At 56.0% G+C, this 57671-nt stretch carries 43 protein-coding genes (2 of these 43 running past the window's edge); 30 read left to right on the top strand and 13 right to left on the bottom strand.

From position 1 onward, the window contains the following. On the top strand, positions 1–677 hold the 3' portion of the coding sequence (locus GZH47_RS13940) for an NAD(P)/FAD-dependent oxidoreductase (RefSeq protein WP_162640635.1). 502 nt of this gene lie to the left of the window's left edge; only the last 677 of its 1179 coding nucleotides appear in the window; its start codon lies beyond the left edge, outside the window; the stop codon is at positions 675–677. Positions 678–1026: 349 nt separating this feature from the next. On the opposite strand, the gene GZH47_RS13935 is transcribed toward GZH47_RS13940, so the two are convergent. Continuing rightward, complete coding sequence (locus GZH47_RS13935; protein ID WP_162640634.1) at positions 1027–4782, bottom strand: DUF7507 domain-containing protein; 3756 nt, start codon at positions 4780–4782, stop codon at positions 1027–1029. A gap of 97 nt (positions 4783–4879) precedes the next feature. Next, a complete protein-coding gene (locus GZH47_RS13930; protein ID WP_162640633.1) occupies positions 4880–5332 on the bottom strand; it encodes a DUF4395 domain-containing protein in 453 nt (150 codons plus the stop codon). Between the two features lie 255 nt (positions 5333–5587). Between GZH47_RS13930 and GZH47_RS13925 the strand changes: the two genes are divergently transcribed. After that, positions 5588–6442: a patatin-like phospholipase family protein gene (locus GZH47_RS13925; protein WP_162640632.1), complete on the top strand. Its 855-nt coding sequence runs from the start codon at positions 5588–5590 to the stop codon at positions 6440–6442. Positions 6443–6583: 141 nt separating this feature from the next. On the opposite strand, the gene GZH47_RS13920 is transcribed toward GZH47_RS13925, so the two are convergent. Beyond that, complete coding sequence (locus GZH47_RS13920) at positions 6584–7444, bottom strand: chemotaxis protein (RefSeq protein ID WP_162640631.1); 861 nt, start codon at positions 7442–7444, stop codon at positions 6584–6586. A gap of 475 nt (positions 7445–7919) precedes the next feature. Beyond that, positions 7920–9533, bottom strand: coding sequence for an alpha-amylase family protein (locus GZH47_RS13915; protein ID WP_162640630.1), 1614 nt, complete (start codon positions 9531–9533; stop codon positions 7920–7922). 138 nt (positions 9534–9671) lie between these two features. Here GZH47_RS13915 and GZH47_RS13910 point away from each other — a divergent pair, with 138 nt between their 5' ends. The 10 genes from GZH47_RS13910 (at position 9672) to GZH47_RS13865 (ending at position 24684) form a co-directional block, all read left to right on the top strand. Next, entirely contained in the window at positions 9672–10562 is an 891-nt protein-coding gene (locus GZH47_RS13910; protein WP_162640629.1) for a helix-turn-helix transcriptional regulator, read from the top strand. Positions 10563–10724: 162 nt separating this feature from the next. Beyond that, complete coding sequence (locus tag GZH47_RS13905; RefSeq protein WP_162640628.1) at positions 10725–14360, top strand: Npt1/Npt2 family nucleotide transporter; 3636 nt, start codon at positions 10725–10727, stop codon at positions 14358–14360. Positions 14361–14404: 44 nt separating this feature from the next. Then, positions 14405–15250: a sugar phosphate isomerase/epimerase family protein gene (locus GZH47_RS13900; RefSeq protein ID WP_162640627.1), complete on the top strand. Its 846-nt coding sequence runs from the start codon at positions 14405–14407 to the stop codon at positions 15248–15250. 171 nt (positions 15251–15421) lie between these two features. Then, a complete protein-coding gene (locus GZH47_RS13895; protein WP_162640626.1) occupies positions 15422–16156 on the top strand; it encodes an HAD family hydrolase in 735 nt (244 codons plus the stop codon). Between the two features lie 305 nt (positions 16157–16461). Further along, positions 16462–17904: a polysaccharide deacetylase family protein gene (locus tag GZH47_RS13890; RefSeq protein ID WP_225446485.1), complete on the top strand. Its 1443-nt coding sequence runs from the start codon at positions 16462–16464 to the stop codon at positions 17902–17904. Positions 17905–17955: 51 nt separating this feature from the next. Further along, complete coding sequence (locus GZH47_RS13885) at positions 17956–19302, top strand: nucleotide sugar dehydrogenase (RefSeq protein WP_404823787.1); 1347 nt, start codon at positions 17956–17958, stop codon at positions 19300–19302. A 65-nt stretch (positions 19303–19367) separates the two neighbouring features. Beyond that, positions 19368–21233, top strand: a complete 1866-nt coding sequence (locus GZH47_RS13880) for a glycosyltransferase family 2 protein (protein ID WP_162645245.1) — start codon at positions 19368–19370, stop codon at positions 21231–21233. A gap of 41 nt (positions 21234–21274) precedes the next feature. Next, positions 21275–23035, top strand: a complete 1761-nt coding sequence (locus GZH47_RS13875) for a polysaccharide deacetylase family protein (RefSeq protein WP_162640625.1) — start codon at positions 21275–21277, stop codon at positions 23033–23035. A gap of 27 nt (positions 23036–23062) precedes the next feature. Beyond that, the gene (locus tag GZH47_RS13870; RefSeq protein ID WP_162640624.1) at positions 23063–24172 is read left to right on the top strand and encodes a glycoside hydrolase family 18 protein; all 1110 of its coding nucleotides are present in this window, start codon (positions 23063–23065) and stop codon (positions 24170–24172) included. A 155-nt stretch (positions 24173–24327) separates the two neighbouring features. Next, entirely contained in the window at positions 24328–24684 is a 357-nt protein-coding gene (locus tag GZH47_RS13865; protein WP_162640623.1) for a GNAT family N-acetyltransferase, read from the top strand. Between the two features lie 669 nt (positions 24685–25353). Here GZH47_RS13865 and GZH47_RS13860 read toward each other — a convergent pair. Continuing rightward, complete coding sequence (locus tag GZH47_RS13860) at positions 25354–25764, bottom strand: GNAT family N-acetyltransferase (RefSeq protein ID WP_162640622.1); 411 nt, start codon at positions 25762–25764, stop codon at positions 25354–25356. Positions 25765–26638: 874 nt separating this feature from the next. Between GZH47_RS13860 and GZH47_RS13855 the strand changes: the two genes are divergently transcribed. Then, complete coding sequence (locus tag GZH47_RS13855) at positions 26639–27178, top strand: DUF4362 domain-containing protein (protein ID WP_162640621.1); 540 nt, start codon at positions 26639–26641, stop codon at positions 27176–27178. Positions 27179–27462: 284 nt separating this feature from the next. Here the strand turns inward: GZH47_RS13855 and udk are convergent, their stop codons facing one another. Further along, positions 27463–28080: a uridine kinase gene (udk, locus tag GZH47_RS13850; RefSeq protein ID WP_162640620.1), complete on the bottom strand. Its 618-nt coding sequence runs from the start codon at positions 28078–28080 to the stop codon at positions 27463–27465. A 262-nt stretch (positions 28081–28342) separates the two neighbouring features. On the opposite strand from udk, the gene htpG reads away from it, so the two are divergent. Further along, the gene (gene htpG, locus GZH47_RS13845; protein WP_162640619.1) at positions 28343–30235 is read left to right on the top strand and encodes a molecular chaperone HtpG; all 1893 of its coding nucleotides are present in this window, start codon (positions 28343–28345) and stop codon (positions 30233–30235) included. A 135-nt stretch (positions 30236–30370) separates the two neighbouring features. Here the strand turns inward: htpG and GZH47_RS13840 are convergent, their stop codons facing one another. The 4 genes from GZH47_RS13840 to GZH47_RS13825 all read right to left on the bottom strand — a co-directional run bounded on the left by GZH47_RS13840 (position 30371) and on the right by GZH47_RS13825 (position 33153). Further along, a complete protein-coding gene (locus GZH47_RS13840) occupies positions 30371–31153 on the bottom strand; it encodes a hypothetical protein (protein WP_162640618.1) in 783 nt (260 codons plus the stop codon). Then, the gene (locus GZH47_RS13835; RefSeq protein ID WP_225446484.1) at positions 31140–31685 is read right to left on the bottom strand and encodes an RNA polymerase sigma factor; all 546 of its coding nucleotides are present in this window, start codon (positions 31683–31685) and stop codon (positions 31140–31142) included. Before GZH47_RS13835 ends, GZH47_RS13840 begins: the two co-directional genes overlap by 14 nt. Positions 31686–31763: 78 nt before the next feature. Then, a complete protein-coding gene (locus tag GZH47_RS13830) occupies positions 31764–32180 on the bottom strand; it encodes an HIT family protein (RefSeq protein WP_162640617.1) in 417 nt (138 codons plus the stop codon). A 91-nt stretch (positions 32181–32271) separates the two neighbouring features. After that, entirely contained in the window at positions 32272–33153 is an 882-nt protein-coding gene (locus GZH47_RS13825; protein ID WP_162640616.1) for a helix-turn-helix domain-containing protein, read from the bottom strand. Positions 33154–33283: 130 nt separating this feature from the next. On the opposite strand from GZH47_RS13825, the gene GZH47_RS13820 reads away from it, so the two are divergent. The 3 genes from GZH47_RS13820 (at position 33284) to GZH47_RS13810 (ending at position 36233) form a co-directional block, all read left to right on the top strand. Beyond that, positions 33284–34093, top strand: coding sequence for a phytanoyl-CoA dioxygenase family protein (locus GZH47_RS13820; protein ID WP_162640615.1), 810 nt, complete (start codon positions 33284–33286; stop codon positions 34091–34093). Positions 34094–34264: 171 nt separating this feature from the next. After that, complete coding sequence (locus GZH47_RS13815) at positions 34265–34945, top strand: MgtC/SapB family protein (protein ID WP_162640614.1); 681 nt, start codon at positions 34265–34267, stop codon at positions 34943–34945. A 163-nt stretch (positions 34946–35108) separates the two neighbouring features. Further along, positions 35109–36233 (top strand): phosphodiester glycosidase family protein, encoded by a 1125-nt coding sequence (locus tag GZH47_RS13810; RefSeq protein WP_162640613.1) that lies wholly within the window; start codon positions 35109–35111, stop codon positions 36231–36233. Between the two features lie 123 nt (positions 36234–36356). Here GZH47_RS13810 and GZH47_RS13805 read toward each other — a convergent pair whose 3' ends face one another. Next, positions 36357–37241 (bottom strand): helix-turn-helix transcriptional regulator, encoded by an 885-nt coding sequence (locus GZH47_RS13805; protein WP_162640612.1) that lies wholly within the window; start codon positions 37239–37241, stop codon positions 36357–36359. A gap of 124 nt (positions 37242–37365) precedes the next feature. On the opposite strand from GZH47_RS13805, the gene GZH47_RS13800 reads away from it, so the two are divergent. The 8 genes from GZH47_RS13800 to GZH47_RS13765 all read left to right on the top strand — a co-directional run bounded on the left by GZH47_RS13800 (position 37366) and on the right by GZH47_RS13765 (position 47351). Continuing rightward, a complete protein-coding gene (locus GZH47_RS13800) occupies positions 37366–38862 on the top strand; it encodes an MGH1-like glycoside hydrolase domain-containing protein (RefSeq protein WP_162640611.1) in 1497 nt (498 codons plus the stop codon). Positions 38863–39155: 293 nt separating this feature from the next. Next, positions 39156–39776, top strand: a complete 621-nt coding sequence (locus GZH47_RS13795; protein ID WP_225446483.1) for a glycoside hydrolase family protein — start codon at positions 39156–39158, stop codon at positions 39774–39776. A gap of 132 nt (positions 39777–39908) precedes the next feature. Continuing rightward, positions 39909–40655, top strand: a complete 747-nt coding sequence (locus tag GZH47_RS13790; RefSeq protein WP_162640610.1) for a polysaccharide deacetylase family protein — start codon at positions 39909–39911, stop codon at positions 40653–40655. A 44-nt stretch (positions 40656–40699) separates the two neighbouring features. After that, positions 40700–41212: an acyl-CoA thioesterase gene (locus tag GZH47_RS13785; RefSeq protein WP_162640609.1), complete on the top strand. Its 513-nt coding sequence runs from the start codon at positions 40700–40702 to the stop codon at positions 41210–41212. 231 nt (positions 41213–41443) lie between these two features. Beyond that, entirely contained in the window at positions 41444–43135 is a 1692-nt protein-coding gene (locus tag GZH47_RS13780; protein ID WP_162640608.1) for a copper amine oxidase N-terminal domain-containing protein, read from the top strand. Positions 43136–43365: 230 nt separating this feature from the next. Further along, positions 43366–45186 (top strand): glycosyltransferase 87 family protein, encoded by a 1821-nt coding sequence (locus tag GZH47_RS13775; protein ID WP_162640607.1) that lies wholly within the window; start codon positions 43366–43368, stop codon positions 45184–45186. A 288-nt stretch (positions 45187–45474) separates the two neighbouring features. After that, positions 45475–45741, top strand: a complete 267-nt coding sequence (locus GZH47_RS13770) for a CD3324 family protein (protein WP_162640606.1) — start codon at positions 45475–45477, stop codon at positions 45739–45741. 161 nt (positions 45742–45902) lie between these two features. After that, on the top strand, positions 45903–47351 hold the full coding sequence (locus GZH47_RS13765; protein WP_162640605.1) for a serine hydrolase domain-containing protein: 1449 nt from the start codon (positions 45903–45905) through the stop codon (positions 47349–47351). Positions 47352–47751: 400 nt separating this feature from the next. On the opposite strand, the gene GZH47_RS13760 is transcribed toward GZH47_RS13765, so the two are convergent. Both GZH47_RS13760 and GZH47_RS13755 read right to left on the bottom strand, forming a co-directional pair. Continuing rightward, a complete protein-coding gene (locus GZH47_RS13760; RefSeq protein ID WP_162640604.1) occupies positions 47752–48660 on the bottom strand; it encodes a hypothetical protein in 909 nt (302 codons plus the stop codon). A 43-nt stretch (positions 48661–48703) separates the two neighbouring features. Beyond that, entirely contained in the window at positions 48704–49249 is a 546-nt protein-coding gene (locus GZH47_RS13755) for a hypothetical protein (protein ID WP_162640603.1), read from the bottom strand. A 303-nt stretch (positions 49250–49552) separates the two neighbouring features. Here GZH47_RS13755 and GZH47_RS13750 point away from each other — a divergent pair, with 303 nt between their 5' ends. The 5 genes from GZH47_RS13750 to GZH47_RS13730 form a co-directional block, all read left to right on the top strand. Further along, complete coding sequence (locus GZH47_RS13750) at positions 49553–49870, top strand: winged helix-turn-helix domain-containing protein (protein WP_162640602.1); 318 nt, start codon at positions 49553–49555, stop codon at positions 49868–49870. 821 nt (positions 49871–50691) lie between these two features. Next, on the top strand, positions 50692–52362 hold the full coding sequence (locus tag GZH47_RS13745) for a type 2 periplasmic-binding domain-containing protein (protein WP_225446482.1): 1671 nt from the start codon (positions 50692–50694) through the stop codon (positions 52360–52362). Between the two features lie 75 nt (positions 52363–52437). Continuing rightward, positions 52438–53400, top strand: coding sequence for an ABC transporter permease (locus GZH47_RS13740; protein WP_318653423.1), 963 nt, complete (start codon positions 52438–52440; stop codon positions 53398–53400). A gap of 9 nt (positions 53401–53409) precedes the next feature. Beyond that, complete coding sequence (locus GZH47_RS13735; RefSeq protein WP_162640601.1) at positions 53410–54288, top strand: carbohydrate ABC transporter permease; 879 nt, start codon at positions 53410–53412, stop codon at positions 54286–54288. A gap of 151 nt (positions 54289–54439) precedes the next feature. Further along, on the top strand, positions 54440–57671 hold the 5' portion of the coding sequence (locus GZH47_RS13730) for an S-layer homology domain-containing protein (RefSeq protein ID WP_162640600.1). The gene runs 2675 nt beyond the window's last position; the window shows 3232 of its 5907 coding nt (coding positions 1–3232); it begins with the start codon at positions 54440–54442; its stop codon lies off the right edge, out of view.

Below are 57671 nucleotides of genomic sequence, written 5' to 3'. Positions count from 1 at the left end.
AGCTGGTCGGCGAGCTTGCTGACGAGCTTCCGGGCATCTGCCGTCAATACGGCGTGGATTTCGCGGACGTTTCGATCTCGCTGGTTGAAGCTATGCCGACAATCCTGCCGATCTTCTCGCCTGAACTGATCGGACGCGCGGTAACGAGCCTCGAAGCTCGCGGCGTGGAATTCCTGACAGGCCTTGCGATCACGGAAGTAAACGGCAACGTCGTTACGCTGAAAGACGGCAGAACGATCGAAACGAATACGCTTGTTTGGACAGGCGGCGTTCAAGGCAGCTCCCTCGTGGGCAACTGCGGCATCGAAGTTAACCGCGGCCGCGCAACGGTTAACGAGCACCTGCAATCCACTTCGCACCCTGAAGTATTCCTGGCTGGCGACTGTGCAGTCGTATTCGCACCGGAAGGCCGTCCATACCCGCCGACAGCACAGCTGGCATGGCAAATGGGCGAACTGGCAGGCGCGAACATCGGCGCATTGATCAAAGGCGCTAAAATGGACACGTTCAGCCCGGTATTCTCCGGTACGCTTGCAAGCCTGGGCCGCAAAGACGGCATCGGCGCCGTTGGCGGATCCGGCATCGAGCTGAAAGGCACGCCTGCTTCCTTGATGAAGAAAGCAAGTAACGCGCGCTACCTGTCGCACATCAACGGCTTGTTCTCCCTGGCTTACTAATAGTCCCAGGCCAGTTAGCCGTACGAATATCCACAATCCATAACGCAAACAACCCCAGCTCGCGATGAGCCGGGGTTGTTTGCGTTGCGAAGGCGTTGGAATCCGTTAAGAACGAGCGGAGAGGCTGTTGATAAGCGTTGGCGAGCTGTTAAGAAAGAAACGCAGCTGTTGAGAAGCATGCGATATGGTCCGGAAATTCGGTGAAGATTCGGTGAAGAACGGCCGATTCATCCACTTATCAACAGGGTTATGCACAATGCTAACAGGTGCGAAACCGCTGCTGTGCGTAATTTTTTGAAACCATGCTAACATATCCACAGGTTAAACTATTCACAAGTGGACAGCCGGCTCACTCTTCTTCCTCGTTAATTAATACCGTTACAGGATTGGATTGAACGACGCCCGGTACCCGCTGTCCGTTCGGCGCGACGTATTCGAAGGTCATGTTCGCCGTGTTGACGGCAATCAAATTATGCGGCTCGCGGATGGCCTTCGCTTCGAACGCAACGGTTACGGAGCTGTTCGCTCCAATAAACCCGATTGGAATCCCTGACGCCGGATTGGCGCCGGGAACGGGCCTGCCTGCGACCGTGACGCTGTTATCCACAAAGGATAGTCCCTCCGGCAAGCTGTCGTGGAGAACGGCTTTGTCGAACGGCGTATTGCCCGGGTTGGTGACGTTCACCGCGAAGGTCACTGTTCCGCCGACGAGGACTTCGGTGACGCTGGCGGATTTGACGATTGTTGGAGGCGCGAGCACTGGAACGGTTACGACGTTGGTGAATATCCGTTCCGTGAAGGTCCTTCCGTCCGGCAGAAGGAACACGAGCAGCATATTGCCTTGGTTAACCAGCACGCCGGAAGGCGGATAGAACTCGACCCGCAGCTGGAAGGTGATGACGTTCGTGATTTGCGGCAAAATCGTGCCGAGCAGCGTACCGGTAAACCGGTTAGCCCCCGGTATGGAGAATCCGTTCAAGGTCACGCTGTTCTCCACGAACGACGTGCCTTCCGGAAGGTTATCGAACCAGGTTGCGTCCGCATTGTAGTGACCGTTATTCGTCACTGTCGACACGTATTGAATGACGTCTCCGACGAACGCGAATGGAGGGAGCGCCCGCTTGGTGGCCACGACGGTCGGCTCCGTGACGATCACTTCGACGATATTGGATACCGCCGTCTGTGTAATGCCGCCGCTGGTGAACGAAACGGTCGCGTAATCATCGATGAAGCCCAGCGGCGGAGGATCCAAGTTGATCGAGACGTCGAACGTCACGACGACCGTTGCTCCGGCGGGCACGGTCCCGATATTCAGTCCGGCGAGGACATCGCCGTTAACTGGAACGCCGCCGACCTTTGTGCTGCCCGGTACGATAGCGCCTCCTGGGGTCGGCGTGTCGGTGACGACCGTGTTCAGGGAGTCAGCCGTTCCGATATTAGTGATTGAAATCGTGTAGGTGATGGTGTCGCCGATCATGACGGACGTATGGGATACGCTCTTGACGGCTTCGAGCATGAACAGCGGATCCCGCACGTTGACGATATTGGACGTTGTCGTGCTGGTCACCGGAGACTGGCCTGGCGGCGTGTAAGTGAAGGTAGCGTTCGCCTGGTCGGTATAGAACTGGCTCGGCGACGCAGCGATGATAAGCACGTTGTAAGAGACGACCACGGCATCGCTTGGCGGAATCGGGCCAACGGCGATGCCGGCAAGCGGACTTGCCGCCGGAGAGAGCGTGCCGTCGATTCGGACGGAGCCGGGAACGAACGAGCTGTACGCATTGAGCGGATCGAATACGACCGCGCCGAGCGCAATGTTGCCGGTATTGCTGACGGTGACGGAATAATTGACGACATCGCCGACGCTCGCCGTGTCGACGCCTGCGCGCTTCACGAGCGAGATGCCCGGCTGCACGACCGGGATCGTAACCGTATTGGAATGCGACGAAGTCGTTAAGGACCCGGAGGTGAACGTCACCATTGCCTGATCCGTGAGTTCGGCGGGGTCCGGCAAGGCGTTGACGACGATCTGAAACGTGACAATGACGGTTGCGCCCGCGGGGAGCGTGCCGATCGGAATGCCGGTGATCGGGCTGGCGCCAGGCACGGGAACGCCGCCGACCGTCGCGCTGTCCGGCACGAAGGAGGAGCCGGCCGGCACGTTGTCCGTCAAGCTGACCGCCGTCAGTGCGGCTGCATTGTTATTCGTCACGTTAATCGAATACGTGACGACATCGCCTACGACAGCGCTCGGCAGATTGGCTGATTTGACCGGTGTCAGCATCGGTGAGGAAACCGGAATGTCGACCGGGTTGGAGACGATGAAGCCCGGGATGCGGCGGTGATCGGGCAGGATGACTTCGAACGCGGTCCCGAACGCATTATGGACGATGTTGTTGGGCGGTATGGAGGTGACCAGCAGCTGGTATTGAATCGTGGTGGATTGGAAGAGATTCAAGACGCCGATATCGATGCCGACATTAGGGTTGTCTCCCGGCTGGCTGACGCCGTTCACGGAAACGGTGCCCGCCACGAAGGCGGTGCCGGCCGGCAGCGGATCGGTTACGATCCCCGTCGTGTCTATGTTGCCGATGTTCGTGATCGTGAGCGTATACGTAATCATATCGCCGATCATGGCATTCGTCAGGTCGGCTGCCTTATGCACCTTGATTAACGGCAAGAATACGGGGATTTCCACGATGTTGGAAGGGACGACGGTCGAGATGGGCGGAGCTCCCGGCGTCGGCACGAAGGTGAAGGCCGCGGTAGCCTGGTTCCGCAGCTCGGGCGGCGCGGGCAAGGAGACGACGACTTCATCGAACATGACGATAACCGATGTATTCGGGGCGATGCTCCCGATCGGCACGCCCATCGTCGGGTCGGCGTTTGGCAATTGCACGCCGTTGACCCTGACCGTGCCCGGAACGAAGTTCGCGCCGTCGATTTCGTTGTCGAAGAATTCGACGGCGGTCGCGCTGATGATGCTGGTATTATCGATCGTCACGGTATACGTAACGATATCGCCGATGACCGTTGCCGCTTGGTTCGCCGATTTCGTCAGATGAAGGAGCGGCTCGACGATGTCGATCTCGATGCCGATGGCGTCCACGAGATAGCCGTCTCCGTTCGTCGTCAGCCGGAATACGGCGGAAGTCTCGTTGTTGATCAAGGTATTGGAAATCGAAACATCCGTAATATCCCAGCCTTGCCGGCCGCCGATGATATTGGAGCCGGGCGATCCGTTAATTTGGTTCCGGCTGCCGAATGTACCCGACGTGTCAAGTGTGCCGTCGCTTTTGTTGATCTGGGAGGCGAAGAAGTTGTTGACGAAATTGTTCGGCCCGAATAATGCGATCAACGTGCCCGGCGTCGATCCGAACAGGAACCGATCGCCGGTCTTATTGGCATCGCCTTCTTGCGCGCTGATCTGGGCGCGTCCGTCGAGCGGGCCGGTGAATGGCGTGGCAAAGCCCGTAATGACGGTATCCACCGGGCCGGAGGTCGCTTGGATGACCGTTGCGCCGACCCTCAGCGACAGATTGCGGAGCGGCGCCGCCGGGTCATGATAGAAGACGGCGAGCGTCCACCCGGCATGGTTGGACGACGGTTCGGGAATGACGATCGTGCCGACGACGCTGTTGGTCGCGTAGGTGCCCGCCCCGGCTGCCGCGACGATGCTCGTCACTTCGGCCGATCGGACATAGGCTTGCGTGCCTTGACTGAGCACGACCGTTTGAGCGGTGGCGGAGGCTGGCGTCACGCTGAACGTCCCCGCAGGCGTTTGAAAGCCGACCGCATTGTCGATCGCCGCGCTGAGGTTGACGCCTCCGTTGATATACGTGCCGCCCCAAATGAGCTCCGCATAGATAACCGTCGCGACGGGGGGGAGCACGAGCACGGCCGAAGAGCTGTTCAGCAAGTAATTGCCCGTCGTCCCCGCGGGATACGTGCCGAAAGTCAGGGCCGTGTTCGTCGTTGTGAATGCCCCGATCGCATCCACGGTACCGGGCACGCCGACGGTATCCGACCGGCTGAGCCCAAGCGTATTGCCTGTGAAAATCGCACCGCCATTCTCATTTAGGAAGAAACGGTTCACGAAAGGCATTGTCGGTATCCTCCTTTTAACGCAAATACTGATATCTATGTGCGCCGCGAGGAAATAGAATAGCCTTCTCCGGAGAGAAGGCTATCGTGCGTCAATTCTAATTTCTTCTTAATCCGCGGCGCGCATGGAACTGCTTCCATTGAAAGTACATGAAGCAGCCGAGGCAGAAGCCGCTGAGCGCGAGCACGACGGCAGCCGTCAGCATGCCGAGACTGATATACGCGAGCACCTGGGCGCCAAGAGCGGACGCAATCAGCGCAACGGCCAGGAACAAGATGGCCAGCAGGCTGTTGAATCGAAGCAGCTCGCGGCTTTCCGTCCTGGTGCTGGACGGCAGGAGGGGAGAGAGCGCGCGGATGAATACGTTATATCGGATGCCGTACGTTCGGCTGATCAGCTGTACGAGGAGCGGAAGGGCGAGACTCCAGAACTGTTGGGTAATCACCGTTGCGACGATGCTTAGGAAAATGCCTAATTGGTTGCCCCGCACGCGGTGAAGCGGAACCTCGTCGATGCATGCATAAGAATCAAGCGTAATGGATCGTGCCATGAGCGATGCCTCCGTCCCGATTGAAGTATGTTTCTATTATACATTAAATCCGAGTATTCGGGTGGGTATTTATTTCATGGACATCGAGGCGTCGTTTACGAACGAAATAGCCGATCCGATCAATCGCTGCCGAGATACGCATGCCACTCCGTATTCCGCGATCTTCCAGATGAATTGACTCGCCTAATTTGCATAGGTAAAATAACTAATAGCTAACATGTCGGGATTGACGGGTAAAGGGGCAGGAGCAAAGCGATGGAATCGATCGGATTGGTGTTGGAAGGCGGGGGAATGCGAGCCGTCTACACGGCAGGTGTGTTGGAGTATTTTCTGGAACAAGGCGTGTATTTCCCCTATATGATCGGCGTATCGGCGGGCGCTTGCGTGGCGACGAGCTATCTTGCTCGCCAGAAGGGGCGGAATAAGATCGTCAACGTCGATATGATCACGGATAAACGGTACATTTCGTGGAGCAATTATTTTCGGAAGGGTCAAATGTTCGGCATGGATTTTATATTCGATGAAATCCCGAACAAGCTGGTGCCGTTCGACTTCAAGGCTTTTGCGGCCAGCCGCGAGGAATTCGTTGCGGCGACGACGGACGTGGTGACCGGCGAGACGATCTTCTATCGCAAAAGCGATCCGGACTTCGATGTGCTCACGGTGCTCCGGGCGTCCAGCTCGCTACCTTTCATCGCGCCGATCGTGAATTACGACGGCAGGCAGCTGCTCGACGGCGGCATCTCGGACCCTATTCCGCTCCAGCAGGCGGAGAAAGACGGCTTCGCGCGCAACGTCGTCGTCTTGACGCGGGACGTCGGATACAGGAAATCGCCGAATCGCTTTGCCTGGTTCGTACGGCGCATCTACGCCAAATTTCCCGCATTCGTCAAAATCATGCTCCGCCGGCATCAGGTCTACAATGATCAAGCTGCCTACATCCGCAAGCAGGAAGAACGCGGGAACGCCTTCGTGATCCGTCCTCAGCAGCCGCTGGAAGTCGGACGGATGGAGAAGAACTCCGCGAAGCTCGACGCCTTGTATCTGCAGGGCTACGAGGATGCGAAACGGCTGATGCCATCGCTGAAGGCTTGGTCGGAGAAGCATTAGCGAGCGCAAAACAAGACAATGCTCGGCAAACACAAGGACGCATGCGCGAGGGACGCAACCTAGCCGCCCCTGCAATCGCATCGCAATAAACGATCGACGGCGATTCCTAATCAGTCAACTGATGCGGATCGCCGTTTCTGTTTAGTCTGGAAGCCCGCCGGGAATGGTTCGGCTCATGCGGTCCAGCGATTGTGCAATACGCCGGATAAGCGGACGCGAGCGGAAATAGCCGCCATGCGAGACGGGCGTCCAGCCGAGCGGCCCGGGACAGCGAACTTCGATGTCCGCGGTAACGGCAGCGGCGTAGTCCGCATTTAGCCCTTGGAGCGGATAGGCGATGACGTCGTCGCGGTCGTAGAAGTTAATCCATTCCCCGATGCCGAGCGGTTTGAGCGCGGGAGCAGGCACGGAGATAGGCGTTCCGAAATGCTCGAAGCGCATGTTCCACAACGCGATGGGGCTGCCCAGCGTGTAGAAATGGGTGAGCGTTTCGCCTCCGACCAGCTTGGAGCGGCTCGAGCGGATGAACTCGGCGGCTTTCGGCCGCATTCTTCGATACTGCAGATCGTAGAAGTAGTTGCTGGATATAATGGTGCCGAGGCTATGCGCGATAATGCATAGCGGCGCGTCATCGCCTGCCCGGTTGGCCAGCCGCTGCAGCTGCTGGGCGTAACGCGCATGAATATCATCGTAAATGTAATCGCGCGGACACGGGTCGTTGTCCTTCGGGATGGCCTGGTACGCGATGGCGTCTCCGATATAGTTGACGATGAAGGATCGCAGCTTCAGCGTTTCGTTCCAGCGAAGCCTGTCTGCGTTCGTTCGCTGCCAAAGCTTCTTCTCCAGCGAATCCGTAATGTCGCCCCAATAGATGCCTTCGACGATTAGCCTGACCCTTGGATTCAACGCCGCCATGGCCTCCTGCAGCTTCGCCGTCAATTCCGAATGGAAATCATCGTGCTGCTGGCCGATGCCGTGCACGATGCCTACTGCAATCCGCATGCTGCCGCCTCCCCGCCTCTTGCTGCCTCCAGCTGTTACTTTATAGGTATTCCGGCGGAAGACGGCATTAGAAGCCGTAGGGCTTTTACAGGAAAAACATAGAAAAAGGCCGAATGGTAGCGGCTTTGGGCTCCATAGGACTTCAGAACTTTCGACCTCCTACCGATATTGCATAGTAGTGAATATTAATGCATGAGGTGGATAAATTGCTGTTCTTCATGAAATGTTTCTTTGCCGCGCTGACTGTCGTGGGCGGATTCTCATTCCTGATGATTTATATTTACAAATCGTTGAAGCACGGCGTATAAGCCCGATCGGGCCCTAATAAGACGGCAAAAGCGCGTATCCGAAGGTCGGATGCGCGCTTTGTTCTGAATATGCCGGTTATTGCATAGCGTGACTTCGGCGCCGGAGTGAAGCGGCTGCATAGCCTAAGCGCCTCATCGCCGCGTACGCAGTATATGCAGAGCGGCGGTTACAGCCACCAGCCGTTGTCCTTCTCCTCCAGCAGCTCGGCGTTCACGTCGTTCCATTCGAACGAGGTTTCTTCGCCGTTCATCAGCCAGCGGCTCGGACAGGTGTTGTCCAGCCAATCGAGCGGTTCGGCGACCGGCATCGGCTCGGCAGCCAGCTCGAACGCGCGGCGGATGGCCCGTTCCTGCTCCTTCGTCACGATGGATGGATCGGCCGAGACGAAGAGCGGCGTGCCGCTGCCTGCCAGCAGGTTCAGCCACTGTTCGTTCAGCGCCCAAGGCACGTCCGCCGTCAGTCCGAGGCAGTCCGCGTCGTGGCTGTAGAAAGTGCCGTGCTGCGGCATCCGGAACGCCAGCGTGTTCACGCCCATGTACCGCGTGCGCTCCCACCACTTGCCGCTCGTGTCGTCGCCGGTCCGCTGGATCTCGAACAGGCCCGCCGACAAATGGCTGAACGTGTTGCAGCCGATGACGGCCGCTTGTCCCGACGCTTCCGCGATCGTGCGGTAGAGCGCCAGCGTGATTTCCGCCGTCGTGCGGGAACGGTCGCGGAACGATTGCCGGAGGGCATGGGGCCGGGATTTCATCGTGAAGCCCCACTGGCCGAGCAGGTCGAACGTCGTGAAATCATGCTTCAGCAGGTCGATTCCCCATCCGGCCATCAGCTCCACCGATTCCCGGACATGCTGCAGTACGTCCGGCAAGCTCGGATCGAGCACTTGCCCGCCGCTTGCGGCATAACGAACCCACTCGGCCGGCACGTCTTCCGCCGTTAGCAGCGGCCGGCACCAGATGCCGGGTTTCACGCCGGTTTCTTTCATCTCGCCGATCAGGCGCTCCATGTCCGGGAACTTGGCATTGCCGACCCACGGTCCGCCGTTGCAGGCGCCGCCGCCGCTGACCAGCTGCCAGCCGTCGTCGATGACCATGTACGGCCGGTTCTCCTTGTTCGACGACAGCGAGGACATAAACCGCGAATCCGCCAAAATCTCCGCATGCGAGCTGTTGCCATAGGCGTAGTACCAGTTGTTGCCGCCGTAAACCGGCTGCTTCGGCATGACGGGATTCTCGCACATCATGCGGCAGAAGCGCTGCGCCGCTTGGAACGGCGAATCGCTCTCTTGGCCCGCATCATGCAGCAGCTCTGCGACGAGCAGCTTGCGCGCGCCAAGCAGGACGCCTTGGCTGCCGCTCGTGACATCCGCGGTGAACGTCACGCCGTCGGCGTCGAGCTGCCAATAGCAGAACGCATTCGGGCCTGTTTTGACCCCGAAACCTGCCGTGCGGCTGCCGTCGTAGCGGAGAAAATACCACGGCAATACGCGCTCGGGCACGATGCCCCGCCATTCGAGATCGCCGTAGCCGCGCTCCCAATGATCGCCGAGGATGAGCGGACGTCCCTGCTGCTTCATTTTCCAGCGCAGCTTGATGAGGCGGACGGCGTCGTTCGGCGCCTCCAGCTCCAGCGCGCAGCCTTGTCCGGAAATCGCGGATAGCGAGACCGACAGACCCTGCGCCGTCCAGTTGCCCGAAGTGCCTTCCGTTAATTGGTGCCAGCCTGCCTCCGTCCGAATCATGATGCCTGCCGGTTCGCCCAAGTGAAACGTAGCTTCCATTCCTCTTCCTCCTCTATAATAGAACAATGAATAAAGTATAGACGCGGGCAGGCGGGCAATGAATAACTAACCGGGCCTTGCACGGCATAAATAGTTAACCAACTGAGACATCATGGAACGAAGGAAGCGTGCGAGGCGATGGAGAGGACGACAGGCATAACCGAACCGATGCGGCACTTCCCGAATCGGAAATCCGAAGCGTATTTCTACGGGGCGCAGCTGGGAAGCGTGCCGGAAGGATGGGCGTGCCGGCGGCATCTGCACCATATGATGTTCGAGCTGAATCTCGTGCTGGAGGGCACGCAGCTGGCCGAGGTCGGCGGTACCGTATACAGGCAGGGCAAGGACCATCTGATCCTGGTGCCGCCGATGATGCTGCATTCGTATAAAGCGGAAGGGGCGTTCGCGTTCTTCGTCATGCATGTGCAGGTCGACGATCCCGTCTTCCTGAACAAGCTGAATCGGGCGAAGCTGCTGCTGATGCCGCCGGAACACGAGCTGAACCGGCTGCTGCTTCCGGAGGTGCGGCGCATCATGCAGCTCGTTCAGGAAGAGGCAGCGTCCAAGACGAAGCTCTTCCGCAGTCTCTATACGATCATGGACCTGCTGGAATCTTCGATTACGTCACAGGAGGAAAGCAGTTCAGGCGCCGATGTGCTGCCGATTCGCATCGCCAAGGAGATCGAATCGCTCGTCGCCGACCGCCATGCAGAGGAAGCCATCGCGGCCGGCTGGATGGAAGCGCTGGCGGAACGGCTCGGCTTCAGCCGGCGTCACTGCTACCGCGTCTTCCGGGATGCGTACAGCTTATCGCCGCGCGAGTACCTGGCGGTGCTGCGGCAGCAGGAAGCGATGCATCTGCTTATGGGCGGCGAGCTCGCCGTCGAGGAAGTTGCCCGGCGCATCGGCTACGATAACGTGCAGAGCTTCATCCGCCAGTTCGTCAAATGGACGGGCACGACGCCGGGCGCGTTCCGCAGGCAGCGCGCGGGCGAGACGGTGTATTTGACGCCTCTGGAGCTGGAATGAGCGGAAGCGAACCGAACAAGCAGATGCGCCGCCTGCGTGATCCCGCGTTGGTTCCCTAGGACATAAGTCGCATATTTTTTTGCCGCGGCGGAAGGAAAAACGCTCCAGCATGGGGAATAGTTAAACCCATTCACATAAGATCGAACGGAGCGCTGTCGTACTATGAAACGTTTATCGGGCAAAAGTCTGGGGGCCGCCTTAGGGCGTCTGTCGGCGGATGGGGGCGAGTACCGCAAGGTCGCTCTCCTGTTCGTCTATTTGTTGTTTGTCGTATCGGCCTCGACGGTGGGGAGGACGGCCGCGGATGCGCTGTTCCTGTCCCGGTTCGATTCGGCGGCTTTATCCAAAATGTATCTCCCGCAAGCCGCGTCGCTCATTCTGACCGGCCTGCTCTTCCAGCGATACGGCCCGCGCGTGCGAATCGACAGGCTGATCAAAGGACTCATTCCGGCGGTAACGGCGCTGGTTATCCTGACGCGGATCGGTGCGGGACTCGGGCATAATTGGATGTTCCCCATTATCTATGTGGCCTACGACGTGTTCAACTTCCTGATGATCGTCTGCTTCTGGCAGTTCGCATCCTCGGTCCTCGACCAGCGGAAGGTCAAGCGCACGATCGGGCTCGTCGGCAGCGGCGGCATCACGGGGAGCATCATAAGCGGCTTCGGACTGAAGCTCGTCGTCCCGCTCGTCGGTACGGCGAATCTGATCTTCTTCTATGCCGGGCTGCAGCTGCTGGCTGCCGGCGCGGTGCACCTCCTCGTGCGGATGAGCGGCGATCCCGCGGAGACGTTCGCGCTGACGGACAAGAAGCCGCAGGCGTCCACAGGCTCGAAGTCCAAGCGGCGGCAGGCTGGGGAGGCGCGGAAGGAAGGTCTCTTCGCTTCCGTGCCGCATCTGAAATACGTGGCCATCATGTCGGCTGCGCTCATTCTGGCGCTGACGTTCATCGATTATCAATTCAAGGTCATTCTTCGGGGCGAATTGCAAAACGATGCGCTCGCCGGGTTCATGGGCAGCTTCTACGGCTGGGCCGGCTTGCTTGCCCTGTTCGTGCAGGTGTTCGTCGCAGGGAGGCTGCTGACCCGCTTCGGAGTCATGACGGCCATTCTGGTTTTCCCCATCGTGCTGTTCGCGGGGGGCCTTGGCGTGCTGCTCCTGCCGATGCTGGCCACCGCCGTCATCGTGAAGGGCAGCGACAAGGTCGTCGGCGACACGATCAATTCGTCCGTGAATCAGCTCATCATGTTCCCGATTCCGCCGAAATGGCGCAACCGGGCGAAAAGCTTCCTCGACGGCATCGTTCGCAACGGGGCCAAGGGGCTGGCTGCGATCAGCCTGATCGCGTTGTCTCCGCTCCTCTCGGCGCGGCAGTTCAGTTTCATCATTCTGGCGCTGCTCGTCGTCTGCATTGCCGCGGCGATCAAGGTCAAAGGCGCGTATCTGACGACGCTGCTGTCCACGCTGCGGACGGACGGCGCGAAGCTGGACGGGTCCGAGCTTGACTTCATGGACCCCGCGAGCCGCGGTTTGCTGGAGGCTGCCCTGCAAAGTCCGGACAAGCAGCAAGTGCTCTACGCGCTGCGGATTCTCCGCGGCCTGGAAGGCTTCGACCTGTCGCCGCATCTGCCGCGCCTGCTCCGGCATCACGCGCGCGAAGTGGTCGTGAAGACGCTGCAGCATGTAGAACGCGCCAAGCCGGAAGGCATGGAGCCGGAGCTGTCCGCGCTCGTGCGCGCCTCCCATGGCGAGACGAGATCGCAGGCGCTGCTGGCGCTGACGGCGTATGCGCGGGAAGAGTATTTGGATGAAATCACCGGCTACCTGGACGAAACGGATCTGGAACTGAAGTCCGGCGCCATTGCGGGGCTGATCAAATACTACGGCATAGAAGGCATGTTCCGCGCGGTCGGCGCCCTGAAGCCGCTGCTCGAGAGCACGGACGAGGAGGAACGAAGCGCGGTGGCGGCATTGTTCGGCCGCATCGGCATCAAGGAATTCTACAAGCCGCTCATTCCGCTGCTGCAGGACGTTTCGCCGCAGGTTAAGCGTCTGGCGCTGCGGTCGGCCGGCGCGCTCCAAGTTCCCGAGCTTGTGCCGTATCTCGTATCGCAGCTGCAGCATGGCGACACGCGCAAGGACGCGATCGACGCGCTGGCCGCTTTCGACGAGAAAGTGATCGTGCCGCTGCTGGAGCCGTATTTCGGCGGGGATCATCCGACGATGCATTTGCCGAAGGTGTTCGAACGTCTCGCGACGCCGGCTGCCTTCGACATGCTGCTGACGCGCTATCCGCTCTCGGGCTTCGAGCTGCGGAACAGGATGCTGGAGGCGCTCGTTCGCATGCGGCGCGGCAGCGGACCTGCGACCGAGAAGCAGGCGGCTGTCATCGAACGTCTCGCGGCCGCCGAGATCGAACTGTATTGGCAGCTGTCGGAGCACATGAAGGGACTCGGCGCGATAGAAGCCTACCTCGATGCGGCGGATGTAGCCGAACAGGTGCAGGAACGCGCGGTTTGGCGTATTTTCCAATTGCTCGCGCTCGTCTATGAACCGGCGACGATGCAAGCCGTCTATGCGAATTGGACGGAAGGCGATGCGCGCCAGCAGGCGAACGCGATGGAGGTTATCGACCAGCTGACGCATGGCACGATTCGGATGGAGCTGGCGCGAATTATGTCGTCGCCCGGTACGGCAACGATCGCCGTACGCACGCAGGAACAGCTGTCGGAACAGTTGGCCTGGCTGTCGGGGCAGGACGACCCGTGGCTGCGTCAAGTGATCGCGTATGCGGTGAATCCGAACGCATCGGACGCGCTGAAGGATCATATGGCGCGCATTCGGATGCTGCGCGGCTTCTCGCTCTTCCAAGGGTTGACCAGCCGGGAGCTGTCGGCTTTGGCGGTGAAGCTGTCGACGGTCGACAAGGCGCGCGGCGAAACGCTGTTCCGAGCGGAAGATGCCGGCAATTCGCTCTATCTGATCCGCAGCGGGCGGGTCGGCGTCTATCGGCGCGGCGAGAAGGTCGCGGAACGGGGCGTCGGCGAATCGCTCGGACAATCCGGCGTGCTCATTCGCCGCGTGCGCTCGGCGGATGCGGTCGCGGAGACGGACAGCGCGTTATGGCGGCTGGACGCCGCCGATTTCTACGAGGTCATGTTCGACCGCTCGGCGATCGCGATCGAGATGATGAAGCTGCTCTCGCGCAGGCTGCGCACGGCGCTGGCCGGGCAGCAGAAGGCAGCCGCCGGAAGACCGGGAACGCCGTCGGGCGCTCTGGCTGCGGCGCAAGCAGACGCGTCGGCTGCGGCGCTAGAGATTGCGGCAGCCGCACAAGAGGCTGCCGCGGCTTCGGCGCTTGAAGGCGGCGAAGGGGCGGATGGGGCGGATTCGCTGCTGCGGCGCGTGCTCATTTTGCAGAAGATCGACCTGTTCGCGCATTTGACCCAAGCCGATATCGTGCGTTTGGCGCAAATGGTCGACGAAGTGGAGTATGTCCCGGGCGAAGCTATCTGCCGGGTCGGCGATTACGGCGACATGCTGTACGGTATTATCGAAGGCACCGTCCACGTTCACCGCGGCGGCGAGACGATTGCCCATTTAAGCGAAGGCGACTGCTTCGGCGAGATGGCGATCATCGACAGCGGACCTCGCTCGGCGGATTGCACGGCGACGGAGCCGACCGTGCTGCTCCAGCTGCACAGGGACCAGGTCTTCTCGCTGTGCTTCCAGAACATGGACGTGCTGCGCAGCATGCTGCAAGTGATGGGAGACCGGTTGAAAGGCATGATCGGGTAAGATCAGCCGGGGCGAGTACGTTATAAGAGAGGATGATCAGCAGCATGTTCAAATACAGCTATAATGCGCTCGTTTATTACGGAGAGGCGCTGCAGGCAAGCGTAGAGCGGCTCGCGCGCTTCGGCTACGACGCGGTCGAGCTCGTCGGCGAGCCGGGCGAATACGATTTCGGCCAGGTCAGGGCATTGACCGCGGATTACGGGCTGGAGGTTTCGTCGATCTGCTCGATCTTCAACGCGGAGCGGGACTTGGGCCATCCCGATGCGGGCGTACGGGCGCGAGCCGTGGCGTACGTGAGGGAAGTCGCCGAGATGGCGGCCGAGATCGGCGCGCCGACGATCATCGCGGCGCCTGTCGCGAATATGCGGATCCGGGAACTCGGCAGCCGCGAGGACGAGTGGAACTGGGCCGTGGAAGGCATTCGTTCCGCCGGCGAATATGCGGCTTCGCTCGGCGTTAATCTGTGCATCGAGGCGTGGAACCGGTTCGAGTCGTACATGCTGAACCGGCTGGACCAGGCCGAGGCAATGCGCCGGGAGGTCGGCTTGCCGAACGTCGGCATCATGGGCGATACGTTTCATATGAACATCGACGAAACCGACATTGCGGAGGCGATCCGGGAGAACGGAGACGCGCTTCTCCATATCCATTTGGCGGACAGCAACCGGGCTGCCCCCGGCGAGGGGCATACGGACTTTGAACCGATCATTCGCACTTTACGGGACATCGGTTACAAAGGCTACCTGACTTTCGAGCTGCTGCCCGCGGCTGCGGATCCGTTCGGCGTCATGAAGCGCGGCGGCGGACAAGCGTTCTTCGATGCGTACACGGAGCAGGCGATCGCGCATATCAAACGGATCGAGGAGAAGCTGGCGGCGGAGGCGCGTTAGCAAGTTGAGGGAGGTCACCGGTATATGCTGGCGGCCTCCTTTTATTTTCGGCATCGGCATGCGGGGCCCGGGCGGTCGAACGTTGTTGAAGCCGCCGCGATGGCGTATAGTGGATCAAGTAGATCCATCATGCACGACGATAACGAACGAATGCGCAGGAGAACCGACACAATGGAACAAGCAGATACGCCCAAGGCGATCTTTTTTGACGTGGACGACACGCTGTACGATCATCTGATTCCTTTCCGCAAGGCCGTAGAGCAGGTGGCGGGACCCCTTCATTCGCTGGAAGACTTCCCATTCGCGGCCGCCTATCATCGCTTGCGCTATCACAGCGACATGCTGTCGCTTGAGCTGGGCGGCGCGGGGGCCATGGAGGCAGGCGCCGCGACGGAAAATATGCGGCTGCGCCGATTCCGGCTGACGCTGGCGGAATTCGGCATCGCGCTCACCGAAGCGCAGGCGGAAGCGATGCAGGCGGCCTATATCGGCTGCCAGTACGATATTACGATGTTCGAAGGTGCAAGGGAATTGATCGCGAAGCTCGCAAGCGAAGGCTGGATCGTCGGCCTCATCACGAACGGCGCGCCGGCGCATCAGCAGCGCAAGATCGAAGCGATGCGGCTGGACGATCTCATCCCCCGGGAGCGGCAGTTGATTTCGGGAGCGCTCGGGTGGGACAAGCCGGATCCGCGGGTTTTCCGGCATGCGAACGAGCTGACGGGGACAACGCCGGCAAACAGCGTCTACGTCGGCGATTCGTGGCGCAACGATGTTGTCGGCGCGGCCGAAGCCGGCTGGCGCGTCATTTGGTTCAACCATCGCGGCGCGGAACGCGAAACCGGCCACGAGCCGGCGCATGAAGTTTCCAGTTACGCAGAGCTTGCGAAGCTCTTGATTGGCTAGCGTAATAACGGGTATATAGAATAGGAGAAGACACAGCAACTTGTATAAAGCGGCGGGTGTCTTTTTTTGTGCTCGTTCGAATTATCGTCCGGATTTACAGAATCAATATGAAGATTTGTCTCCTGTGCACCGTCAGAATGGATTGTGTAAAACTAGTAAAAAAAGTAAAAAGTATTGTACAAAGTCAATAGTGTTCATTATAATAGAGTCAAAATGAAACTAGTTCTTTATTACTATTAAAATATGAATAAATTAGCAAAAACGATTGGATTTGTCGAATTTTGTGGAGGAAAAGGAGAATTTCATTGAACCGCTTACTAATCATTTCGTTGCTTCTTCTATCTGCTGCGTTATTTACAGGTTGCAGTGTTTTTGGGGGGCAAAGCGCCGATAAAACCGCGCTCAGCATGCCAAACACCCAATCGGATATCGTGAAATACGCCGGCCCAGAGAGCAAAGCCGTATCAATGGTGTACACAACAAAGAGAGAGCTGGCATTAACCTTCAATGGGATGGCCGATAAAGGAACGATGGAGCGGCTGCTTGACCAGCTCGATACGTATGGAATCAAGGCTACGTTCTTCCTGCCCGGCATGCGGGTTGCGGAAGAACCGGACATTGCCAAGGAGATTTTGGCTAGAGGACATGAAATCGAGAATAACACGTTAAACCGTCTCGACATGAGTAAGATGTCTTATGAACAGGTGAATAAAGAGATAGATCTGAGCAATGACGTTATACGAAAAAAGACAGGGGTTTCACCGAACTATGTGCGAACGGTGTCAGGAGGCTATACGGATGACGTTCGTTTAGCGGCCGCTCAGCTGGACATGCAGGCCGTCGTCGGAGACAGTCTGTTCCTCTATAACTGGCAGAATGAAACTGAGCTTGAGAAACGGAATTACATCCGTAAATATATTAACCGCGGCGGTATTATTGCGCTGGATACGCAAGAAAACAGGACCATTGAAGAGTCCGTGAAGCTCATTGCGGAAGGTGCGAAAAACGTCGGGTACCAGCTTATCAGGCTGGATAAGCTCATGCAAGACGGGGGCGAGCGCAAGCCGTTGGAGCAAATTCCAGGCTATGACGCAGCGAAGATCAATATGAACGATGCAAATGCGACTTACAACGTAATGTATAAGAAGGAGGGCGACTTGAAGAAAGAAGTCGTGCTGTCCTTTGATGATTGGGGCACGGATTATACGATTACGAAGATATTGGATCTGTTGGCTGCGTATAAGGTCAAAGCTTCCTTCTTCCTTCGTGCTGATGGTGTGGAGAAGAATCCGAACCTGGCTCGGGCGATTATAGAGGGCGGGCATGATGTAGGCAATCATACATATTCGCATCCCGTTATTACATCTATTACACCGGAGCAGCTTCAGCAAGAAATCGTTAAGGCGCACCGGATCATTACGGAAGCGATTCAACAGCAGCCGACTATGATATTCAGGCCGCCAACCGGAGTGGTAAGTGTATCAACACTGAAAGTCGTAGGCGCGACAGGATATCGTAATATCGCAAATTTTGACGTTGACCCCACTGATTTCAATAAATCACGGACGAGTGCGCAAATTGTGCAGACGATTAAAGATGAGACCGGAAACGGCAGTGTCGTGCTCCTGCATCTCTTGGATGATATCCAAACCATTCAAGCCCTCCCTTCAATTATTAATACACTGCGCGGAGAAGGTTATACGTTTGTGCGGATGTCGGAGCTGATGGGACTCAATATAGGCCAATAGGAAGCCTCATAAGCTGATTGATTTAAACGCTGACTCGGGGGAGCTGGATAGATGAATATGAATATGGACATGCACGTTGAGGCAAGGTCGCTCTACGATCGCATCGTGGACCGCGAGGAGTCCATTGCCGTGATTGGGCTCGGTTATGTCGGACTGCCGATCGCCGTCGCCTTCTCGGCGAAAGCCAACGTTGTCGGTTTCGACGTCAACGAGAAGAAGATCGGCGATTATCGGGCAGGAATCGACGCGACCGGCGATATCGGCGGGGAAGCGATTCGCGACAGCGGCGTGGAATTCACGTCGGACGCTGCCAGGCTGGACGGGGTTCCCTTCTTCATCGTCGCGGTGCCAACGCCCGTCACGAGCGGGAACGTGCCGAATCTGGCTTATGTGCAGGAAGCGAGCCGGCTCGTTGGACGCAGGCTGAAGCAGGGCGCGATCGTCGTTTACGAGTCGACCGTATATCCGGGCGTAACGGAGGAAGTTTGCGTGCCGATTCTGGAAGCGGAATCAGGCCTGAAATGCGGCGTCGACTTCAAAGTAGGCTATTCGCCGGAGCGCATCAATCCCGGCGACAAGGTGCATCGGCTGGAGAATATCGTCAAGATCGTCTCGGGCATGGATGAGGAGTCGTTGGATATCATTGCCCGCATCTACGAGCTCGTGATCGAGGCCGGCGTCTATCGCGCGGAGAGCATCAAAGTGGCTGAGGCCGCCAAGGTGATCGAGAACGCGCAGCGGGATATTAATATCGCGTTCATGAACGAGTTATCCATGTTGTTCAACGTGATGGGGATCAATACGTCGTCCGTCCTGCAGGCTGCGGGAACCAAATGGAATTTTCTCCCTTTCACGCCTGGCTTGGTAGGCGGCCACTGCATCGGCATTGATCCCTACTACCTGACGTACAAGGCCGAAGATAAGGGTTACCACTCGAAAATCATTTTAGCTGGGAGGCATGTTAATGACGGCATGGGCAAGTATGTTGCCCAGCAAATCATCAAGCTGCTCGTGAAACAGAAGCAGAGCATTCCGAATGCGCGGATCGGCTTCCTCGGACTGACTTATAAAGAAGACAGCTCCGACATTCGAAACACCAAGGTAACGGATATCATTAAGGAGCTCATGGAATACGGCATCGTGCCGATCGTTACAGATCCATTCGCGGACAAGCAAGAGGCTTATCACGAGTACGGGATCGAATTATCGGACATTTCGGAATTCAACGATTTGAATGCGATTGTCGTCGCTGTGCCGCATACGCCTTTCAAACAAATGGGCGTGACGGATTTCGAACCTCTCTATAACAAGAATGCCGAGAAAATCATGATCGACATTAAAGGGATTTACGACAGAAGAGAATTCGAGCGCAGCGGGTTCGGTTATTGGAGTCTCTAAAGGAACGGCCGAGATAACGAACCGTCGGTTTAAGGTACGGGGAGGATGGGAGAAGAGTCATCGTGATGAAACGGAAGAAGAAGGAAATTGTCGAGGTGCTGTCTGTTGCGCGGGGTGACCGCCGAACCCTCTCGAACGTGCCGGATCCCGAGCAGATCCGGATGCAGACCGACCGCAGGGGGAGCAAGGCTGAAACGCAGAGCGAGCAAGAACGCAACGATACGCTTCAACTGGAGCGGCTGCGGCTGCTCAGTCTGCGTTATATGGCCGATTTCGAAGTGACGATGACGGGTCCTCGGCAGACGAAGAAGACGGCCTCCCGGGGAAAGGCAGCGGATATTTCCTCGACGGGCATCCTGGTCGCCGTAGAGCCGGACAAAGGCCAATACGTCGTGGGCCAGATCGTGAACATGCGGTTTCAGATTCCGCCGGGAACGATGCCGGAAGGGTTCGAATCTTCGGTGAAGCTGGATGCGGTGCTCGTACGAACGTTTACCCGCGAGGCGGACGGGCAAGAGCGGCTGATGCTGGCATTCGAATTCGTGAAGCCGCTCACCAGTTATTTTCAGCGCAAACGCTGGGGATATTCGGTCTACACGGCTAGCGGAGCGTTGTTTCTGGCTGTCGGGCTTATCATGCTTCTGCGCGTGGAGAGCATTCTCTATTTCAAATATAACTTGCTGCTTTACCTGTACAGTTTAACGGCGGCAGCATTCTTGTTGACCCGCTATCTGTTCGGCGCGTTGTATCGCGAGGTGCCGATCAACCGGCATTACACGCCGGGCGTATCGATTATTATCCCGTGCTTCAACGAACAAGAGTGGATTCATCGGACGATTCTCAGCTGCGTCAATCAGGACTACCCGATCGAGAAGCTGGAAATCATCGTCGTCGATGACAAATCGCTCGATAATTCGGCCGCGCGCATTCAAGAGGTCATTGAACTTATCCATAAAGAGGCGGAACGCTATTCGACCAAGGAACGAGTGAAGTTTCACGTCTTGGAAGAGAACGGCGGCAAGCGCGTCGCGCTCGTCAAAGGCGTGGAGATGGCGAAGCATAATCTTGTCGTCTTCGTCGATTCCGACAGCTTCCTGGAGCCGACCGCGATCCGGCATTTGGTCCAGCCTTTCCAAGATCCTCGCATGGGCGGGGTTGCCGGACGGACGGACGTGGAGAACAAATTCACGAATACGATTACGAAGCTGCAGACGGTTCGCTATTACATTGCGTTCCGGATCATGAAGGCGGCAGAGTCGTACTTCGACAGCGTGACTTGCTTGTCCGGTCCGCTGTCCTGTTACCGCAAGGACCTGATTTTGCAGCATAGAGATGCTTGGCTGAACCAGAAGTTCCTGGGGCAGCCCGCGACCTTCGGCGATGATCGCAGCATGACGAACTTCATCCTGCGCACGCATCGGACAGGCTATCAAGATTCGGCCATTTGTTCGACCATCGTACCTTCGGACACGAAGGTGTTCTTGAAGCAGCAGATGAGGTGGAAGCGTTCCTGGCTGCGCGAATCGCTGCGTGCCGGCGGATTCATCTGGCGCAAAGAGCCGTTCATGGCGCTCTTCTTCTACATCGGCCTCGTCGTTCCGATCGCGGCTCCGGTCATCGTGCTTTACAACCTTGGCTATGTTCCGCTGGTCCATCATGTGTTCCCGGGTACGTTCCTGATGGGGCTTCTGATGATGGCACTCCTTATGAGTCTGGCCCATCTGATGTTCCGCAAGAGCAGACTGTGGGTTTTCGGCCTTGTTTTCTGTATCTTCTACGAGCTGGTATTGCTCTGGCAAATGCCCGTTGCATGGGTGACGTTCTGGAAATCCACTTGGGGAACGCGCGAGACGCCGCAGGATATCGAAGCCCGCTTGCGCAAGGAAGCGCGGCGAAACAAAAATAAAAAGCGAATCGGATTGGGTCAGTAAGGATTGGCGCCGGAAGATTCATGATGAGGGATGGCAGGAAGATGGCGATCTGGAAACGGGATTCTGCCTTTGATTATCGTAGGAAAAACCGTGGCAAAGCGGTGAAGACGGTCGTTCAAGTCGGCGTTCTGCTCGTTGTAGCGGGGCTTATCTACCAGGCTGTGTTTAACACGTCTACATATAGCGAGCCGAATCAGGGAACATGGAGCAGCGATAAAGGGTTCGTCGCACTGTCGTATTTCGGCGTGGGCCGTTCGGGAACCCCGAAGCTCATCGCGAAGAACGAGCTGGATCAGCAGCTGAAGGCGCTGCATGATCAAGGCTACAGGACCATTTCGCAGCAGGACATCCTGGATTATTACAACAAGGGAAAACCGCTGCCGGACAAGGCGCTGTTCCTGTCCTTCGAGGACGGACGCAACGATTCCGCCTTGTTCGCCGAGCCGCTGCTGGAGAAGTACAACGATAAAGCGACGTTTCTTTCTTACGCAGGCAAGCTGGGCAATGGAGACAACAAGTTCGTCCAGGCGAAAGATATGCTGAAGATGCAGAAGACGGGCTATTGGGAGCTTGGCAGCAACGGCTACCGCCTGTCGTACATCAACGTGTTCGACAACGACGGTCAATTTCTCGGGCAGAAGACTGAGAAGGAAATGAAGAACAAGAGCAAGGTCGCGTACTATAACCACTACTTGATGGATTTCATTCGGGACGAGAATATGATTCCGACCGAGGACCGCAAACAGATGGAAGCGCGCATCGCGAAGGATTACAAGCTGATGAAGGATACTTATACGAGTAAACTCGGTTTTGTGCCGGGCTTGTATATGATCATGCATGCCAACTCGCTGCAGGACGGGACGAATCCGCTCGTGACGGATGCGAACGAGCGCCATATCGAGGGCATGTTCAACATGCATTTTGCCCGCGAAGGCGCTGCGTTCAACGGCAAGAGCGGCAGTCTATACGATCTGACGCGGGTACAGCCTGCCCCTTATTGGTCGACGAACCATCTGCTTATGAAGATCCGCAAGGATTCCGGGCAAGCGATGACTTACATCGATGGCGAATCGGACCGCGCCTCGCATTGGGATACGTCGACGGGCGCAGCGGAGTTCCGCGAGAACGAGATCGTATTGACCTCGCCTGCGGGCCAAGAAGGTTTGGCGTATTTGAAAGGCAGCGACGGCCTTAGTGACGTGGCGGTGACAGCCAAGCTTAGCGGAAATGTCGTTGGGAAGCAGAGCCTGTATCTGCGGTATGACAAGGCGGGGGATGCCTATGTGCGCGTCGTGCTCGCCGATAACGAGATTGCCGTGGAACAGAAGAAGGCGGGTCAAGCCGCGGAGCGTCTATTCGGCACCAAGCTGGACGATGTGAGCTGGAACGAAGAAGACCTTGCGCTCAGCAGGGCTGCCGTATACACGAAGGTGCAGGCGAATGCAGGTCTTGCCCCCGATAACGACATTCCCGTCAACATTCAGCAGACGCGCAAAGTCGGCGTCGAGCTTGCGGGCGGCAAGCTGAGCTTGAAGGTGGACGGCAAGGAGCTGCTAAGCGGCCGCGATATTGACGCTTCGATCGCGAAAGGCGGCGTGGCGCTGTCTTCCGAGGCGAGCAAGCAGAATGAGAAAGACGATATTTATGACGGCCATTTCGTAAACGTCACGGTAAAAACAATCGGCAACGGCGGGGAGCAGAAATTGTTCTACCGCAATACGAATGAAGGGCTTCAAGGCGTAATCAGCAGCGCGAAACACGGCTTCAATAAGGTCGTGGATTGGTTCATTGATACGTTCTGATGTAGCGATCGATCGGGAGGGCGCAGCATGTCCGGCATACGAAGGAGCAAGCGGAAGCGTCTCAGGAACGCGTGGGGACTTGGCTTCATTGCGGCAGCAATAGCGGTGGTAAGCGCGTATGCTGTCATCAGGGACCGATCTTCGGACGAACCGGCGGCCGGGAGCGCGTCGCCCAACAAGCTGGAGCGGTCGCTTTCCCTGTCGGCCTGGATCGTGGATTGGCAGTGGGAAGCGGGAATGAAGGATTTTGGCGCGGCCTCGTTAGGCCTGGACAGCGTTCAGGCCTTCGCGGCCTACTTCAACAGCGAGGACGAACTCTACTTCACGGAGAAGGACAGTCAATCGCTGCCGGAGGTGCTGGCCGCGGCCAATCGCGAAGGACTGCAGGAAACGCTGTTAACGGTCGTGAATGACCGGTTCACGGCGGATGGCTCCTCCTCGGAGGAGAAGGATCCGGCGCTCGTGCGAAGATTGATGAAGACCCAAGCCAGTCGGGACAAGCATATGGGCAACCTGCTTGGTGCGTTGGACAAATTCGGTTTCGGGGGGCTGGAGCTCGATTACGAGCGAATCCCGGACGGGTCTTGGGGCAACTATACGCTGTTTATCCGCGATCTGTACGAGCGTCTGCACGCTGAGGGCAAGTCGCTGCGCGTCGTGCTGGAATCACGCGCGCCGCTTAACAAGCTGAGCCTGCCGAAAGGCCCGGAATACGTGATGATGGCGTATAACCTCTACGGCGGCTTCAGCGGCCCTGGGCCGAAGGCCGATGATACGTTCATCGCTCAGCTGTCGGAGCGTATGACGGCTCTACCTGGCGACAACGCCATTGCGCTGTCGCTCGGAGGGTTCGACTGGACGGCGGACAGGCAGGCGACGTCGGTGACGGAGCAGCAGGCGGCTGAGCTGTCGCGCAGTTCTGGCGCAGAAGCAGCGGTGCGAGACGGGGCAAGCGGGAGCCTTCACTTCCGTTACAAGGACGGGGAAGGCGTTACCCATACGGTGTGGTACGCCGATACGGAGACGCTTAAGCGCTGGATCGGCGTCGTCCGGAATGCCGGCATGTATAAGGTCGCGCTCTGGCGGCTCGGCGGGTTATCGGAAGAGATGACGGCGTATCTGAAGCAGGCCCGATAGGCGCTCGGTTCATGGATAACGAGGCTGCGAGTTGATGAAGCCATGCATGGCGGAGGAAGAGAAAACGGGGAAGAACATCTGAACCGGCTGCGTATCATCGTTCCATGCGGGGTATAGAATAATAGGATGCTATACAACGCTGGAGGTGGAGCTTCATGAACGGGAATCAGGATGAGGTACGTCCGGAGAACATACCGGCCGAGGATATTGTCGCCGAGAAGCAGGGCAACGGGTATATTTTGAAAGGCGTCGGCGGCTCCATAGGCGAGATTACGTACAAACTGGTCGACACGGATACGTGGATGCTTGACCATACTTATGTCGATCCGCGCTACCGCGGCGGCAATCTGGCGAAGCAGCTGCTGAACCTCGTCGTCGACGAGGCGAGGGAGAAAGGCCGCAAGATTATTCCGGCTTGCTCCTACGCGCTCGCGCAGTTCAAGCGCAACGCGGAGTACGCGGACGTGTGGGCGAAGTCCGAGAAGGAACGGGACTATTCGGATCATGCGTGAGGCGGGGGCGCGGCGCGAGAAGCGAGGACGAGTAGCGGATTGAGCTGAAGGCATCGGAAATGCAGCCTGAGAAGGGGCGTTCCGGTGCCTTTTCGCATTATTGCAGGGCTGAAATTGGCGCCGCCCCCGAGGTGGGACGGGCCGCTGATTATTACTTGCTTGTATCGAAAGCCATTGCGGGATAGCCGCCAAAGGGTTCTTTTTGCCGGATCCGATGCGATTTAGCGATCCGCCCTCCGATGCTGATTCACGACCCGTCCCTCCAGTGCGACTTCGCAATCCGTCCCTTCAATGCGACTTCGCGATCCGTCCCTCCCTCCAACGCGGATAGGACAGGTAGGGTTGGTTCTTTTGCCAAGGCGAGGGACGAATCGTATCGTGCTTATTTGGCCGAAAATCAAGAGGGAATTGCGCTAACGAACCCCAGCTGCCTTATGAAAAGGGAAGCATGTGAAAATGGGCGGAAAAGCGGGAATTTGTTAACAATAGCGCTTGCAGGATTCGTTAGAAACTCGCAATGGCGTATTACGGCCCTATAACGCTCATACGATTCGTCCCGGATAAAAAGCCCCTAACCCAGCGCGCCTCGAGCATCAGCACCGCCACCTCTCCACTCCAAAGAATTTCACCGCATGCATAATCAATGCAGTGAAATTTCGGAAAGTCCAATCAAACCAATGCCTTGGTCAGCAAAATCTCCAGCGGCTCGTCCTGAAGCAGCAAACAGCCGGCATCCCGATACCCGAGCTTTCGGTAGAAATGCTGCGCTTCCTCGTTAGCCATCGTGGACGTCATCACCAGTTTGAACCCCTGCTGCTTCATTTCTTGTTCCCAATGGAGGACGACCTGCTTGCCGGAACCGTGCCCCCGGTAAGGCTCATCGATCCAGATCATGTTCATGAACGGAATGTTGTCCCAGAAATACCCGTAGCGCATCCAGCCCATGCTGCTGCCCTCTTCGTTGCGGAGGAGATAGATTTCGCCGGCCTCGATCTTGGCGTCGATGAGCCGTTCCGCAAGATGGCGGTCGCGTTCCCGAATATAGGCGTAGTCGGACGCGGTCGCTAATGTGATCTTCATAGCATATCCCTCCCGTTGATTTAATGTCAGTCAGCTCGCGATACGCTTCCCAATACGAAGTCATGCCTTCGAACCCTTGTAAGCCGTGCGCTTTGCCATATGCCGACTCGGTTGCACGGCGGATCCAATTCGCCTCGGTCTCTCCTCCTCTGCGCATCGTGATTTGGCGGAGCGCAGCTCCGATATCGGTTTGGTAGAAGTAGATGAGTCGCGGATTCAAGGGGCGAATGATGTGCTCGATCTCCCGGATATACCGTTGAATGTCCGCCGGCGCTACATTGTAGGGGAATAGGCTCCACGTCAAATAACCGAGCAAGCAGCTGTCCGCTACGACGATTTCCGAAGCGGCTGCAACGGCAGTGGCGAACGCGCGCCACTGCCGGAGCGCCTTGTCGATCACGCGGCCGTATCGGCCTTGATCCAGCTCGTCGACGATCGTTTGCATGCTCGCGTAGTCGTCATAAGCGTAAACGGGATGGCCTTGCTGTTCTTCGTACCACCATACGCAGGGGATGCCCAGCCGGCCCAATTGCAGCGCGATGTGCTGGGCGGCGGTTGATTTTCCCGAGCCGGGAATGCCTTCGATGAGGATGAGCTTGCTTGCGCGTACGGATTCGTTCATGGGGTTAACGGCATTGGTCATCTCCATTGTTGCGTCGCCTCCGGATGGAGTTATTAACAAACAAGCCAATTGCGTTTTGGATGAGGAGATGCTTTGGGATAAAATATTTCTGCTGAGCCCGTCTTCCATTTACTGTATAATAATTGGAAGCGGACTCCCAGCGCAAGAGGCGGAAACAATTCGCGCACCGGCATCGTCCATGACAATAGAAGCAGCATCTAACCCGAAACTCTACATCCCTAGGAGGCGGATATGGTTAAACGAGAACTGCAGACGATCGTCGTAACGGCCATCTTGCTAGCGATCGCAATCGTCGCTTGGTATGAATTGAGCCTAAGCCAAACGAACGGAACGTACAAGCACAAATCGAAAGCAGCCTCCGGTCATACCGATATGACCTTTAAAGATGCGGACAAAGCAGGCTACGTAGTGGCCGGTCCAGGGGGCTATTTCAATGTAGAGAAGCTGGAAGCGTTCTATCAGGCCGTCCAAGACCGGCAGAAGAGTCAATTGAGCATCGCCCGCTATACGGACGAGGGGGATCCTATATTCGTTGATCTGGACTTTGACGGGCAGTCGATCGACTATGTCTATGATACTTCATGGGACGCGTTCGGAGGGCAGGACAAAGGCGTACGGAAAACAAAATGCGAAGTTATCAACAAGCGTACCGGGGCTTACGGTGAGGATTATGGGACGACATATGTACTGAGCAAATGCGCGGCGGATATTGGATATAGCGATTCCGAGAAGAAGGAATATCATTTATTGTTTATTTCGCAAGGGCGATAGGCAGCGAGCAATAGGGCATGGAGGCTTCTGATGGAGATTTCGTATGGAAGATTCGGATAGGAATTTCGTATGGGAATTTCGTATGGAGGCTTCGTATTCAATCTTCGCATGACGTTTCGATGAAAATCCCGGGTCATGGTCTCGGATACAGAATGGGAGGCATGCGTCGTACGCAGAGCACCGGCACCCATCGATAATTTACCGAATGGTTCCCGCCCGGTGCGTTCACGTCGTCGCCGGCCTCCTTCTATAATCCTCCGTGTTCCGCTTGAGGGAACACGGCTTTATTCGGTCTTCAAATACTTCTCTGTCAGCGTCGTCAGCAGCTCGATGCCGATCTGATTCTCGCCGCCCTCGGGAATGATGATGTCGGCGTATTTCTTGGACGGTTCGATGAACGCCTCGTGCATCGGCTTGACCGAGGACAGGTACTGCTGGTGGATCGACTGGATCGTCCGGCCGCGTTCCTCGATATCCCGCAGCACGCGGCGAAGAATGCGGACGTCGGGATCCGTATCCACGAATACCTTGATGTTAAGCAGTTCCCGCAGCTTCTCGTCGGACAGCACGTGCAGCCCTTCGAGAATGACGATCGGATTCGGGAGCAGCTCGAACGATTCGCTCTTGGAACGGGCGTGAACGGTGAAATCGTAGACCGGCGCCTGCGCGGGCTGTCCTGCGATCAGCTGCTTGAGATGTTCGATCAGCAGCTCGTTGTCGAATACGAGCGGATGGTCGTAATTCAGCGCTCCGCGCTCGGCCATCGTGAGATGCGGGTGGTCTTTATAGTAATTGTCCTGTGAAATAAACGTGACTTTGCTCGTGCCGAGCTGTTCGATGACCGAACGCGCGACAGTCGTTTTGCCGGAGCCGGTGCCTCCGGCGATCCCGATAATCAGCATAGTGCGGTAAAGCCTCCTTGGCGGTTCAATCCCCGTATTGTAGCATAGTCGAGGCATCCATTTCATCTTAGCGCGGCAATAGGGTTAGATTGGCTGGATGCACAGGCAACCGCATGTGGACGAATGAACGAGTTCACGATATTTTATCGTGTTCGGACTTGAGCCTGCCCCCGGAAGTATGCTATAAAAAGAGTAGCGTTAGCACTCCGGTCATTAGAGTGCTAACAGCATTTTCGATCCATTGGGGAGGGCATTCCGTAACATGGTGAAGCAAGAGTTCAAAGCAGAGTCCAAGCGACTGCTGGAAATGATGATCAACTCCATTTATACGCAACGCGAGATTTTCCTACGGGAGCTGATCTCCAACGCAAGCGACGCTATCGATAAAATCTACTACAAGGCGCTGACCGACGACAGTATCGCGTTCAACGCTGATGATTATTTCGTCAAAATCACCGCCGACAAAGAAAGCCGCACGCTGACGCTCGCCGATACCGGTATCGGCATGACGCAGGAGGAATTGGAGAACAACCTCGGCGTGATCGCGAAGAGCGGCTCGCTCGCGTTCAAGAAAGAGAACGAGAGCAAGGACGGCCACAACATCATCGGCCAATTCGGCGTCGGCTTCTACGCGGCGTTCATGGTCGCGGACCGGGTAACGGTCACGAGCCGCGCGCTTGGCAGCGCCGAAGCGTTCCGCTGGGAGTCCGAAGGCGCGGACGGCTACACGATCGTTCCGGCGGACAAGGCGTCCGTGGGCACCGAGATCGTGCTCCACATCAAGCCGAACACCGAAGACGACAATTACGACGAGTTCCTGGAAGAGTACCGTCTCCGTTCCATCGTCAAGAAATATTCCGATTTCATCCGCTATCCGATCAAGATGGACGTGAAAGGCCAACGTCCGAAAGCGGATGCCGCCGAAGGCGAAGAGCCGGAGCTCGAAGCCTACGTGGAAGAGCAAACGGTCAACAGTATGGTGCCGATCTGGCGCAAAAACAAAAGCGAGCTGACGGATGCCGACTACGAGCAGTTCTATCACGAGAAACGCTACGGCTTCGACAAACCGCTGAAGCATATCCATATCAGCGCGGACGGCGCGGTCGTGTACCGGGCGATTCTGTACATTCCGGAGAGCACGCCGTTCGACTACTACACGAAGGAATACGAGAAGGGCCTCGAGCTGTACTCCAACGGCGTTCTGATCATGGATAAGTGCGGCGACCTGCTGCCGGACTACTTCAGCTTCGTGAAAGGGATGGTGGATTCCGAGGATCTGTCGCTCAACATCTCCCGGGAAATGCTGCAGCATGACCGTCAGCTGACGCTGATCGCGAAGAACATCAAGAACAAAGTCAAAAGCCAGCTGCTCAGCCTGCTTAAGGACGAGCGCGAAGGCTACGAGAAGTTCTACAAAGCGTTCGGCCGCCAGCTGAAGTTCGGCGTGTACAACGACTACGGCATGAACAAGGACGTGCTGCAGGATCTGCTGCTGTTCCACTCCTCCAAGGAGAACAAGCTCGTCTCGCTGGACGAGTACATCGCGCGGATGCCGGAAGACCAGAAGTTCATCTACTACGCGACAGGCAGCTCCATCGAGCGCATCGAGAAGCTTCCGCAGACGGAGATGGTGGCGGATAAGGGCTACGAGATCCTCTACTTCACCGACGATATCGACGAATTCGCGATTAAGGCGATCATGACCTACAAGGACAAGTCGTTCAAATCGGTTTCGAGCGGCGATCTCGGCATCGAGCCGGATGCGGACAGCGACAAGCCGGAAGCGGAAGAAGCGGGCAGCAAAGCGCTTTTCGAGCAAATGGAATCGCTGCTGAGCGGCAAAGTGACGAAGGTCAAAGCGTCCAAACGCCTTAAGAGCCATCCGGTCTGCCTCACGAGCGAGGGCGAGCTGTCCATCGAGATGGAGAAAATCCTGAGCGCGATGCCGAACAACGAAGGCGTGAAAGCGGAGAAGGTACTGGAAATCAACGTGAACCACCCCGTGTTCGCGTCGCTGAAGGAAGCGGCGGAGAAGGACAACGAGAAGCTGAACCTGTATACGCAATTGCTGTACAACCAGGCGCTGCTGATCGAAGGCCTGCCGATCCAGGATCCGGTGGCGTTCACGAACGATATTTGCAAGGTTATGGTGTAAGCGAAGCGAGAGTTATTGTAAGAGTATGATGCTAGAGCATAGCAGTTGAACGCAAAGACGCCGGGTTGCCCTTTCGAGGGAGAAAGCCCGGCGTCTTTGTCGTATGGGGCATCTCGTATGCCGCCATTGGAGTGCTTAATGCGAATAATTCGAGGCGAGCACGCTGCCTGATGCGTCCAAACCTTCAACCTTTAGCCCGAAGCCCAAAAAATCAGGATTGTTCACCAGAATGATCCAATACGCATTGCCGTCGCTATCGTGCTTGATGGTTTTCGTTTCGGCGATGACCCGGCTCTGCGGATTGACGATTCGAATTCGACTGGCTTGCGGATTAAAGCTCATGCCGAAGTAGTAGGAATACGAATCGAATTTGAGAGAGACTGCCGTCACGGCATTCTTCGCCTTCGCTCTGTCGAGGTCGTCGTTAGTGTACGTGTATCCGGAAGAGAACGTCCATTGCCTCCTATCCCGGATGAATGCGTCGGCCGCCAAAGACAAGCTCGATTGGCCTTTGTATTCCATGACCCTTCGCGTGAAAATCACTTTGTGGTCATCGCCGACGTTTTGTTCGAATATGATCTCATTCTGCCAGCCCGGGTATTTGGCGTCGATGATACTGCGCCAATCTGTGTCGTCCTGGAATATCGTACTCTGGGTTGGGCTCGCGGCATGTTCGTGATCGGGGGTATGATCATGCGCTTGCCCGAGCGGGAGTCGAGCGAACCCAATTAAGGCCAGCACGCCGATTAGGGCGGCTCCGCCTATCATTACGCCGCGAAACCGGGAGCTTGTTCGTGCGCGCGCGGAAGCGGGAACTGCCCGCGCAAGGACACTAGCTTTCAATGCGGGCCGGAAAGCGGCACCTTGTACCGGTTCTTCTTGCAGTGCCTCATACCAAACCGGATCAGTTGAGCTCATACGGCATATCCTCCGTCAACATAAGAGATAGTTTCTTGCGTGCGCCGAAGAGCCTGGACTTCACGGTCCCCTGCGGGATCTTAAGCACATCGGCGATTTCGGGGAGCGACAACTGGTATTTGGCATGCAGCACCAGCACCTCCCGGTACTTGTTCGATAACCGTAATACCTGCCGCCATACCTCGTTAGACGCTTCCCGTTCGAGGAAAGACTGTTCGGCGGAATGCTCCTGCTGCTTGGGAATAACCGCATCGATCAGCAGAACCTTGCGGACGAAGGCCGATTTGCGGTAGTTGAGACTGATATTGCGGGTGATTTTCAACAGCCAGGTCTTCGCGGACGACTCCCCTCGGAAGGAAGCGACATGGAGGTAGGCTTGCAGGAAGACGTCCTGCGCAACATCGTCGGCCATCATGCGGCTTCGAGTGAGCGAATAGGCGAAGCTCCAGACATCTTGTCCGTAGCGCTGCATCAATTCTTCCAGGATGGACGTGTCCATTGCGCTGATATGTTTCAAGTGCTCGTCGCTCAAATGCTCTCACCTCAATGATATAGACAATGGAACTTCCGGTTTGGTTCACTTCCGGCATGGACGGCGTACAGACGGGGATCAGCGCGACTGAAGCGCTGCGACCAGCCGCTCCCTCGTCTCCGCAAGCCGCCGTTCGGCTCCATGAGGCTGCAGCGGTTCGCTCCATGCGAACCCGTCCCCTGTATAGCGGGGAATGAGATGCATGTGATAGTGGCCGAGGTCATTGAAGATCCCGCCATTCTGGCAGACGGTAATGCCGTCCGGCCGGAAGGTTTGCTTGAGCAGGGCGGATAGCATCTTCGAAGCATCGATGATGGCATAAGCGGTCTCGGCATCGGTGTCCTCGACATCGAGGACATGCATTTTGGGCAGGATGAGCAGATGGCCCTCGTTGAATGGGGCGATATCGAGCACGCACGTAAGCCGTTCGTTCTCGTAGACGACGTTGACGTTCGGCTCGAGGCCGTTCGCGATTCTGCAGCCTAGGCAGTCCATGCGGAATTCCTCCGTTTCGGTATAGATCTAATCGTACGGGGCGGCGGGTTTCATTTGACGGCCTCGCATCGGAATAACGCTGCCGCTGCACCTAGTCGGCCGTGTCAGATTGCCGCCGCTCTTCGGCGAATCGCCGGAAAGCCGTCGGGCTCATGCCGAAGGCCGCCGAGAAACGGCGCGTAAAATAATAGGCCGATTCATAGCCGACATAGACTGCGATCTCCCCGACGGGGCGCGAGGTCAGCTCAAGCAGCTTGGCGGCTTGGTGCAGACGCGTCTCCGTCACCCAGTCGGAGACGGACTTGCCCGTCTCCGCCTTGAAGAGATGGCGAAAGCGCGACTCCGACAGACCGGCGCTGCGGGCAAGCGCCGCGGGCGAAAGCGGTTCGTGCGCGTGGTCCGCGATGTAGCGGAGCGTCTGCGTGATTCGTTCATCCTGCAAAGCGGGAGCGGCCGCGCTTCGGTCCCCCTGTACGCAGCTGCTGCTCTCCTGCAGCAGAATGAGGATTTCCGCGAGCGAGAGCAGCGCCAGCTCTTGGCCAGCCCGGCTGCTGCGCCTGGCATCGGCGATCAGCCGGCGGAAGGCTTCCTCGATGCGCGCCCGAATCGGCGCATCCGGGGCGGCGCTCGTCAGCAGCCCTTCCTGCGTCCGCGGCAGCTGGAGGTAATCCTGCCACTCCGGCAGCGGCAGGAAATGCACCCACAGCAGCTCCCATTCCCCGGCCTGGTTCGCCGCATAATGATGAGGGATGCCGGGCGGCAGCAGTACCGCGTCGCCGGCGGCGCTCGTCAGCACTTCTTCGTCGACGCGGAACGATCCTGTGCCGGACACGGTATAGACGAGCAGCCAATCGAGAGTCCCTCGCGGCCGATGGCCGTAGAAGCCGTAAGAGCGGCGAAAATGATCCGCCATCAGAACGCCGAACGTCGGGCCTGTTTCCTGCTCGTATTCGTATAGGAGTTCGTTGAACATCGGGCTCCCTCCCCTAAACGGGCTATCCTGCCGCGCAGCCGTTGTGTGCAAGTCTTTAGCCGCATCGGCTATTCTTCCTGTCCATGCATCCGTTTACAATAAAAGTAACATAAAACGGGAGCGATGAGAGATGGCGGCGCATATTTTGACGGAAGCGGAGAAGGAGCAGTTTGCCGAAGAGGGTTATGTGATCGCGAGGCAGCTGTTCGGCAGCGAGCAGGTGGCGGAAATTCGCGCATGCTTTGCGAAGGTCGTGGAGGAAGGGCGGGTTCCGGGCTACTTCGAGCCCAAGACGGCGGAAGAGGCGCAGGGAGAGCCTTTGCTCATGTATCCGCGCATCTTGTATCCGCACCGAATTCTGGATACCGCTCGGCGATATATGCTGGATGCGCAGGTGATCGCGGCGCTGACGGCGCTGTTCGGTGAAGAGCCTTTGGCGGCGCAGAGCATGTTCTATTTCAAGCCGCCGGGCGGGAGAGGACAGGCGCTGCACCAGGATAATTATTATTTGCAGGCGGATCCGGGCACGTGCATCGCCGCATGGACGGCAATCGATGACGCCGACCAGGAGAACGGCGGTCTCGTGCTGGTGCCGAAGACGCATCGCTCGGCCATTCAATGCCCGCATGAAGCGGATCCGGCGCTGTCCTACTTCCGCGATGAAGTCGATCTGCCCGAGGACGCGGTCATCGTGCCGGCGGACATGAAGGCGGGGGACGTGCTGTTCTTCAATGGGAGCACGATCCACGGTTCTTATCCGAACCGTTCGGCGGATCGGTTCCGCCGGTCGTTCATCTGTCATTACGTCGGCGTCTCCACGCTGCGTCTCGGCCATCATATTCACGACGACCTGCACGCGGCGGACGGCAGCATCGTCAAGGTCGCCAGCAATGAAAGCGGCGGTCCTTGCGGAACGGCCTACGAATTCGAGCCTCATTAAGACAACGCATAGAGCGGTCGCAGATGTCAGTTATAGAAAGATGGAAGAGGAGAGGGAGGAACTAGCCCTCTCCTTCCTTATGTCTGCTCGCGGCGATGGCAGAGAAGACGGGCATGTTTGAATATCGGCCGAACGGATTAGCTATATATAGGATAAGGGAGGCGAAGAACGTTGGAATATGAATTGCTGCTAAGGGTTATCGTCGCGGGCGCATGCGGCCTGTTCATCGGATACGAGCGCAAAAGCCGAATGAAGGAAGCCGGCATTCGCACGCATTTCGTCGTTGCGACGGGCGCTGCGCTGATGATGGTTATTTCTAAATACGGCTTCAAGGATATGCAGGGCGAAACCGGCGTTGCGCTGGATCCGTCGCGCATTGCGGCACAGGTCGTGAGCGGCGTCGGTTTTCTCGGGGCGGGAATGATTTTCATGCAGCGGCAGACGGTGAAAGGACTTACGACCGCCGCGGGCATGTGGGCGACCGCGGGGATCGGGATGGCGATCGGAGCTAATCTGTACCTGCTCGGCATCGGCGTGACGCTGTTGATTCTCGTCGCGCAGAAGCTGCTGCACAGCGGGTTCGGCTGGCTGTCCTCGCCTCGGAGCGAGCAGATGTCGATTCGGCTCTCCGACGAGGGCGGCGCCGTGGAAGCTTTGCAGTCCGCGCTCCAAGCGGCCGGCGTGACGGTTCTGCAGTTCCAGGCGGAGAAGCATGCCGAAGTCGGAGAGGCAGCGGGGCAATTGCAATTGGAGCTCACCGTCCGAATAACGGCGGCAGGAGACGTGGATAAGCTCTTGGTATTAGTCCAGCGGGTGCCGCAAGTTATTCGGGTCGAGATGCAGCAGGCGTAGTCTGGTCAGGACTACGTTTGCCGGCTGAACGGGCTGCTTCCATCATTTGCACAGCCGAATTTCAGCTTCTCTTAAGCTAGCGAGCGTATAGTGGTTGAGCAACGGGGCGACCGAACCGCCGCCGTTCGTTACCACGCAATTCGTTTCGGCAAAGGAGAAGAGCATGGATACACAAACAGAGTCCTCATTCGAACCCAACTATAGAAGCAAGAAATTCAAGAAACAGGGCAGCGCTTTTAAACGGTGGAGGAGACGGTTATCGATAGCATTTGCCGGCGTGCTCGTCGTTATGCTTGGCGGAGCGGGATGGTTTTATTTGACCCCGTCCGGCTCGGATATCCGCTACATGATGGCGGACACGCTCATTACGAGCCAGCATCGCTACTTGGCTAAGTACCTGATCGGCCAGAAGGAGCTGGACAACCGGGTGGCGGATTACATGAAGAGGTTCGACGAGATGGGGGAAGTGAAGGACGAGCATAACGTGTCCCTGGCTTCGCATCCGGCGAGCGACGTGCAGGTCGAGCAGATTTCCACCAAGAAGTACAAGGGCTACATCATGTACGTGCATGATCCGAAAATGATTCGCGTCGTGACGACGAACGTCGTCGGCTCCGGCGAAACGGTGCTCAGCATGGTCAAGCGCACGGGAGCCATCGCAGGCGTGAACGGCGGGGCGTTCGACGACCCGAACTGGGACGGCAACGGATTCAGACCGGCCGGCATCGTCATGTCCGGCGGGAAAGTGCTGTACAAGGGCGACGGCATGCAGGCAGCCGTCAACGTCGTCGGCATCGACAAGAACGGCCTGATGGTCGCCGGCCGCTACAAGCCTTCGCAGCTGCTCGACATGGGCGTCACCGACGCGGTTACGTTCCAGCCGAAGTTCATCGTCAACGGCAAAGGCTTGATCAAGAGCGAAGCCGACGGCTGGGGCATTGCGCCGCGTACCGTCATGGCGCAGCAGAAGGACGGCACGATCATGTTCGTCGTCATCGACGGGCGTCAGCCGGGCTATTCCGTAGGCGCGACGCTGTACGATATTCAGAAGATTTTGCTCGCGAAGGGCGCGGTCACGGCGGCGAACCTCGACGGCGGCTCTTCCACCGTGCTGGTGAAGGACGACGCGGTCGTCAATAAACCGTCCAGCCAATACGGCATGCGCTATCTGCCGTCCGCATTCCTCGTATTCGATCATCCGGAGGAATTCGATTCGGGCAACATCTGGGACGGCATCGACATGCAGCATTTCGACTCGTCGCAGCCGCGGACGTCGACTTCGTCGTAATCGAATCGAAAGCCATTATTCATCTTCATTCAAATAGCGAACAGCAACGACGAAGAACCGTCAGGACAATCTGGCGGTTCTTTGTCGTGTATTTTTAGTTGCATGAGTTCATCCGAATGGTGGTTACGTCGCGAACCGTTTCCGGTAACCGCTGGGATTCACGCCCTTTTCCTTGGCGAACCGTCTAGCCAGGTAGGACAAGTTCGCGAAACCGACCTGCTCGGCGATCTCCCCGACCGACAGATCCGTCTTAATGAGCAGCAAGGCGGCTTGTTCGATCCGGTAGGCAATGAGGTATTCGATGAGATTCATCCCGTAAGCCTGCTTCATGCACCTGGACAGGTAGGTCGGGTGAAAGCTGAACGCCTCGCGGATTCGGTGATAGGAGACGGGTTCACGGTAATGCGTGCGCAGGAAGTGGGCAACCTTCTCGGCCAGCCGGAGAGACGTCGAATCCTTCTCGTTCTCGCCGGCGGCATGCAAGAGCTGCAGGATGTTCTGGAAAACCAGCTGCTGCTGCCATCTGGCCCAAGCTTGGGGCTGCGGCACGAGCTCCAGCAATTGCTGCAAGCAAGCATACAAGCTTTCCGGATTAGGCAATGCGCAAAACTGCGGAAGCTGGAGAACGCTCGTCTTGATGTTCAGCCGGTCATCGCTGTCCGCCAATTCGTATTCGCGATAATGGGGATGCGGGTGATCCGTCCATCCGTCCGCCGTCTCCTCCGACCAAATGCCGATGGATTGGAAATGGACGTAATAGAAATGCGTTTCTTCGTCGCAGGAACGGTAAGTCGCGTGGCTCTTGTTCGGTTTCAGGATCAGCATATGACCGGCCGTCACCGTGTAGCTCGCTGCTTCTTCCGTGATATAGAGGGCGCCTTTCGTAACGACAAGCAGGTCGAATACGCCGAGATTGGAACGGTCCGGATGCCGGCTGCCGAAATAGTAGGTGTCTTCGCCGACAGCCAGGAAACAGGGAAAAGGTGGAGCGGTAAATCGCATGTTCATGCGCGGCAGCCTCGCTCTGCTGGGAAATCAATATTGTGTTTATATACGTCAATAAACTGGCTATTCCTTGTCCGTACAGCCGAATTATGATTAAGGGGAATGCCGCAGGGAAGGTGGACGCACGATGAGGATTAACCTTACGGATAAGGTTCGGGACGATGACGAGGCCCGCTGGCTGCAGCTGCATGCCCCGCTGTTCGAATGCCCGGACGAGGTTCTGCAGCGCACGTATTACTATCGCTGGTCCGTATTCCGCAAACATCTCAAATTAACGCCTGCCGGCTATGTCGTAACGGAGTTTCTGCCGGATGTTCCGTGGGCGGGGACGTACAATACGATCAGCTGCCCGGCGGGCCATCATTTCTACGAAGGCCGATGGCTGCGGAATCCGGCGTACTTGGACGATTACGCGGCGTTCTGGTTCCGCGGAGGCGGCGAGCCCCGGAGGTACAGCTTCTGGGCGGCGGATGCCCTGCACGCGCGCTACCTTGTGACCGGGGATGCGGATATTTTGCTGAAGCTTCTTCCGGACCTGGTTCGGAATTTCGGGGCCTGGGAAGCCGAGCGCAAGGATGAATCGGGCCTATTCTGGCAGATCGACGACCGGGACGGGATGGAGTTCTCGCTTGGCGGTTTGGGCCTTAGGCCGACCATTAACAGCTACATGTACGCGGATGCCGCCACAATCGCCGCGATTGCCGAACTGGCGGGTGACGGGGAACTGGCGGAAATCTACCGGCGGAAAGCCTGGGACATTAAGGCGTTGACGGAAAAGCTGCTATGGGACGAGGAAGCGAAGTTCTTCAAGGTGCGCGCGAATCGCGAAGGGCTTCGGCATACCATGCAGCTGCCCGCATCGTGGCGGGACAGGCTGCCGGCGCGGCAGCTGCAAGAGGGAAGTCTCGCCGACGCATGCGAATTGACCGGGTACGTGCCTTGGAGTTTCGGCCTTCCTGGCAAGGGATTCGAGGAAGCTTGGTCTCGGCTCATGGAGCCAAGTCAATTCTATGCCGCTTACGGACCGACGACGGCCGCGCGATCCCACCCGAACTTCATGATGGAACATTCGCATGAATGCTTGTGGAACGGGCCGTCCTGGCCGTTCGCCACGACGCTGGCGCTGATGGCGATGGCCCGTGTAATTCAGGAATACGAGCAGACTTATGTCGGCAAAGAGGACTATCTGGAGCTGCTTCGGATCTATGCCGGCTCCCACCGCCTTGTTATGCCTGACGGCCGTGCGATTCCGTGGATCGATGAGAACTTGGACCCGTTCACGGGCGAATGGATCGCTCGCACGAAGCTGCATGAACGGGGCGATGCCAATAGGGACAGGGGCGCGCATTACAATCATTCCGCGTTTTGCGATCTGATCTTATCGGGCCTGATCGGGATACTTCCGCGCCGGGACGACGTGCTGGAACTGCATCCGCTTCTGCCCGAGAACGCGGAATGGGACTACTTTGGCCTCGAGAATGTCGCTTACCATGGCCGAGAGGTCACTATATTTTACGACAAGCATGGAACCAGGTACGGCTGCGGTCCTGGCTTCCGCGTAATCATCGACGGCGTTGAACGGTTCCGTTCGGAGCGCGTTCAGCCTGTCACGATCTTATTTTAACGAGTGGAGGAGATGCGATCGATGAGCAATGTCAATCATGCCGGCTGGCGCAAATACGCGAATAATCCCGTTCTTGGGGGAGATTACGGCACCTGTTTCGACCTTACGATGCTGAAGGAAGGCGGCTTCTACCGGATGTGGTTCTCCTGGCGTCCGAAAGCGAGCATCGCGCTGGTCGAAAGTACGGATGGCATCCACTGGAGCGAGCCGGTCGTCGTGCTTGGCCCGCTGGAATCGACGGGATGGGAGAATGATCTGAACCGGCCGTCGTCAAGCGCGAGGACGGTTATCACATGTGGTATGTCGGGCAGACGTGGAAGCCGGATAGCTCCAGCATCGGTTACGCGAGAAGCGAGGACGGCGTCCGCTGGGTGCGCCAGAGCGACAAGCCCGCGCTTCGGCCCGAGGCGCCGTGGGAGAAAGTAGCGGTCATGTGTCCGCATGTCCTCTGGGATGAAAAGGCGAGGAAATTCCGGATGTGGTACTCCGGCGGCGAACAGTACGAACCCAATGCCATCGGGTACGCGGAAAGTGCGGACGGCCTTGATTGGGAGAAGCACGCTGGGAATCCGGTGTTCAGCAGCGACCCGGAACGGACGTGGGAGCAGCATAAAGTAACGGCGTGCCAGGTTATTCCGTATAACGACGGTTTCGCCATGTTCTATATTGGCTTCCGCGACGAAGACTACGCGCAGATCGGACTCGCTTGGTCCAAGGACGGCGTCGGCGGCTGGCGCCGTCATCCGCTCAATCCGATTCTGGCGCCGGAGCCGGGCGCGTGGGATTCGGATGCGAACTACAAGCCTTACGCGATCTTCGACGGCGAGTCTTGGAGGCTCTGGTATAACGGCCGCAGCGGACATTTCGAGCAGATCGGACTCGCGATGCACGAAGGTTACGATTTGGGACTGTAGACTGCAGAGTGTCAGGCATTCAGCCCTCGGGCGCTCGGCAATCTTCGCTTCGGCTGGCATAAAAACCCGCTCGCATCCGCATAGTAAAGTGGATTGCATTCAAGCTTGCCGAAGCGCCAAGGGAGGAGCACGATGCGGCATTTATTGAAAAGGTTGTTGGCGGTCACGCTGTGCGCGGCCATGCTTTGCGGTTTCCAGGCTCCGCCGCGGAAAGACCGGCATTTCTACGAGAGCCGGGGGGATATCATCTGGGAGCTGCCGCTGGAACGGAAGGAGCTGGCGCTCACCTTCGACGACGGACCCGATCCGGCGACGACGAACCAGATTCTCGACCTGCTGAAGCAGTATCATGCCAAGGCGACCTTCTTCGTCATCGGATATCGCGTGCACGAGTACCCCGATATCATCAAGCGGGAAATCGCGGAAGGGCACGAGGTTGCCAATCATACGTTCAATCATGTGTATTTTCAAAAGGGGATCAAGGCCGATACCATCCAGCGGGAAATCGAACGGACGGATCGCTCGCTAATTGAGCTGACCGGCAAGAAGCCGTTCCTGTTTCGGCCCCCGGGCGGCTACTACAGCGACGTCATGATCGATATCGCCCGGAAGCTCGGCTACACGACCGTCCTCTGGTCCTGGCATCAGGATACCGAGGATTGGCGCAGCCCCGGGGTGCGGCATATTGTCAATAAGGTGTTGAAGAACGCGCGAAACGGCGACATCGTGCTGCTGCACGACTATGTTTCCGGCTCCGCCCACACCGTGAAGGCGCTGCGGGTCATCCTGCCGGAGCTGGAGCGCAGAGGCTACCGACTTGTGACGGTTTCCGAACTCATTCAGGATAAAACAGGAGAATTGCTGCCGGTCTCGAAATAATCTTTTAGAAAATCCCACCTTCTAAGAGAGCGAAGTGAACGCAAGTGGAAACGAAATACATCCGAGAAACGCGCTGCTTCAAGGTTTCGCGCGTGTTCCCGACCGACGTGAACAATCACAATACGTTGTTCGGCGGCAAGCTGATGTCGTATATCGACGACATTGCCTCCATCTCCGTCGCGAAGCTGTGCCGAAGCTCCGCGGTAACGGCCTCGACCGATTCCGTCGACTTCCTGAATCCGATCCGGCCGAGCGATTCCGTCTCGCTGGAATCCTTCATCACCCACACGGGGACGAGCTCGATGGAGGTGTTCGTCAAGGTGATCTGCGAGGACATGAACAGCGGCGAACGCAAAATCGCGGCAACCGCGTTCCTGACCTTCGTCGCGCTGGACGAGAACAATCGCCCGACACCCGTGCCGCAAGTCATTCCGGAGACGGAGGAAGAGAAGAAGCTCTTCGAAACGGCCGAATACCGTACGCAGATGCGGAAGCACCGCAGGGAAGAGAGCAAGAAGTTCGCGGATTATTTGCTGACGGCGTATCCGTGGGAGTAGAGAATGGCGGCAGCAGGAACGAACTGCAGAATGGGCTTGGCGGATACGCCAAGCCTTTTTTGCGTTGGGCGCGTCGTCCATGCCGGCATGATTAACCTCGGCGAGGAAAGGATTTCGAACGATGCGGTTGAATACGTCTGGACGCATGTGGGGCGGAGTGTTAAATTCACTAATATAAGGAAAATAACAGCGCTAAATATTCATGCCCTTAATTCTGCGAAGGAGGAACTTATGAACCATCCGAAAGCACGACCGTATTATCGCCTGTTGTCCTATGGGATCGGAAGTCTGATGCTTATCGCTTCTCTCGGACAGACAGTTGCGGAGGCAGCCCCCCAGCCAGCCGTCCCGCAAACCCAGCAGACCCAGCAGAACCAGAATGCGTCAAACATCGCCGTTATTCTGGATCGGCAGCCGCTGCCCCTGACCTTGCCTCCGATTCTCATTCATGGCAGCCTGATGTTTCCCGCAAAAGCCTTTTTCCAAGCCGTTGGCGTTAAGTTCAGCATCCGTAACGGACATGTGACCGCCGTGAACGGATCCATACAGGTAGAAGGGAATTTAAGCTCGAACAAGGCGGCAAAAGGGAAGCAGGCCGTACAAATGCCGGCTGCGCCGACTATTCAGAACGATCGGCTGTACGTGCCTGCCAAATTCGTTTCGCTCGTCATGGACAAGGAAGTGTCCTATTATGCCGGCGGCGGCAAGAAGACGGTGACCATCGGTTATAACGAAGGGCAGATGACCGGGTTCCGGCGATTGATGTTCGAGGCCGCGCGGAATGGCGATGCCAAGGTAATTGAAACCATGCTTAGCCGAGGCGTTGGCGTCAACGAGAAGATGCGCAATGAGTACGGGGATAACACGGCGCTGGATTACGCGGTTCTGACCGACCACGTGGAAGCTGCGCAGGTGCTGCTGGAACACGGAGGTACTTTTGATACGCAGCGGGTATTCCAATTGCTCGTCTCGCAAGATGCGGCCATGATAGAACTTCTGCTGCAGCATGGCATCGATCCGAATATGCCGTTGAGCAACTTGAACGGCTCCTTGCTAAGCGTCGCCTGCAACGAGATCGGTTCTATGCATCCGGACGGCACGGAAACGACCATTCATCCAAGTCCGCAGATCGTAAAGCTCTTGCTTGATTATGGAGGCGATCCGTTGAGTGATGATTCGCTCACCAATGCGGTTCAAGCGGGCAGCCGCGCAGTCGTTCAATTGCTCATGCAACATGGCGCCGATCCGTATCGGATGGATTCTATGGGAAGCACGCCATATCAACGGGCCGTTATTATCGGTGCCGTCAGCTGGTTTACGCTGGACGCGGATACCGCTGGCTCGAGCGGTTCGGAACAGCCGGAGGGCGTCCATCATATCCCGATTTTCTCGGTCTTGAACGAGGACGGTACGCCGTTGATGAGCGGCACGATAGTCGTCGAGGGTACGAGCAATCCCGGTTTCTCCCGTAAAGAATTCAATTGGAAGGGCGAAGACATCAACCTCGACGTGCCGGACGGCGATTACAAGGTCTCGACGATCATGCGCGTTGGCGCAGCCTATTTGCCGTCGGGCAAACGCATCCAAGTCGACCAAGGCAAAGCGACTCCTTCGGTGTACCGCCTGCCAGCCCTTAATGTCCATGTGACGATCGCCAATGCAGGCGACGACCAGAAGCATGGCTTCGCGACGCTGTTAAACGCGGATGGCACCAACCTGTTGACGTACGTAGAGGTCGAGGACGGAAAGTTCGGCTTGTATCTGCCGCCGGGCACGTACAAGCTTTCGGATTATCGCGTGCAGGCCTCCATTTACCAATTATCGGGAGATACGACGATTACAGTTTCCGAGAAGAGCGGAATTCAGGAGCTTGTCGTGACGATGTCGGAAGGGGCTTTGAAATTAAAATTGGCTGCGGAATAGACGATAGGCAGGACCTGAGAAGTTGATTATAAGCGGTAAGGATGTGGGGATAAAGAAGTCCGATTCCGACTTCAAGCGTAAGTGGATAGGCCTATGCGACAAGGCGCCCCGGCGAACGGGGCGTCTTTTTGCTGCGCGCTGCCGCCGGCAAGCTTTCAGCAAACTATCAGTTTACGCTCAGTTCCGGTTCAGGTTGCTTGCCTAGAATGGGGGAAGAAAGGAGTGACTTCATGCGAAAACAAGCCATGCGGATCGCGGCTGTCGCGCTGCTGGTTCTATCGTTGGGAATGTGCGTGTATTCCCTTATACAAGTCGGCGACGGAGGTTCCGCCGCTTCGACGCAAGGCTTCGGCGGGGGAGGAGGAAAGTTTGCCGCTTCGGGCCGGGCAATGGATGGCGGAGCGGGAGGCGCTCCGGCACAAGGGGGTGACGGAGGGGGCTCGTCCGCGCCGTCCCAAGGAACGGACGGAGGTGCGGCGGACTTCGCTCCACCGCAGGGAGCCGATGGAGGCTCCGATGCCGATGGATCGGGTCCTTCGGCGCAAGGAACCGAGGGCGGAACATCCGCCCCGCCGCAGGGAATGGACGGAGGCGTAATGAATTCCGTTCCGACACAAGGGTTTAACGGAAGCCCGGACGGAGCTGCCTCGGGCCAAGGCTTCAACGGCGGCCGCGGCGGCGGTTTCGGCGGCGGCACCGGGGGCGGCGGTTTCTCCGCTTCTTCGGAAGGCAAGACAGAACTGGTTGCGTACAGCTTCGCGTTCGCGGCTATCGCGGCGTTCGGCGTCTATGTCGTGTTCCGCCGAAAAGCCGAGGTCCCCGCCGAGAGCCGGCGCGGTCTCGTCTGGCTGCTGCTCGGAAGCGCATTGCTGCTGCGTATCGCGGTCGTGCCATGGGTTTCGGCGCATCAGGGCGACTTGAATTTCTTTCGTACCTGGGCGTCTCAGGCATCGGCGGATTTTACGGGATTCTACAAGAACGGCAGCGCGGATTACCCGCCGCTCTATATCTATGTGCTCTATGTAACGGGCAAACTGTTGTCCTCCGCATCGCTGAGCCCTTACTCGACGCTGCTGTATAAGCTGCCGTCGCTGATTGCGGACGTCGCAACGGCAGGGCTGCTGTTCATGGCATCCAGACGCTATGTCAGCTACTCGATCGGCTTGCTCGTCGCGGTGCTCTATGCGCTCAATCCGGCCGTGATCGTAAACTCGACCTACTGGGGACAAGTCGATTCGTTCTTCACCCTGCTTGTGGTCGCGGCGGTCTACCTCCTGTCCAGAGGAAGGGCAGGCTGGGCTTCGGCCATCTTCATGGCGGCGATTCTGATGAAGCCGCAGGGCATTATTTTCTCGCCGGTGCTGTTCTTCGGGCTGGTATCCATGCGGCAGCTTCGCGCTTGGTTGACCGCGATCGCAAGCGCAGCGGTAACGCTGTTCGTCGTCGTCCTGCCATTCTCATTCGGCCAAAGCCCGCTCTGGCTGTACCGGCTGTATACGGGAACGGTCTCGGAATATCCGTACGCGACGGTGAACGGGTACAATCTATTCGCGCTGCTGGGGCTGAATTACGAAGCCGACAGCACGCATTTTATCGGACTGAGCTATCATACCTGGGGAATGCTGTTCATCGTCGCGACGACGTTGTTCTCTTGGCGAATGTATGCGCGAAGCAAGCTTCCGGCTTTCGGGGCGGCTTCGGCGATGCTGCTGATCTCCGGCGTGTTCACGCTGTCGACGGGCATGCATGAACGGTATCTGTTTCCCGCCGCGGCGCTTGCGCTGCTTGCCTATATCCAGCTGAAGGATCGGATCCTTCTCTTGCTGGCTGCTGGATTCAGCGTGACGATCTTCATCAACACGTTCGTCATTCTGTTCCAGTCGGGGGACAATACCAATTACACTTTCGCGCTGTGGGCGGTGTCCACGATGAATGTGGCTTTGTTCGGCAGCGCCGCGCTATGGGCAATAGGCTTCGTGCGTACGCCGAATCCGGCTCAGGCGCAGGAAGAACCGACGGCGCTGGCGCGAGTAAGCGAGGAGCGGACGTGAATCGACGGGGCGAACGCGTTCAAAACGATTGCAGCGGATGCAGGAAACAGCCGAATAGGAACGAATGTAATGGTTGGAAGGAATTTACTTTAGCGGTATTGAAAGAGAGGTCATCGTTTATGGGTAAACCAGCGTTCTGCTCCATGCAAAGTCTTGATCTATAAACAACGGCGGTTGTTTATATTGGAGCCATTTACTGCCGCCTGACGATCAGCGTTCTCGCGATTATTGTTTATAGGATAGGCTTTGCAACCTTAAATTCAATTTATTTTAAGGAGCAGAGCTATCGTGAAATACGTAAACGCCGATACCATTTTCCCGGAAGAGCTATTGCAGGAAATACAGAAATATATCCAAGGCAGAATGGTTTACGTCCCCTCTCCCGAAGGACAACGGAAGAAATGGGGCGAAAACTCAGGCAGCCGACAGCATTTGAGCCGCAGAAACGTTGAAATACGTCAACAGTATACCGGCGGTGCAACGATCGATGAACTTGCTGATCAGTTCTGTCTCTCCAGCGAAAGCATTAAAAAGATCATCTATTCCAAAATATAGGTCAAGGAAATCACATCAGATCCCATGGTGTGATTTTTTGTGTGTAATAAACGATAGTGAAGCATTCTTGATCTATCTTTCTAACAATTCCTTTTGCTACGATGGAAAAAACAACTCATACGGGTCGAATGCATGGCATTCATCCGATCGGAGGAAGAGCAATGACAAGTCGGGTGCCCCTGTCGAGAACTACGCCGGAGGAGCAAGGGATTTCATCGAGAGCGATTATTGATTTCTTGGACGCATTGCGAGATCAAGACTTAGAGATACATAGTTTTATGGTGCTGCGGCGCGGGAAAGTCGCGGCAGAAGGATGGTGGGATCCTTATCGGCCTGAATACCCGCACGCCTTATATTCGCTCAGTAAGAGCTTTGCTTCGACGGCGATCGGCTTCGCGGTCGCGGAGGGATTGCTGTCGCTGGACGACCGGATCGTCGACTTCTTCCCCGAAGACGCGCCGGAGCCGGTATCCGATCACTTGTCCGCGTTAAAAATACGTCACCTGCTGGTAATGGGCGCCGGGCACTCGAAAGTCGTAAGTACGTGGGATTCGGATACGGATAACTGGGTCAAGCTGTTTCTAGAAGCGCCGATCGCGTACACCCCGGGGACGCGGTTTATGTACGACAGCATGAATACTTACATGTTGTCCGCCATCATTCAGCGTGTCACCGGTCAGCCGCTGCTTGCCTTTCTGGACGAGCGCTTGTTCGTACCACTCGGATTGTCCAAAACCGCTTGGGAGACATGCCCCCGCGGCATCGAAGGCGGCGGTGTCGGCATGAGTCTGACAACCGAAGATATCGCCAAGTTCGGGCAATTGTATTTGCAAGGCGGCGAGTGGGAGGGGACGCGGCTTCTGCCCGTCGATTGGATTCACGAGGCTGCTGCTTGTCATATTTCAACTGGCGATGCGGAGACGGACAACGATTTTGGGCAAGGCTACGGTTATCAATTCTGGCGATGTCAGCACGGCGCGTACCGGGGCGATGGGGCGTTTGGACAGGTCTGTATCGTTATGCCGGAGCAAGAGGCGGTGATCGTTATGACGTCCGGCCTTGAGGATAAGAGGACATTGATGAACACGGTGTGGGACAAGCTTCTCCCTGCCATGTCGCCGGATGCGCTGGAACCGGATGAACCGGGAATTGCCGCATTGGCGGAAAGGATTCGAGCATTTCGACAAGATATCCCGCCTAATAATCAGTCTGCCTCTAACGAGTCGGCCATGAATGGGCATGTCTATCGGCTTGAACCGAACGAACATCAAATCGAAACATGGTCGATCGACTTCGCGGAGCAGGATGCCTTACTCACTTTGCGTCATGGTTTCGGCGAGCAATCCGTACGATTGGGCCGCGGAGCATGGATAAAGGGACGAATGAGAACGACCGTGTGGGGACTCGGCGGTACGGAACAGCCGGTCGAAGGCAGCTTCTCGTGGAGCGACGCGGCAACGCTGGACATTCAATTGGCATTCGTGGAGACGGCGTTCCGTTTTCACATTGCGTGTCACTTAAGAGGGCAAGAAATCGATATCGAACTCCGCTCTAATGTCGCGTGGGATTGGGAGCCGAATTCCGTGATGATGCGCGGTCAGATGGAATAAGGGGATAATATATACCGAAGCTTTTCGCGTCTTCCGGATTCACGGCTACATGCCGAACTTCAAATGGCTTCCGTAGGCAGGAAAAAAGCTGCGAGCCTAACGGCACGCAGCTTTTGGTTTTAATCCAGAATGACCGACGGTCCAATTCGAAAGACAAGAATTTGTATTATTCTCCGATAACGGACACAAAGAATCTCGAAGTTTTTGTAGCCATCGTTGAACAAATGGGCGGCTTAACGCAATGGATCAAAATGCTGCATGAGTATTCAGAAATGGCTAATACGACTGTTGGGAGTCTTATATATGCTCGATGGAATAGTAAACATCAAAATGGAATGCTGAGCTATGTTCGCTAGCATTCCATTTTTTTCATAAGACTTAAAAATAGATTAATCTGCAATTATTTTTTTATAAGTTCTTGTTTTATAGATAATGGAACATTGGCACTCATTAATGTAAACTTTTGTCCAGTAGTATCTTTTTGTACGACCAATAAGTCATAATCAATGTTTGTATAGCCTTTAAAATCTCCTAGTTCAATTTTACTCTCATAATCGATCTTAAGCGTATTGTTAATGATGGACGAATTGTCTTGCTGTTTCAAAATATTTTGTTCATCTAATTTTTTTGGTAAAAGAATTTGATATTGATATGAATCATTACCTTTTTTGTTGAAATCAGCCTTCATATTGAACGTGTTTATATTTTCGTTTGTGGTATAAGAAGTTAAGTACCACTCATTTCCCTTGATTGGGTTCTTAACAGTAGTTTTTTCTAAATAATACTGTCCTGTTTCGAGTGTAAAGATAACTCCATGATTATCAAATAATCGTATTTTATTAAATCTTTCAACAAAATCAGGTAAAGAAATAATAAACTGTCCGTGGTCATGAATAGATGTATCACGCGTTTTAACTTTCATTGTTACAATAGTATCATCTTGCAATAATTCACTTTTTATAATGTTTTTTTCAATGTAATTTGCATGAAATGATAACACAATATTCTTTTCGCTATCAGCCTCATTATAGAAGAGATAAGATACTTGGCTTTGATTGTCGCCTTCTAAGGTGGCTATGAGAGAGTCATCATCAGTACTGCTACTTAAATTAGTATTACTTCTTGTATCCATATTGCTATCAACTATATTGCTATTCTTATCTATACTTGTATTGGCGTTGCAACCTGTTAAAGTGAAAATCAAAAAACATAAGAGTAAAGAATTTATACGACTATTGAATAATAAGCGATTAATATTTTCACTTCCTTGCTGTATAAGAAAAATAACCGGAGATAATTCAACTATCAACGGTTATTTTTCTCTGATATTTACATTTTATTCTATCATTTACCTAGTGATGACGCCAGAACCATTTATAGGTTCCGTTACTTCCTTCGCTTTTAGAGTTCAGATATCCACCGCTACTCTTAGGGTAAGTCCAGTAAAGTCTCTTAATCTGGTTCGCACTCCATAACTCATAGGTCCATCCTGCCTCGGCATTGTAAGTTACTGTTGAAGTTTTCCCCCAAGTTTCACCCCAGTTTCCACTAATAGTACCCTTCGCAATTAGAGAGAAGCCATACTCTAGACTTCCACTAATTTGATAGGTTGAGGAAGATGTTGTAGTCAATGAGACATTGGCGGCAGCGTTGAGTGCATTGAATGTATCTTTATCCCAAGAGTCATAACGCATGTCGTAACCAAGAGTGTTCCAGCTATTTTCTGTGAGTACGAGAGGGATAGGAATGTAGCTACCATAAGTGGTTGATCCGTAAGATACACTAGGTGCGGTATTGCCAGGTACATCCGCGGCACTGACCGGTATTACAGAAGCCCCAAAAGATATTGTTGCGATAGTCGAGAGGATAATAAACTTGCTCTTCAATTTAGCTTTCATAACATTTCACTCTCCTTGGTATTTTAATATATCCAAGGAGGATTCTATCTAAAGAGACAGTTTAAAGTAATAACTAAAATTGCAATTTTCTTACAAAAAAATTACACAATTTGTATATTATAAGTTATAATTAATCTTACTTCAATGGTAGGTTGAGTGAATGTTGGGGATATGTGGTTTGAAGATTCTTTGTGGTAACCTGCAATAACCGAGATCTTCTAGGTGAAGTAGGTGTTGAGGTTGGGATGAAAGTCAAGGTATAAAAGAAATGTATACGCTAATTCAAATTGAGGTGCAAATGCTTTGGAGAGAATAAAAATCGGTAAAAATCTGTACTTAGATCCGTTTGCTCGTTGCTTAGATAATTTAGATTCAAAAATTTTTCTCACACAATTAGAATTTCTAATTTTAAGCTTTTTTTCAAACAACCTCAATACGGTTTTATATGTTGAGGATATTTTAGATTATATTAATAAAGCTACCTCTTTTCAGAAAAACTACACTGAACAAAATGTCTATGTATATATCCAAAAAATTCGATCTAAATTAGAAGAAGACAAAAGAAATCCTAAAATTCTATTGAATGTGCGACCTGGGTATATATTAATGTTTCAATCATAATTATTATCTTGTTTTAATTTTGAACTGTACCAGTCAAGTAGACAGTACAAATATATAAATTCAATTAAGCGGCCTTGCTCCTGTACTCTATCGGACTGAGGCCGTTTAGTTTTGCTTGTAATCGTTCATGGTTGTTAAGTGGATGTAGGCCGCAGTACACGGAACATGCTTTGGATCATGTTATTGTCATCCAAGAGCTTCTTAAAGCCGAAAGAAGTGTATTTGTAAGCCTCACTCGCTATGAAGCATGGGACTGGTTCCTGGAGCTGCTTTATCCTGAAGATTTCGAGTTCTTCTAATTTGTCTGGGGAGCATATCAGTCCAGTGCAACTACTGTTCGTATTTCCTATTCTTAATGCCCTTAATGCTCTTAATGAAAGCTAAAGAAGGCCGGAGGCCGGTATGGAGACGAAGCAACAAAGTGGTCGCCTTTGTAACCGGATTTCAACCGCTAAATGTCTTAGTCAATCAAAGAAATCCGAGGTACAACAGCGAGCGCAGTTCCATACCGGCCGCAGGCCCTCTTATAGCTGAATTGAATTTAAAATAATTCAACTTTTATGACGTGAGTCTGACCGGACTGAGCGCAACCTCTCTTTTAAACTCGAATTTGCTGTCATCCCCCTCGGAATCCCCTAAATTCCGGCTGAAACCATGGCTTTTCCATCAATTTAATTCAACTTAATTATATTAATAAAATTATGTTTCAAAATATTTATTTACAGAATATTCCCCTCTGATGTATACTCATCTCGAAAGTGTAAGCGCGTTCAATTTTGTTGAAAGCGATTGCCTAACAATTGCGCTTGGGGGGATTAGGAATGAAGAAGAAGAGGAAAGCGCTGCTCGTTTCTTCGCTCGCGACGATGATGCTGCTCGCGGCATGCTCGAGCAACGGGGGAAACAACGACGCAGGGAACGCGGCGGATGCGAATAAGGCCGGCGATGCCGATTCCGGGAACAAGGCAGCGGCGAATGCGGGGAACGATGCGGCAGCGACAGATACGAAAGAGGCAGCGCCGATCAAGATGAGCATGGCACTTATGGCAGGACCGAAAACGCCGGATTCCTGGGCGGAGCATACGCTGGAGGAAGATCTGACGAAGACGATCGGCCGTTCGGTCGACATACAGCCGGTCTTCCTGCCGGATTGGTCGGAGCTGAATACGAAGATCAACCTGCTCATGAGCGCGAAGGATACGCGTCCGAACATTTTGTGGACAGGGGATACGAAGGAATATACGAAATGGGTGAAAGCGGGCATCGTGCAAGACTTGACGCCTTCGCTGCAGAAGTACGGCAAAGAGATTTTGGACTACTACACGAAGGATACGATGTTCTACCACTGGGACAAGAGCGGCAAGATCTTCCGCGTGCCGGGGGATGTGCCTGAAGCCAGCTTCATGACGACGATCGTCCGTAAAGACTGGCTCGACAAGCTGGGCCTGAAGGAGCCGAAGACGCTGGACGAATACGTGGCGATGCTTCGCGCGTTCACGAACGACGATCCGGACGGCAACGGCAAGAAGGATACGTACGGCCTCTCGGGCGATAACTACTACCGCAGTCTTGCGCCGTTCTTCTACGCGTACGGCATCGACGTAGAGAACTTCATCAAGCAGGATGACGGCAGCATTCAATTCGGCGCATTGATGCCGCAAGTGAAGAACGTGCTGGAGCTGCTGCAAACGCTGTACAAGGAAGGCGTCATCGATCCGCGGATGTCCACGGCCGCGAACAGCGACGACCAGAAGGTGAATGAAATCTATTCCACCGGTAAAGTCGGCTCCTTCTATCGTTTCGTCGATTATTTCAACCCGGGCAACGGGGCGGCGATCTCCTTCAAGAAGCTGAATCCGTCCGGCGTCTATGAAGCGATCGATCCGATCCAAGGACCCGAAGGGTTCTCCTCCGATATGCCGGATCCGGGCATCGGCTGGTGCTACCTGGTCGTAACGGATACGACCAATGCGGACGACGCGGTGCAAGTGCTGAATACGATGGCGACGCCGGATGTGTTCAAGGATATTACGTTCGGTAAAGAAGGCGAGCAATACAAGATGGAGAACGGCGAGTTCACGCCGACCATTACGCCGGATGAAGGCAACAAGCTGGGCCTCGGCAACTTCGGCTGGTACCTCCAGCGCAAGGATGCCGCGAACATCAAGAATACGCCGGAAGTAACGGCGCTGTTCGAGAAGCGGATCCAAACGTCGCAGCCGATGCGCGATAAGATCGTCGTCTTCAAATCGCTGGAGCGTCCGCAATGGGATAAATACTCCGCGGATATCAAGAAAGTCCGCGACGAGCTGTTCTGGTCCATCATTACCGGCAAGAAGCCGGCGAGCGCGTTCGACGATTTCGTCAAGCAATACGAGAAGCTGGGCGGCAAGCAGATCGATGAAGAAGCGAAGCAATTATACAGTACGCAGTCATCCGAGTACGACCAGTTCAGCGAGTGGTACGAAGCGAACATCACGCCTTATAAATAATCGGCTGATTGGATTGAAGAGCGAGCGGGCCGCGGTCAGCGGCCTGTTCTTGTTCCAAGCCCGCGAAAGGAGCGAATGACAATCGAAGCCTCGAAGCCGAATATCGGCTTGTCCGGTCAAGAGAAAGCAGCCAAGGGAACCTTCATGAAAGACGTCATCAGAGACAAATACTTGTACCTGCTGCTGCTGCCCGGCATGCTGCTCATCCTCCTGTTCCGATATGTACCGATGTACGGCATCATTATCGCGTTTCAGGACTTTAACATCTTCCAAGGCATGAACGACCAGGAGTGGGTCGGTTTCGCCCAATTCTCACGGCTGTTCCATTCGCCCGATTTTATCGAAATCTTGCGCAATACGATCTTGATCAGCGTGTACAAACTGCTGTGCGCCTTCACCATTCCGGTTATCCTGTCGCTGCTGCTGAACGAGCTTCGGCATGTCGCCTTCAAACGGGTGACGCAATCGATCATTTATTTGCCTCATTTTATCTCATGGGTTATTTTCTCCGGCATTCTGATCTCGTTCCTCAATCCCGTGGACGGCATGGTGAACGCCATTATTGAAATGTTCGGCGGCAAGCCGATCGATTTTCTGGGCGATACCCGTTACTTCCGGTCGATCCTCGTGATCAGCGATTCCTATAAGGAAGTCGGCTGGGGGACGATCATTTACCTGGCCGCCATCTCCGGCGTCAGCCCTGAATTATACGAGTCCGCAAGAATGGACGGGGCGAACAAGGCAAGACAGATGTGGCATGTCACGCTGCCGGCTATCCGGCCGGTCATTATCATCCTGCTGATTCTCAGCCTCGCGAACATTCTCGAAGCGGGCTTTCAACAAATTTATTTGCTCTACAGTCCGCTCGTCTACGATGTTTCGGATATTATCGATACTTACGTGTACCGGGTCGGCATTCAGGACGCCAATTACAGCTATGCGACGGCAGCCGGTCTGTTCAAGTCGGTCGTAGCCATGGTGCTGATCGTAAGCGTCAACAAAATCGTGAAAAAAGCAGGCCAGGACGGTCTCTGGTAGGAGGAAGCTATGGTTGGCATGACGAGAGGCGAGAAGCTGTTCACCGTTCTGAATTATGGTTTCTTCATCATCCTGATCGCGGTGATGATCTATCCGTTCTGGTATATGGTCATGGCTTCGGTCAGCGATTCTTCCTTGATCGCCAAGGGCGGGCTGTTCCTCGTTCCCGTGGGCTTCTCCGTGGATTCCTACAAGGCGGTCTTTCAAAATGTTTCGATTCTGAGCGGCTTCAAGGTGACGATCATCTCGACGGTCGCCGCGACGCTGATCGGCACGTTCTTCACGGCTACGACCGCTTATGCCATTTCGAAGAAACGGCTGCGGGGACAGCGGGTGTTTTCCTTCCTCATTCTGTTCACGATGCTGTTCAGCGGCGGGTTGATCCCGAACTATCTGCTGATCAAGCAGCTGCATCTGATCGACTCGTACTGGGCGCTGATTTTGCCGGGCGCGGTCGGGGCCTGGAATATTTTCGTCATGCAGAGCTTCTTCAAGGGGCTTCCGGAAGAACTGGAGGAAGCGGCGAAGATCGACGGCGCGAACGATTTGACGGTGTTCTTCCGCATCGTGCTGCCTTTGTCGAAGGCGGTGCTGGCGACCGTCTCGCTCTTCATCGCCGTTTGGTTCTGGAATGACTTCTTCTCCTCGGTGATCTACATGTCGAGCAAGGAAATGTGGCAGCTGCAAATGGTGCTCAAGGATCTCATCAGCAATACGTCGGCAGCGGTGCAGCAGGCCGGTATCGACATCAGTTATCAAGGCGAGATTAACGAATTCACGCTGAAGATGGCGTCCATTATCGTGTCCAGCCTGCCGATTCTGATCGTCTACCCGTTCTTGCAAAAGCATTTCGTGAAAGGCGCGCTGATCGGCTCCGTGAAGGGCTGATGGCGGGCGGTCGAGCAAATAAGCATGCAAACGAGCAAGCAAATAAGCAAGCAAATAAGCAAGCAGTTACGCAAGCATTTCGAACTGCCGGATAACCGGCTGGCCAGGCCGCCCGGCATCGGCATGACTTCACGATGAAAGGGTGTATGAATTGACGCGTCTTAGAAAATTCACGTTCAAGCGTTCGATTTCGCTGCTGTCGGCAGCCGCGGTGCTCGGAGGATTGCTCTCGCCGATCGGGAGCGGCGCCGCCGTTGCCTATGCCGACGAAGCGCCGGCAGCGTCCGTCTTCTCGAATTTCATTACGGCGTCCGGCGATCAATTGATGGACGGCGACCAGCCGTTCCGCTTCGCTTCCCTCAACTACCCGGGCGGCATGCGCGATTCGGACTTCTCGCAGGAGGATGCGCTCCGAACGATTGCCGCCATCGGCGGCAACGTGACGCGGACGTACGTACCGCCGGTGAAACGCTACGACGGGGCCAATGCCTCCTATGCGCTCATTCTCGGTCCGAATGACAGCGGCGTCATGCAGTTTAATGAGGACGGTTTCAAGCGGCTCGACCATCTGCTCGCGCTGGCCAACCAAATCGGCGTTCGGCTTATTATTCCGTTCGTCGATCAATGGCAATGGGAGGGCGGCATTGAAAGCTACTACGCGTTCCGTCATCCGGGCACGATCAGCGGCGATGCGGCAAGCGATCCGGATGCATGGGGCTTCTATACCGATCCGGAAGTCATCTCGGACTTCAAGCAAGTTATCCACTACATGATGAACCGCGTGAATACGATTACCGGCGTGAAATATAAAGACGATAAAGCAATCCTCGCCTGGGAGACCGGCAACGAGCTCGGCGGCTACAACCAGGACAAGTTTCCGCAAGCCTGGACGACGGAAATCGCCGATTACGTAAGGAACGACGAGAATCCGAGCCAGCTGCTGCTGGACGGCCGTTTCGCCGTCAACAATGATTCGCTCTCCGATCCGAATGTGGATATCGTCGGCGACCACTTCTATACGGGCAACTTCATTGACCGCATTAACGAAGACAGCGCGGCGGCCGCAGGGAAGAAGCCTTACATTCTTGGCGAATTCGGACTCTATACGTCCGGCGCGCCGGTGGACGCGCTGTACGACGCGGCACTGAAGAACGGCACGGACGGCATTATGATTTGGTCGCTTCGTCCGCATAAGGACGACGGCGGTTTCTTCTGGCATGACGAGAATCCGGGCAACTGGGCTTCCTATCATTGGCCGGGCTTCGCTTCGGGCGATTACTATGGGGAATCGGACATCATTCGTACCGTTTATAAATACGCGCACTATATGAATGCGGGCGATGTCGCCAAAACAACGGCCGTGCCGCCGATTCCGGCTCCGGCCAACGCTCCGGTGCTGCTTGGCATCGATTCCGTCGCGGATATCAAATGGAAAGGCAGCGTCGGCGCTTCCGGGTACGAAGTGCAGCGTTTGCCTGAGGGCGGGACGGAATGGGAGACCGTGGCGAACGGCTTCTCCGACGGCGGCCGCGCGGGAACGCCGGCGTTCCACGACGAGACGGCGCTTACCGGCACGGCTTACGACTACCGGGTTCGCGGCGTCAACGAGTCCGGCGCCTCCGAATGGTCGAACGTGGTCCATGTCGCCTCGGCCGCTCATGTTATTACCGACGAGATGAGCTTGCTCGCGAATGACAAGGAACAGCGCAATGTATATGCGTACGACCAATCCTCCAACGTGCTGACGGGAGGAGGCGGCGAGGACGGCGTCGGCTTCAAGGCGTATGTGGCAACGGCGAATCCCGGGTATTTGACCTATGCGTCGCCAGTGCCTCTCAACAGTGTCAGCGTTACCTCTGCCGGCAGCGGCACCGTGAAATGGTTCGCTTCCGCGACGAATGGCAATTATACGGAAATTCATCCTGCGGCGCAGGATGGAGGCGTGACGACGGCAAGCGATCTGCCTCCCGGCACGCGTTATGTGAAATTTGTTATCGACGGCAGCAATTCGGTGCAAATCGACCGCATTCAGCTGACCTACGCGTACGACGGAACGGGCTATGCGGCGGTGCCCGCGCTTACGCGGAACGGGTTTATTTTGGACGACAGCTTCTCGGGCAAGGATGCAGGCAAGTCGGAGAACCTGAGTCTGCAAGCGGCGCAGCCATATACGGACAATGCGCCGGCGCTTGGCAGAACCAATGGCGACGCAGGAGCCATCACCTATAAGACGGACGGCGACATCGGCTCTTATCGGATTACCTCCTATTCCAATGTGACGGACGAGCTGAAGGTATACGCCTCGGCCGACGGCGACAATTACGTTCAGGCGAACCCGGATGTCGCGAAGACGCCGGCGGGCAGCGGCTGGAGCAAAGTGATTTATACCGATTTTGCGCTTCCTGCCGCGACGAAGTACCTGAAGTTCGTCTATCCGGCGACGGCGGCCGGAGCGGCCCCGGCGATCGGCCGCGTGGAAATCGGCTACGGGGTCAATCTGATTCCGCTCACGGATAAACCGCCGGCGAACGTGTTCGAGGACGGGGAATACGACTACGGCAGCGACGCGAACGTGCAGGCGAGATACGAACGCAACGTCAACGGCGACGATATCTCGATTGCGCTGGATACGGCGAACAAGAATCGCGGCAGCTACGGCGTGCGCGTCAATTACAGCCTCGGCAGCGCGTATTACGCAGGGTTGACGCAAGAGCTGGGAGGCGTGAACCTGTCGGCCTTCGATGCGCTTCATGCCTGGATCAAGCCGGACGGCTCCGGCAACAAGCTGACCTTCCAGCTGCAAACCGGCGACGGCCGCGTCTGGGAATCGACGACTCCGATGACTGGAACTGCGGGCGGAACGGTGGAGCTGAAGCTGGCCGACTTCGTCCAGCCGCAATGGAATCAGGATGCGGCAGGGGCTGCGGAAGCCATCGACTTAAGCAGCGTGAGCAGCTTCGGGATTTACGTTGGCGGCGGCGATAACGCTTCGGCAGCCAGCGGAGCGGTGTATCTTGACGACGTCAAGCTGACGAACGCGACGAAGCTGGATAGCTTCGAAGGCTACGGCGGCTATAACGCGCTGCTGAACAAAGCGTTCTCCCGCAATACGGGCGGCGGTTCCTTCGATCTGTCGCTCGACAAGACGCACAAGTCGGAAGGCAGCTACGGTCTGCGGGTGGATTACAACTTCGGCGGTCCCGGCTATGCGGGCGGCAGCTTCAATCCGGATTTTCTGAATTTGAAAGGCTACGACGGCTTCAGCTTCTGGCTGCAGCCGGACGGCTCGAACAACGAGCTGGCCATTCAATTCACCGATGCGAGCGGGAAGTTCTGGGAGACGAAGACGGTTATTCGAGGAACCGACCCGCGTCTCATGTACG

The sequence above is a fragment of the Paenibacillus rhizovicinus genome, from assembly GCF_010365285.1.
In the GTDB taxonomy this organism is placed as follows: domain Bacteria; phylum Bacillota; class Bacilli; order Paenibacillales; family Paenibacillaceae; genus Paenibacillus_Z; species Paenibacillus_Z rhizovicinus.
The sequence above is the reverse complement of the archived record's forward strand: the minus strand, read 5'-3'. Positions and strand labels throughout refer to the sequence as shown.

Bases quoted from the DNA above. Each gene is read 5' to 3' on its own strand.
- GZH47_RS13935 (WP_162640634.1), bottom strand. From the start codon at position 4,782: ATGCCTTTCGTGAACCGTTTCTTCCTAAATGAGAATGGCGGTGCGATT.
- GZH47_RS13930 (WP_162640633.1), bottom strand. From the start codon at position 5,332: ATGGCACGATCCATTACGCTTGATTCTTATGCATGCATCGACGAGGTT.
- GZH47_RS13925 (WP_162640632.1), top strand. From the start codon at position 5,588: ATGGAATCGATCGGATTGGTGTTGGAAGGCGGGGGAATGCGAGCCGTC.
- GZH47_RS13920 (WP_162640631.1), bottom strand. From the start codon at position 7,444: ATGCGGATTGCAGTAGGCATCGTGCACGGCATCGGCCAGCAGCACGAT.
- GZH47_RS13915 (WP_162640630.1), bottom strand. From the start codon at position 9,533: ATGGAAGCTACGTTTCACTTGGGCGAACCGGCAGGCATCATGATTCGG.
- GZH47_RS13910 (WP_162640629.1), top strand. From the start codon at position 9,672: ATGGAGAGGACGACAGGCATAACCGAACCGATGCGGCACTTCCCGAAT.
- GZH47_RS13905 (WP_162640628.1), top strand. From the start codon at position 10,725: ATGAAACGTTTATCGGGCAAAAGTCTGGGGGCCGCCTTAGGGCGTCTG.
- GZH47_RS13900 (WP_162640627.1), top strand. From the start codon at position 14,405: ATGTTCAAATACAGCTATAATGCGCTCGTTTATTACGGAGAGGCGCTG.
- GZH47_RS13895 (WP_162640626.1), top strand. From the start codon at position 15,422: ATGGAACAAGCAGATACGCCCAAGGCGATCTTTTTTGACGTGGACGAC.
- GZH47_RS13885 (WP_404823787.1), top strand. From the start codon at position 17,956: ATGAATATGAATATGGACATGCACGTTGAGGCAAGGTCGCTCTACGAT.
- GZH47_RS13880 (WP_162645245.1), top strand. From the start codon at position 19,368: ATGAAACGGAAGAAGAAGGAAATTGTCGAGGTGCTGTCTGTTGCGCGG.
- GZH47_RS13875 (WP_162640625.1), top strand. From the start codon at position 21,275: ATGGCGATCTGGAAACGGGATTCTGCCTTTGATTATCGTAGGAAAAAC.
- GZH47_RS13870 (WP_162640624.1), top strand. From the start codon at position 23,063: ATGTCCGGCATACGAAGGAGCAAGCGGAAGCGTCTCAGGAACGCGTGG.
- GZH47_RS13865 (WP_162640623.1), top strand. From the start codon at position 24,328: ATGAACGGGAATCAGGATGAGGTACGTCCGGAGAACATACCGGCCGAG.
- GZH47_RS13860 (WP_162640622.1), bottom strand. From the start codon at position 25,764: ATGAAGATCACATTAGCGACCGCGTCCGACTACGCCTATATTCGGGAA.
- GZH47_RS13855 (WP_162640621.1), top strand. From the start codon at position 26,639: ATGGTTAAACGAGAACTGCAGACGATCGTCGTAACGGCCATCTTGCTA.
- udk (WP_162640620.1), bottom strand. From the start codon at position 28,080: ATGCTGATTATCGGGATCGCCGGAGGCACCGGCTCCGGCAAAACGACT.
- htpG (WP_162640619.1), top strand. From the start codon at position 28,343: ATGGTGAAGCAAGAGTTCAAAGCAGAGTCCAAGCGACTGCTGGAAATG.
- GZH47_RS13840 (WP_162640618.1), bottom strand. From the start codon at position 31,153: ATGAGCTCAACTGATCCGGTTTGGTATGAGGCACTGCAAGAAGAACCG.
- GZH47_RS13830 (WP_162640617.1), bottom strand. From the start codon at position 32,180: ATGGACTGCCTAGGCTGCAGAATCGCGAACGGCCTCGAGCCGAACGTC.
- GZH47_RS13825 (WP_162640616.1), bottom strand. From the start codon at position 33,153: ATGTTCAACGAACTCCTATACGAATACGAGCAGGAAACAGGCCCGACG.
- GZH47_RS13820 (WP_162640615.1), top strand. From the start codon at position 33,284: ATGGCGGCGCATATTTTGACGGAAGCGGAGAAGGAGCAGTTTGCCGAA.
- GZH47_RS13810 (WP_162640613.1), top strand. From the start codon at position 35,109: ATGGATACACAAACAGAGTCCTCATTCGAACCCAACTATAGAAGCAAG.
- GZH47_RS13805 (WP_162640612.1), bottom strand. From the start codon at position 37,241: ATGAACATGCGATTTACCGCTCCACCTTTTCCCTGTTTCCTGGCTGTC.
- GZH47_RS13800 (WP_162640611.1), top strand. From the start codon at position 37,366: ATGAGGATTAACCTTACGGATAAGGTTCGGGACGATGACGAGGCCCGC.
- GZH47_RS13795 (WP_225446483.1), top strand. From the start codon at position 39,156: ATGTGGTATGTCGGGCAGACGTGGAAGCCGGATAGCTCCAGCATCGGT.
- GZH47_RS13790 (WP_162640610.1), top strand. From the start codon at position 39,909: ATGCGGCATTTATTGAAAAGGTTGTTGGCGGTCACGCTGTGCGCGGCC.
- GZH47_RS13780 (WP_162640608.1), top strand. From the start codon at position 41,444: ATGAACCATCCGAAAGCACGACCGTATTATCGCCTGTTGTCCTATGGG.
- GZH47_RS13775 (WP_162640607.1), top strand. From the start codon at position 43,366: ATGCGAAAACAAGCCATGCGGATCGCGGCTGTCGCGCTGCTGGTTCTA.
- GZH47_RS13765 (WP_162640605.1), top strand. From the start codon at position 45,903: ATGACAAGTCGGGTGCCCCTGTCGAGAACTACGCCGGAGGAGCAAGGG.
- GZH47_RS13755 (WP_162640603.1), bottom strand. From the start codon at position 49,249: ATGAAAGCTAAATTGAAGAGCAAGTTTATTATCCTCTCGACTATCGCA.
- GZH47_RS13745 (WP_225446482.1), top strand. From the start codon at position 50,692: ATGAAGAAGAAGAGGAAAGCGCTGCTCGTTTCTTCGCTCGCGACGATG.
- GZH47_RS13740 (WP_318653423.1), top strand. From the start codon at position 52,438: ATGACAATCGAAGCCTCGAAGCCGAATATCGGCTTGTCCGGTCAAGAG.
- GZH47_RS13735 (WP_162640601.1), top strand. From the start codon at position 53,410: ATGGTTGGCATGACGAGAGGCGAGAAGCTGTTCACCGTTCTGAATTAT.